The following is a 51,385-nucleotide window of genomic DNA, read 5'->3' as shown; positions in this document are numbered from 1 at the left end:
ACGCAGAGCGTGGGAACGATCTTTATCTCCACATCTGCCCCACCCTGATCGTTCCCACGCTCCGCGTGGTAACGCCTACCGGGACGCTCCGCGTTCCAGCTTCACCATTATCGACAAGGTCAAGACCGCTATGACGCAGAGCGTCAGTGGCTGCATTCCCACGCAGAGCGTGGGAACGATCTTTATCTCCACATCTGCCCACCATGATCGTTCCCACGCTCCGCGTGGTAACGCCTCCAGGGACGCTCCGCGTTCCAGCCTCACCATTATCGACAAGGTCAAGACCGCTATGACGCGGAGCGTCAGTGGCTGCATTCCCACGCAGAGCGTGGGAACGATCTTTATCTCCACATCTGCCCACCATGATCGTTCCCACGCTCCGCGTGGTAACGCCTCCAGGGACGCTCCGCGTTCCAGCCTCACCATTATCGACAAGGTCAAGACCGCTATGACGCGGAGCGTCAGTGGCTGCATTCCCACGCAGAGCGTGGGAACGATCTTTATCTCCACATCTGCCCACCATGATCGTTCCCACGCTCCGCGTGGTAATGCATCTCGGGACGCTCCGCGTTCCATCTCCGTCGCACCGCAAGATTCAAGGAAGAATCCCATGGGCCGCAGCCGCTATACGATTACCGAAGCCGACAAACCGCATTTCCTGACCTGCACCGTGATGGAGTGGTTGCCGCTGTTCATCCGCCCGTACATCGTTGAGCACCTGCTCAACTGCTGGCGATATCAACAGGCTCATCATGACCTGAAGCTATACGGCTACGTGATTTTGGAAAACCACCTGCACTTCGTCGCCCAAGCACCCGATCTGAGCAAATGCCTCAGCCAGTTCAAGTCCTTCACCGCGCGACAAATCATCAATGACTTGCAAACAAAAGGCGCCGACAAAGCCTTGCAGCGCCTGCGCTTCAGCAAACGCGCGCATAAGCAGGACCGGGTGTATCAACTGTGGCAAGAAGGCACGCACGCGGAAATGGTCTACAGCGAATCGGTGATGCGCCAGAAACTTGAATACATCCACAACAACCCGGTGAAACGCGGATATGTGGATTTACCGGAGCATTGGCGTTATTCGAGTGCCAGGGACTACGCGGGAACTGAGGGACTGATCGAGGTTCAGCGCTGGTATTGAAAGGGGACGCGGAGCGTCCCGGGCGGCATTCCCACGCGGAGCGTGGGAACGATCATAAAAGCCTCAGAACTCAATCCGCACATCCCCCTTCGGCACGCTGCAGCACGACAGGATAAATCCTTCCGCCTCGTCATCCTCGGTAATCCCGCCGTTGTGCTCCATCTCCACTTCGCCGCCCAGTTTCATCACCTTGCATGTCCCGCAAATGCCCATGCCGCAGGCTTTCGGGATCATCAGACCGAGCTTGGCGGCGGCTGCGTGGACGGTTTCGCCCGGGCCGACGCGAATGCTTTTGCCGGAGGCGGTGAATTCGACCTGATGCAGATCCGCGGCGTCGATTTCCGGTGCATCGGCGGCTTGTTCGGCCTGTTCCACCGCGTCGGCGCGGGCCTCGGGTGGCGTGGCGCCGAAGGATTCTTCGTGATAGCGCGACATGTCGTAGCCGGCCGCTTCCAGCAGGCGTTTGACCGCGGTCATGTACGGCGTCGGGCCGCAGCAGAACACTTCGCGCTCGAGGAAATCCGGGACCATCAGTTCGAGCATCTTGTGATTCAGATAACCGCGATAACCGGCCCATGGCTCACCGAGGCCGTGTTTTTCGCAGATCAGGTGCAGGCTGAAGTTGTCGATCCGCGACGCCATGTGCTCAAGCTCGCGGTGGTAAATGATGTCTTTCGGCGAGCGCGCGCTGTGCACGAACGTCATGTCGACGTTGGCGTTGGTGTCGTAGAACCAGCGCGCCATCGACATGCACGGCGTGATGCCGACGCCGCCGCTCAAATACAGAACCTTCGGGCTCGGGAAGTCGATCGCGTTGAACAGCCCGACCGGGCCGTGCACCGCCAGCTCCTGACCTTCATGCAAAGTGTCGTGCAACCAGTTCGAGACCTTGCCGCCCGGCACGCGTTTGATCGTCACCGAAAAGCTGTACGGCACCGACGGCGAGCTGGAAATCGTGTACGAGCGCATGATCGGCTGGCCTTCGATTTCCAGCTCCAGGGTGACGAACTGCCCCGGCTTGAAGAAGAACAGGATCGGCTGGTCGGCCATAAAGCAGAAGGTGCGCACATCCCAGGTTTCCTGGATGACTTTGACGCAACGGACAATGTGTCGGCCATTGGCCCAGGTCTGGGTGGTGACCGGATTCAGGAAGCTGTTGGACATGCTGTTCTCCACGGCCGACTGTCGGCCTCTTGTCGGCGATTCTGCGTATAGCGCAGACCGTGCGTTTACCTATCCGCGACATTGACATACTTATCGCGACCAGCCCTTGAACACCGGGGCTTGCGCGTCGGGAACAGATTGCGCCATGTCGCGCATGGATAAGGTTCTCCCCAGCGCCGGCCCCACACTCGCCCCAACACAAGACGACTTCTTTACACCTTGCGTAGCAACCGTTTTGCAGCACACCTGATCAGCCACTTTCGCCGGCCACGCAGAGGGCCATGAGGATTACATCGATGGACGTCACCGCAAAAATCAGCCTGGGCGATCCGCTGGAACCCGCACGCAAGGCCACCGCACAAATGCTCCAGGAGCGCGAGCGCACTTTTTCCCTGCCACAGCCGTTCTACAGCGACGAGCGCCTGTTCGATATCGATATGCAGGAGATCTTCCAGAAGGAATGGTTGATCGCCGGCATGACCTGCGAGATCCCGGCCAAGGGCAACTACCTGACCCTGCAGGTCGGCAAGAACCCGATCATCGTCATTCGCGGCGCCGAGGGCGTGGTGCACGCGTTCCACAACGTCTGCCGCCACCGTGGCTCGCGCCTGTGCACCAGTGAAAAAGGCAAGGTCGCCAAACTGGTCTGCCATTACCACCAGTGGACCTACGAACTGGACGGGCGCCTGCTGTTCGCCGGCACCGAGATGGGCGCCGACTTCGACATGAATCAGTACGGCCTGAAACCGGTGAACGTGAAAACCGCTGGCGGCTACATTTTCATCAGCCTGGCGGAGAATCCGCCGGCCATCGATGACTTCCTGTCGACGCTTAACCATTACATGGAACCGTACGACATGGAGAACACCAAGGTGGCGATCACCACCACCTTGATGGAAAAGGCCAACTGGAAACTGGTGCTGGAAAACAACCGCGAGTGCTACCACTGCAACGCGTCGCACCCGGAACTGTTGAAAACCCTGCTGGAATGGGACGACGTCACCGACCCGCGCGCCGATCAGGCATTCAAGGATCACGTCGCCGCTTCCGCCGCTGCCTGGGAAGCGGAAAAGATCCCTTACGCTCACGCCAGTTTCGGCTTGCGCAACCGCATCGTGCGCATGCCGCTGCTCAAGGGCACCGTGTCGATGACCCTCGACGGCAAACAGGGCTGCGCGAAACTGATGGGCCGCATCAAGAACCCGGACCTGGGCTCAATGCGCATCCTGCACCTGCCGCACTCGTGGAACCACTGCATGGGTGATCACATCATCGTCTTCACCGTGTGGCCGATCAGCGCTCAGGAAACCATGGTCACCACCAAGTGGCTGGTGCACAAGGATGCGGTGGAAGGTGTCGATTACGACGTCGAGCGCATGCGCCAGGTGTGGGACGCGACCAACGATCAGGACCGCCGTCTGGCTGAGGAAAACCAGCGCGGGATCAACTCCACCGCTTACCAGCCGGGGCCTTACTCCAAAACCTATGAATTCGGCGTGGTCAACTTCGTCGATTGGTACAGCGAGCGGATGTTGAACAACCTCGGGGCAGAGCCTGCGCCTTACCTCAAAGGCGTACCGGTCCAGGGCTGATCAAGAACAAAAGATCGCAGCCTGCGGCAGCTCCTACAGGTGGAATGCATTCCCCTGTGGGAGCGAGCCTGCTCGCGAAGGCGTCCTGACCTACATCACAAGTCTCATTGATCAATTTCCGATCAACCACCCCCGACCCCAGACCCACCAAGCCCTCCAGCCTTCCGCAAACAAGTTATCCACACACCCGCCCACAGCAAATGGGGGTAACTGTGGATGAGTCAAAAAATATCTTGCTGATTTGCAAAGAAAAACCGTGACTTATTCTGAATCACAGTTTCTGAAAACGATCGATCGTTTTTTGATCAACGCCATGCAGACCACGGTTTCAAAGGCCTCCAGCGGGTAGCGAACACGTTATCCACAGAAGCGCCAACAGAGATCGGGGACAACTTTCACTCTTCTGTGGAAAACACCTATGACTGGGGAAAACCCGTTCGCCTTAACAGCTCTCGGCGCCCGGGGATCACATTTGATCAATAATTGATCAAGCCAATGGAAGCCACGGTCCATATGGCCTACAGCTGATAGCGAACATCTTATCCACAGAAGCGCCAACAGAGATTGGGGGCAACTTGTCGATTTATACCGAAGGAAAAGCCCGAGAAATCCGTGAGTTACGCTGATCGTTTTTTGATCTTATGGCTGGAAGGCTTGAATGGCGTGGGGTGCGCGGAAGGGCGAACACGTTATCCACAGATTCGCCAACAGGGAATGTGGGTAAGCCGCTTCCCCTCACCCCAACCCTCTCCCAGAGGGAGAGGGGGCCGACCGCGTCGACTAGTGAGGTTACATCGACCTGAAACATTGTATTGATCTCAGGCTTGGCCAGACCAAGGCCACCGCCATGTCGCAGGTCGGTGTACTTGGCCAATTCGCCGCGGTAGGTCCCCTCTCCCTCTGGGAGAGGGCTAGGGTGAGGGGCTTTTCAGCGGACAACGCCTTCTTCAATCAGCAACTTCAGAATCGCTTCAGCCCCAGCCTGCGCGGTAACGCCTTTGAGCACCTGCCCCCCGCCACCACTGGCCTTGGCCGTCGCGGCCTTCATCCGGTCGGCGCCGCTCTTGGCCTTGATCACCTTCAAGCGCTTGGGCCGTGGTTTGGCCGGCTGCAGCGTGGCGACGGCCAACAATTGGTCCTCCACCACTTCAACGTCGTCGGCGGCCAATTCGCCCCGTCGTGCCGGGCCATACGCGCTCTGCCGAGGCTTCGGCGCGGCGTTATCCACAGTGGCCAGAAACGGCAGTTTGACCTTCAAGCGGCGTCGCTGGCCGCGCGGCAACGCTTGCAGGACCAGCGCTGAACCATCATTGATCGATTCGACCTGCGCCAGGCCCACCACCAGCGGCCAGCCCAGACCTTCGGCCAGCAGGAACGGCAACATCCCCGAACCCTCACCGGTTTCCGCCTGACTGCCGGTCAGCACCACCTGCGCCCCGGCATCGCGCAGGTACGCGGTCAGCGCCGGCAAGGCGTCGGCGCCAGCGGGTTGTTCCAGCACATGCAGCTGTTCCAGGCCCATGCCTAGATAGGCACGCAGGGCCGGTTCGGCGACATCACCGGCGTGCAGCACTTGCAGGTTATCCCCAGCCAGTTGCAGGCCCAGTTCCACCGCGCGCGCATCCTGATCGGCGCGCCGTGGCCGACCTGAGGTCGGGTGAGCGCCGATTGAGACCAGACTGATAACGTTCGTGTTCATAGGGTTTCCTTAAGCCGCATCGCGCTTGGCTTCGTTGCGGTAAGCCGCGACCGCTTCGATCAACGCTTGCAGAATCTCTGCGCTTTCGCCGATCACCGAAAGGTCGGCACGCTTGATCATGTCGCAACCCGGATCGAGGTTGATCGCCACCACCTTGTCGCAAGCGCCAATGCCTTGCAGGTGCTGGATCGCGCCAGAGATACCCACAGCGACATAGACCCGCGCGGTGACCCAGGTGCCGGACGCGCCAACCTGGCGATCCCGCGCCATGAAGCCGTCGTCCACTGCAACCCGCGAAGCGCCTTCGGTGGCGCCGAGGGCTGCTGCCGTTTCGTGAAACAACTGCCAGTCCTTGACGCCGTTGCCGCCGGAGAAGATGAACTCGGCTTCGGCCATCGGGATAGCTGCTGGATCCACCGCCACGGCACCAAGATCTTCGATTCGCGACAAGCTGCGCGCGACGCTTGTGGATAACTCTACTGGCAACGCTTCGTGACGGGTTTCGCTGACCGGCTCTGCGCATTCGGCAGCGGCGAGAATCAACCGCGCCACTGGACGCGCCAGGTCTTGCAATCCGGCCCCGGCGCGGCCGATGCACTCCTGATCCTTGACCTGCCAGACCCGCGTGGCCGGGCGCTCGCCCAAGGCTGCAGCAAAGCGCCGGCCGAGTTCGCCGCCACCGCTGCGGCTGTCCGGCAGCAACCAGTGACGCGGGTTGAATTGGTTATCCACAGCGCGCAAACCCTGCACCCGCTGCTCCGGTGCATAACCGCTGAACTCCTCGCCTTCCAGCACCAGCAAGCGATCAACGCCCGCGGTTTCGAAAGCGCTTTCCTTGTGCTCGCCGAACACCACGGCGAGCACTGCACCATCGCTGCCGGCCAGTTGGTGAGCGAGGCCGAGCAGATCGCGGTCGTGGCTGCTCAGGCGACCGCCGACCATATCCGGCACCACGCTGATGTAGAACGCCGGGGCCGGTACCTGATGCAGGGGCAACTGCACTTCAACAGCAGCCGAGCGTTTGACCGCCCCACCCTGCTGCGCGCCGCTGCGGTCAATGCGTTTGATGCCGTTGGGGCCGATAAAACCCATGCCGTGCAGATTCTTGCGGATGACGCCATTGGGCCCCATCCAGCTGTGTTGCGCCGGTTGCATCGCCGCGTGCAGCGGGTGCAAACGGTTACGGGCAATCCATTCGGCGCGCGGGTCGCGGCGGATAATGTCGCTCATCAGTGCACCTCCGCAGGTTCACGTTTGGCCGGCGTGGCAGGCTTGCTTGGCGCGGCGTCCTCAAGCAACGCGTCGGCGACCAGTTCGGCGATGTCCTTGATCAGCGGACGCGGTTCGACCACGCCTTCGAGCATCGCCGTGCACTGTGGACAACCCACCGCCACCAGTTCGGCGCCGGTTTCGCGGATGTCTTCCATGCGCATGTCGGGGATGCGCTGCTTGCCCGGAATGTCAGTGATCGGCGCGCCGCCACCACCGCCGCAGCAGCGCGAGCGGAAGCCAGAACGCTGCATCTCTTTGATTTCGATGCCGAGGGCTCGCAGCACTTCGCGCGGCGCTTCGTACTCGCCGTTGTAGCGGCCCAGGTAGCACGGATCGTGATAAGTCACGCTGTTGCCTTTGTGCTGACCGAGGTTGAGCGCGCCGGCCTGAATGATCTCGGCCATGTAGGTGCTGTGGTGCTGCACCAGGTAGTTGCCATCGAAGGCGCCGTACTCGTTTTTCAGCACATGGAAACTGTGCGGATCGCAGGTGACGATGCGGTTGAAGCTGTATTTGCCCAACGTCTGGATGTTGCGCTTGGCCAGCAACTGGAACGTCGCTTCGTCGCCGAGACGGCGGGCCACATCGCCGCTGTCGCGTTCCTCAAGACCGAGCACGGCGAAGTCGATGTTTGCCGCTTTCAGCACTTTGACGAACGCGCGCAGGGTGCGCTGGTTGCGCATGTCGAAGGCGCCGTCGCCGACCCAGAACAGCACGTCGGTGGATTTCTTCTCACTGAGCAGATTGAGGTTCAGATCCGCCGCCCAGTTCATCCGCCCGCCCGGGGCGAAACCGCCAGGGTTGTCGGTTGCAATAAGGTTCTCGAGAACTTCGGCACCCTTGTTCGGCGTCGCGCCTTTTTCCAGGGTCAGATGCCGGCGCATGTCGACGATCGCATCGACGTGCTCAATCATCATCGGGCACTCCTCGACGCAGGCACGGCAGGTGGTGCACGACCACAGGGTTTCTGCGTCGACCAGACCGTTGACGATCGGTTGGTGCGGATTGCCGCCATGCTCGCCGATCGGTTTGCCTGGATACGGGCTGCCGGCGAACTTCGCGTCGGTGCCGCCAGCGAGGCCGACGACCATGTCCTGAATCAGTTTTTTCGGGTTCAGCGGCTGGCCGGCGGCGAAGGCCGGGCACGCTGCTTCGCACTTGCCGCACTGCACGCAGGCGTCGAAACCGAGCAACTGGTTCCAGGTGAAATCCTTGGGTTTTTCCACGCCCAGCGGCGCATCGGGATTGTTCAGGTCCAGCGGCTTCAAACCGGTCGAGCGCCCGCCGCCGAAACGTTCCGGGCGACGGTGCCAGGCCAGGTGCAGAGCACCGGCAAAGGCGTGTTTCATCGGCCCACCCCAGGTCATGCCGAAGAACAGTTCCGACACGCCCCACAGCACGCCAACACCGAGGATGGCGGCGAGCACCCAGCCGCCGAAGTTTTCCGGCAGGATCCCGGCGACCGGAAGGGTCACCAGGAAAAACGACGCCGAGAACGCCAGCAGGCTTTTCGGCAGGCGCATCCACGGGCCTTTCGACAGACGCGCAGGCGGATTGACCCGGCGCAGGTACATGAAGATCGCGCCGACAAACATCACCGCCGACATCAGCAGCAAGGCGTAGCCAAGGATGCGGTTATGCAGGCCGAAACCGTGCACCAGAATGGCCAGCACGATCGACGCCACCGCACCGCCCGCCGTGGCGACGTGGGTGTTGGCAATGTATTTGTCCCGCGCCACAACGTGGTGCAGGTCGACCATGTAGCGCTTGGGCATGGCCAGCAGACCGCCGAGCAGATCGACCTTCGCCGCCCGCCCCCGGCGCCACATGTTCATCCGCCGCAACGCGCCGAGGACCGCAAGGCCGATGGCGGCGAACAACAGGATTGGAAGAAGGGTGTTCAACATGGTGAAGCTCCCACCAGACAGCCTGGAGAAACACGGCGTTCGATGATCATTCCCACGCGGAGCGTGGGAACGATCAGTTAACGTGTCTTAGAAATCCTTGCAGAGTCGCAGGGCGTCATAGATCGCGGCGTGGGTATTACGCTGCGCCACGCAGTCGCCGATGCGGAACAGCAAGTAGCCGTCGCCCGCTTCGCTCAGCGAAGGTTGCGGCTGGATCGCGAACAGCGCTTCGACGTCGATCTGGCCCTTGTTGCGCGAGCCGTCCTTGAGGGCGTAGTAGATTTCCTCGTCCGGGCGTACGCCGTTTTCGACGACCACCTGATCGACCACCCGCTCCTCTTTCGCGCCGGTGTATTCGTTCTCCAGCACCGCGATCAGCTTGTCGCCTTCGCGGTAGACCTTCTCCAGCATCATGTCGCCGGTCATGATCACTTCTTTCGGGTACATGCTGCGGTAGTAGGTCGGGAACGACGTGCCGCCGATGGCCACGCCCGGTTTGATGTCGTCGGTGACGATCTCGACCTGGCTGCCCTTGTCGGCGAGGAAGTCGGCGACCGACATCCCGGTGAACTCGCAAATGGTGTCGTAGACCAGCACGTTCTTGCCCGGCGCAACTTTGCCGTCGAGCACGTCCCAGCTGCTGACCACCAGCCCTTCGGCCGCGCCCCAGTGCTCGTTCTGCTCAAGGTACGGATGACCGCCGACCGCCAGTACCACCACATCCGGACGCAGGTCCATGATGGTGTCGGCATCCGCCGCCGTGCCCAGGCGCAGATCGACTTTCAGCCGCGCCAGTTCCAGCTGGAACCAGCGGGTGATGCCGGCGATCTGGTCACGCTGCGGTGCTTTCGATGCGGTGGTGATCTGCCCGCCGATGAAGTCTTTTTTCTCGAACAGCGTGACGTCGTGGCCACGCTCGGCAGCCACGCGTGCGGCTTCCATCCCGGCCGGGCCGGCACCGACGATCACCACCTTGCGTTTCGGCCCGGTGGATTTCTCGATGATGTGCGGCACGCCCATGTATTCACGGGAGGTCGCGGCGTTCTGGATGCACAGCACGTCCAGGCCCTGATACTGACGGTCGATGCAATAGTTGGCGCCGACGCACTGCTTGATCTGGTCAATCTGGCCCATCTTGATCTTGGCGATCAGGTGCGGGTCGGCGATGTGCGCGCGGGTCATGCCGACCATGTCGACGTAACCGCCCTCAAGAATGCGCGTGGCCTGGTTCGGGTCCTTGATGTTCTGCGCGTGCAACACCGGCACCTTGACCACTTCCTTGATCCCAGCAGCCAGGTGCAGGAACGGCTCCGGTGGATAACTCATGTTCGGAATAACGTTGGCCAGGGTGTTGTGGGTATCGCAACCCGAGCCGACCACGCCGATGAAATCGAGCATGCCGGTGTCGTCGTAATACTTGGCGATCTGCTTCATGTCCTCGTGGGACAAGCCGTCCGGGTGGAACTCGTCACCGCACAGACGCATGCCCACGCAGAAGTCGTCACCGACCTCGGCGCGCACGGCTTTCAAGACTTCCAGGCCGAACTTCATCCGCCCTTCGAAGGTGCCACCCCATTCATCGGTACGCTTGTTGACGCGCGGGCTCCAGAACTGGTCGATCATGTGCTGGTGCACGGCCGACAGTTCGACGCCATCGAGGCCACCAGCCTTGGCCCGGCGCGCAGCCTGGGCGTAGTTGCCGATCACTCGCCAGATCTCTTCCGGCTCGATGGTTTTGCAAGTGGCGCGGTGCACCGGTTCACGGATGCCCGACGGCGACATCAAGGTCGGCCAGTTGAAACCGTCCCAGCGCGAGCGACGACCCATGTGGGTAATCTGGATCATGATCTTGGCGCCATGCTTGTGCATGGCGTCGGCCAGATTCTGGAAGTGCGGAATGATCCGGTCGGTGGACAGATTGACCGAACTCCACCATTCCTGCGGGCTGTCGATCGCCACGACGGACGAACCGCCGCAGATGGCCAGGCCGATACCGCCCTTGGCTTTCTCTTCGTAGTATTTGACGTAGCGGTCGGTGGTCATGCCACCGTCAGTCGCGTAGACCTCGGCGTGCGCGGTGCTGAGCACGCGGTTGCGGATGGTCAGTTTGCCGATCTGGATCGGCTGGAACATTGCTTCGAAAGCCATGGCACGGTCCTCGGCTTACAACGGCTTGACGATGAACAAGCCGTCATCGTGGCCCTCTTCGGAGCCTCCGTAGACTTGTTCGGCGACAGTACGGATCTTGCTGCCACGGGCTTCGAGAATCTGGTCCATGGCGCCGGCGAACCAGCCGGTGAACATGTAATCGACCTTGCGCCCGACCTTGCCGTACACGTACACGAACGCCGAGTGCTCGAGCTTGACGCTGGCAGTGCCTTTGTCGAGGTCGATGTCCTGGATCTTGAACAGACCCCAGCCGCGCTGCGACAGGCGCTTCATGTAGTGTTCGAACACCGCGACGCCTTCCAGGCCGTGGCATTCGGCTTCCTTTTCACACCAGTGCCAGGCGGATTTGTAGCCGGCCTTGTAGAGGATCTCGGCATAGGCTTCAGCGCCGAGCACTTCCTCGATGCCCATGTGGTTGTTGACGAAAAAGTGACGCGGCACATACAGCATTGGCAGGGCGTCGGAGGTCCAGACACCGGTCTCGCTGTCGACTTCGATTGGCAATTGCGGGGCGATCTTGGCCATGGAAACTTAACTCCAGAAAATTTTGTGTGTTGCCCCCGACTCGGATGGCCGGGGGAAAGGATTCAGAAGTGCGGCGGCTTATTCGCCCCAGACATCTTTCAAGACGTTGACCCAGTTCTCGCCCATGATCTTGCGCACCACGCGCTCGGAATGGCCGCGCTTGAGCAGGGTTTCGGTGAGGTTGGGGAATTCGCCGACGGTGCGGATGCCCAGCGGGTTGATGATCTTGCCGAAGCTGGTCAGGCGGCGGGCGTAACCCTTGTCGTGGGTCAGGTATTCGAAGAAGTCCTGGCCGTGACCCTGAGTGAAATCGGTGCCGATACCGATGGCGTCTTCGCCGACGATGTTCATGGTGTATTCGATGGCTTCGGCGTAATCGTCGATGGTCGAATCGATGCCCTTGGCGAGGAACGGCGCGAACATGGTCACGCCGACGAAACCGCCGTGGTCGGCAATGAACTTCAGCTCTGCATCGGATTTGTTGCGCGGGTGCTCTTTGAGACCCGACGGCAGGCAGTGCGAATAGCAGACCGGTTTTTTCGATTCGAGAATGACTTCTTCGGAGGTCTTGGAACCGACGTGGGACAGGTCGCACATGACGCCAACACGGTTCATTTCAGCGACGATCTCGCGACCGAAACCCGAGAGGCCGCCGTCACGTTCGTAGCAACCGGTGCCGACCAGATTCTGGGTGTTGTAGCACATCTGCACGATACCGACGCCGAGCTGCTTGAACACCTCGACATAACCGATCTGGTCTTCGAAAGCGTGGGCATTCTGGAAGCCGAAGAGGATGCCGGTCTTGCCTTGTTCCTTGGCGCGACGGATGTCGGCGGTGGTGCGCACAGGCATCACCAGGTCGCTGTTTTCGCGGATCAGTTTCTGGCTGGCAGCAATGTTGTTCACGGTCGCCTGAAAGCCTTCCCACACCGACACAGTGCAGTTGGCCGCCGTCAGACCGCCCTTGCGCATGTCTTCGAACAGCTCGCGGTTCCATTTGGCAATGATCAGACCGTCGATAACGATGCTGTCGGCGTGTAGTTCGGCTGGGCTCATCAGGCGTCCCCTTATTGGCAATTCATGCGCCGAATCGTCTGCCGGCGCTTTGGGGCCAGCATATGCCTCGGTGCCGGGGCGACCGGGTGCAAAAACGACAGGGGAATTGCCGAAAGCGTCAATCCGCGACAAAGGGTCGTCGGCCGCCCTCCTCGGCTGGCTGTTCAAGCCCGCGCGCTTGCGCCAGAATCTGCCGCAGCCTGCACCTACCAACGGATTAGAGCGACCCCAATGAAATCGATCTTCCTCGCCTTGGCACTGATTGCGACCGGCGCCCACGCCGCCGAAGAATCCGAGAACAACCCGTGCGACGCGGTGGAAAACGACATCCAGACCCTGGAATGCTCCGCCTACAGCCGCAGCACCGCCGAAGACCTGCTCAAGGACAACTACGCCAGCCTCAACGAACGCATGCAGGCCGCCTACGGCAAGAACCCGACGCAACTGGCCGACATCACCGCCAAACTGAAAACCGCCCAGCAGCAGTGGTTGAAGACGCGGGATGCGGATTGCGCGGTGGAAGCGTTCCCGGCAACGGCGGGGAGCAAGGCGTTCACCATTGCGCAGAATGATTGTGTCGCGCGGATGAGTGATGAACGGTCGGAGTTTTTGGAGTCGATCGGGCAGGAGTGATAGAAGGTCTGGACCGCTGTTGCGGCTTCATCGGCGTAACTTCGTCCTCAACCACCATATTGCGATCGAGCCGACAGGCTGTGCCTTGATGGCCAGTAGCGACGCACACGCGCAACATGCCGACACGCCTTGTTTATTGGTCACTGGAAAAATATAAGCAAAGATTCGCCAATCTTATAAAAGACTTATATTCTTCTATGAACAGCATCCACTGGACTCGCAAAGCTGTTAAGCAGCTTTTGAAATTGCATTCCGTGCACCAAGGGAAGGTTCGCGACGCCGTCACGGCGCTTGCCGACATGCCCGATGTTGGCAACGTAAAAGCATTGGTTGGTCATGACTACGCTTACCGACTGCGTGTCGGCAATTATCGAGTCATGTTCGACTGGGATGGCGCAATCAAAGTGGTCAGTATTCAAGAGGTCAAAAAACGTGATGAACGCACCTACTGACGTTCAAATCATCAATGACGCCGAGGGTAATCCTGCATTCGTGGTTATCCCCTACGCTCAATATGTCGCACAGAAAATACAGCCCGATCTGATTCCCCATGAGGTGGTAAGTCGAATCGTTGATGGCGCAACACCGATCCGCGCCTGGCGCGAATATCTCAACCTGACTCAGGAAGAAGTGGCCAAGCGCATGGGCATCTCGCAACCGGCGTTTGCCCAGCAGGAAACAGTCGCCAAACCCCGCAAGGCCACCCGCGAGAAAATCGCCGCCGCGTTCGGCATCACAGCCAGTCAGCTTGAGCTGTAGGCTGCCCTCTTTATTCAAAGGAATTCCCATGAACATCTGCGGCATTGAAATCAAAGGCAGCGAAGCGATCATCGCCGTGGCGGCGCTCGACGGTTCGACGTTGAGCCACGTCCCTCTCGCCACAAAAAAGATTGCTCTGGATGACGATGACGAGGCGGCGAACGTGCGGCGGTTCGCGGCGCAGGTGGCGTCGTTTGTGCGGGAGAATTCGGTGGACCGGATCGCGATCAAGAAGCGTAGCAAAAAGGGCGAGTTTGCCGGTGGGCCGACGACGTTCAAGATCGAGGGCGTGTTTCAGTTGCTGGATGGTTGTGAGGTGACGCTGCTGTCGCCGCAGACGATCAATGCCCAGGCCAAGAAGCACAACTTTGAACTGCCGGGGACGTTGAACAAATATCAGCATGAGGCTTACAAGGCGGCGTGTTCGGCGTTGGTGAAGAAATAGCCCTCTCTCAGACGCCGAAAATTAATGTGGGAGCGAGCCTGCTCGCGAATGCAATGTGTCAGGCAACATCAGTGTTGGATGACAGACCGCTTTCGCGAGCAGGCTCGCTCCCACATTGCTTTCATGCAAGCCCATTCACGCCTGTGCGGTACGCCGGTCTTCGCGGGGGCAGCGGGCGAAACGCGCGCGGTAACTGCGGGTGAAATACGACGGTGATTCAAACCCGCAGGCAATGCTGACTTCGAGCACGCTCATGTCGGTCTGGCGCAACAGTTGCCGGGCCTTTTCCAGCCTCAACCGCAGATAGAAGTTGCTCGGCGTATCGTTCAGATGCAGCCGGAACAAACGCTCCAGTTGCCGCCGGGTCACCTTGATCGACTCGGCCAGTTGCAACGTGGTCAGCGGCGGTTCGCTGTGCTGTTCCATTTCGCCGATCACCTGCACCAGTTTCTTGTTGTTGATCCCGTAACGCGTGGCGACTTCCATGCGCTGGTGATCCTTGCGCGGGCGTATGCGCCCGAGCACAAACTGCTCGCTGACCTGAATCGCCAGTTGCGGGCCGTGGGCCTGGGCGATCAGGTCGAGCATCAGATCAATCGAGGCCGTACCTCCCGCCGAGGTGATCCGCCGGCGGTCGATCTCAAACAGTTCTTGGGTGACGCTGAGCTGTGGATAAGACTCCTTGAACGCATCGATCGCCTCCCAGTGCAGGGTCAGGCGATGGCCATCGAGCAGGCCCGCTTCGGCGAGGACGAAGCTGCCGGTGTCGATGGCGCCGAGGGTTACGCCGTCCTTGTCCAGCCTGCGCAGCCAGTGCTCCAGCGTCGGCGTGATGAACTTCAGCGGTTCGAAGCCGGCCACCACCAGCAAGGTCGCGCCTTTCTTCAGCGGCTCCAGCGCCGCATCGGCGTTGACCGACATGCCGTTGCTCGCCAATACCGCGCCGCCATCGGCGCTGAGCACATGCCAGCGGTACAACTCGCCGCGAAAGCGGTTGGCCACGCGCAACGGTTCGATCGCGGAAATAAAGCCGATGGCGGAGAACCCCGGCATCAGCAAAAAGTAGAAATCCTGGGACATGGGCGCACTCGGTTGGCGGGTCGCGTGCCTCGTTGATACGCCGATTATCGGCGGCGTTCAAGCGTGCAGGTCGCTACAGTGCAAATGCCAGTCGCCGCAGTGCGCTTTCACGGGTGCATAGCTGCGTAACTTGGCCTCACCGGCGCGCAGATGCCGGAAACCACAATAATCGAACTGCCGAGGAACCCGACATGAAACGACTGATCAGCAGCTGCGTTCTTGCACTCAGCGGTACCGCTTTCTTCAGCACCGGCGTGATGGCGGCCGAACCGGCCTCCTGCAAGAACGTACGCATGGGCGTGGTCAACTGGACTGACGTGATCGCCACCAGTGCCATGACCCAGGTCCTGCTCGACGGCCTCGGCTACAGCACCAAACAGACCAGCGCCTCGCAGCAAATCATCTTCGCCGGGATCCGCGATCAGCGCCTGGACCTGTTCCTCGGCTACTGGAACCCGCTGATGACCCAGACCATCACGCCATTCGTCGAGGCCAATCAGGTGAAAGTGCTCGAAGCACCGAGCCTGAAAGACGCCCGCGCCACCCTCGCCGTGCCGACCTATCTGGCTGACAAGGGCCTGAAAACCTTCGCTGACATCGCCAAATTCGAGAAGGAATTGGGCGGCAAGATCTACGGCATCGAGCCAGGCTCGGGCGCCAACACGCAGATCAAAGCGATGATCGCCAAGAACCAGTTTGGTCTGGGCAAATTCCAGCTCGTCGAATCGAGCGAGGCCGGCATGCTCGCCGCCGTTGACCGCGCCGTACGGCGCAAGGAAGCCGTGGTGTTCTTCGGCTGGGCGCCGCACCCGATGAACGTCAACATTCAGATGACCTACCTGACCGGCAGCGAAGACGCCCTCGGCCCGAACGAAGGCATGGCCACGGTGTGGACGGTCACCGCGCCGAAATACGCCGAGCAATGCCCGAACATCGGCCGCCTGCTGGCCAATCTGACTTTCACCGCCGAATCCGAGAGCCGGATGATGCAGCCGTTGCTCGATCACAAGGACGCCTTCGAGTCGGCGAAGCAGTGGCTCAAGGATCACCCCGAAGACAAACAGCGCTGGCTTGAAGGTGTGACGACTTTCGATGGCAAACCGGCTGCTGAAAACCTCCAGCTGACCAGCAAATAACCCTTTATTGAACCTCCCTCTCCCAGATGGGAGAGGCCACTGAAACACGCTTCGCAGCCCCGCCACGGGCTGCGGACAGACCCATCACGCCTGAAGGAAACGCATCATGAACCACGACGTCATCATCACCTGCGCACTCACCGGTGCTGGCGACACGACCGCCAAAAGTCCACACGTGCCGGTCACCCCGAAACAGATTGCCGCTGCCGCGGTGGAAGCGGCCAAGGCCGGCGCCACCGTCGTGCACTGCCATGTGCGCGACCCGCAGACCGGCAAGTTCAGCCGTGACGTGGCGCTGTACCGCGAAGTGATGGAGCGCATCCGCGAGGCGGACGTCGACATCATCGTCAACCTCACCGCCGGGATGGGCGGCGACCTGGAAATCGGCCCTGGCGAGAAGCCGATGGAGTTCGGCCCGAACACCGATCTGGTCGGTCCGCTGACCCGTCTCGCCCACGTTGAAGAACTGCTGCCGGAAATCTGCACCCTCGATTGCGGCACGCTGAACTTCGGCGACGGCGACACCATTTACGTCTCTACCCCGGCGCAACTGCGCGCCGGCGCCAAGCGCATCACCGAGCTGGGCGTGAAGGCCGAACTGGAGATTTTCGACACCGGGCATCTGTGGTTCGCCAAGCAGATGATCAAGGAAGGCTTGCTCGACAACCCGTTGTTCCAGCTGTGTCTGGGCATCCCGTGGGGCGCGCCGGCCGACACCACCACGATGAAAGCCATGGTCGACAACCTGCCCGCCGACGCGGTGTGGGCCGGCTTCGGCATCGGCCGCATGCAGATGCCGATGGCGGCGCAAGCGGTGCTGCTGGGCGGCAACGTGCGGGTCGGGCTGGAGGACAACCTGTGGCTGGACAAAGGCGTGCTGGCGACCAATGGCCAATTGGTCGAACGCGCCACGGAAATCCTCAGCCGCCTCGGTGCTCGCGTGCTTACGCCGGCCGAAGGTCGCAAAAAGATGGGCCTGACCCAGCGCGGCTGAACCTCACCCTTTCTCCCTGTGAACATAAATTTTGTGGTGAGGGGATTTATCCCCGATGGGTGGCGAAGCCGCCCCAAAACCTGACAACCCGGGGCATCAGATAGACCGAGAGCACAGGTTTTACGACTGCTTCGCAGCCGATCGGGGATAAATCCCCTCGCCACGAGAACAGAGTTTCCACAGGGATCACCGAACTCTCTCAGGAAATCACCATGCGCTTTATCACCGAAATCAAAACCTTCGCCGCTCTCGGCAGCGGTGTCATCGGCAGTGGCTGGGTCGCCCGCGCCCTCGCCCACGGACTTGATGTAGTGGCCTGGGACCCGGCGCCCGGCGCCGAAGCGGCATTGCGTCAACGCGTGGCCAATGCCTGGGGCGCGCTGGAGAAGAACGGCCTGGCGCCCGGCGCTTCGCAGGACCGTCTGCGTTTTGTCGCAACCATCGAGGAATGTGTGCGTGACGCCGATTTCATCCAGGAAAGCGCCCCGGAGCGGCTGGAACTGAAACTCGATCTGCACAGCAAGATCAGCGCCGCCGCCAAGCCCGATGCGCTGATCGGCTCCAGCACTTCAGGCCTTTTGCCAAGCGAGTTCTATGAGAGTTCGATGCACCCTGAACGCTGCGTGGTCGGGCATCCGTTCAACCCGGTTTATCTGTTGCCGCTGGTCGAAGTCGTCGGCGGCAAGAATACCGCGCCAGAGGCGGTGCAAGCGGCGATGCAAGTCTACGAATCCCTCGGCATGCGCCCGTTGCATGTGCGCAAGGAAGTGCCGGGATTCATCGCCGATCGCCTGCTCGAAGCGCTGTGGCGTGAGGCGTTGCACCTGGTCAATGACGGTGTGGCGACGACCGGCGAGATCGACGATGCGATTCGCTTTGGCGCCGGTCTGCGCTGGTCGTTCATGGGCACTTTCCTGACTTACACCCTGGCCGGCGGCGATGCCGGCATGCGCCACTTCATGTCGCAATTCGGCCCGGCGTTGCAGTTGCCGTGGACGTATCTGCCGGCACCGGAGCTGACAGACAAGCTGATTGATGATGTGGTCGATGGCACCACCGATCAGCTCGGTCGGCACAGCATTTCCGCGCTGGAGCGCTATCGTGATGATTGTTTGCTGGCGGTGCTTGAAGCGGTGAAGACCACCAAAGAGAAGCACGGGATGAGTTTCAGCGAGTAATCCGCCACCTGATCGTTCCCACGCTCTGCGTGGGAATGCAGCCCGGGAACGCTCCGCGTCCCAGAAGCGTGACGCACAGCGTCACAAGAGGCGTTACCACGCAGAGCGTGGGAACGATCGCCGCCAGGAGAAACCATGCCCCACCTCACCACCTACCAAACCACCATCATCCCCGACTGGGTCGACTACAACGGCCACCTGCGCGACGCCTTTTACTTGCTGATCTTCAGCTACGCCACCGATGCGCTGATGGACTGCCTCGGCATGGACAGCAGCAACCGCGAGGCCAGCGGCCACTCGCTGTTCACCCTTGAGCTGCACCTCAATTATCTGCACGAAGTGAAGCTCGACACCGAGGTCGAAGTGCGCACGCAAATCATCGGCCACGACAGCAAGCGCCTGCACCTCTACCACAGCCTGCACAAAATCGGCGATGAGCAAGCGCTGGCCGGCAACGAACAGATGCTTTTGCACGTCGACCTCGCCGGCCCGCGCTCGGCGCCGTTCAGCCCTGATACGTTGCATCGGTTGCAAGCCATCGTCGCCGATCAGACCGACCTGCCCGCTCCCGCTTACATCGGCCGCGTGATCGCGTTGCCACCCGCTCGGTAAATTCCCCACTGCCAAGGAGCCGCCATGAACACCGCCGTCGCTGTTGCCGATTTTCGTACTTATCCGTTGATCAGCGCGCTCGGTGGCGTGCAGGGTCTGGCGGATCGCGTTGTCATCGAATGGGCTGACGGACGTGTCAGCCCGTTTCACCACGTATGGCTGCGCGACAATTGCCCGTGTGATCAATGTGTCTACAGCGTCACTCGCGAGCAGGTTTTCGAGAGCGTCGATGCCGCCGAGGATTTGCAACCGCTGGCCACGCGCATCGACAGCGATGGTTGCCTGCGCATCGACTGGCAGGACGGTCACCTGAGCCGCTTCTACCCGGGTTGGTTGCGCGCACATGCCTATGACGATGAATCCCGCGCCGAACGCCTGGCCGGCAAACCGCAGCCCCATTTGTGGCACAGCGATCTGCAGTTGCCGGTGTTCGACTACATCGCGCTGATGAACGACAACGCCGCGCTGCTGCAATGGTTGCTCGCCGTGCGCGACATCGGCCTGACCCAAGTGCGCGGCGTGCCCACCGAGCCGGGCTCGCTGAAGCTCATCGCGCAACGGATTTCCTTCATCCGCGAAAGCAATTTCGGCGTGCTGTTCAATGTGCACTCCAAAGCCGACGCCGACAGCAACGCCTACACCGCCTTCAACCTGCCATTGCACACGGATTTGCCGACACGAGAGCTGCAACCGGGGCTGCAATTTCTGCATTGCCTGGTGAATGATGCCGAGGGTGGCGAGAGCATTTTCGTCGATGGTTTTGCGATCGCCGACGCCTTGCGTCAGGAGGAGCCGCAGCTGTTTGAGGCCCTGTGCGAAATCCCTGTGGAATTTCGCAACAAGGACCGGCACAGCGACTATCGCTGCCTGGCGCCGATCATCGCTGTGGATGCGCTGGGCCGGGTGGCGGAGATTCGCATGGCCAACTTTCTGCGCGGGGCGTTCGATACGTCGGTGGCGCAGATGCCGCTGCTGTATCGCGCCTATCGGCGCTTTATTGCGATGACCCGCGAGCCGCGATTCCGGCTGATGCAGCGGCTCAAGCCGGGCGAGTTGTGGTGCTTTGACAACCGCCGCACGCTGCATGCGCGCAATGCCTTTGATCCAGCGACCGGGGCGCGGCATTTTCAGGGCTGCTATGTCGACCGGGATGAGTTGTTGTCGCGGATTCTGGTGTTGCAACGTTGAACCGCGTCATCGTTCTTCGCGAGCAGGCTCGCTCCCACATTGGAATGCATTTCAACTGTGGGAGCGAGCTTGCTCGCGAAAGCGTCAGTCCAAACAACGCGCTACTAACTGAATCACAGGCAAAAAAAACTCCGATCAAGCCGTGACAGGATCGGAGCTGAGGAGGGTACTGTTGAGGAGCTGCCAGGCGAGGGTGACCAAACCTTCGTGAAGCGAGCTGGGGCCAGTGTGCCTAGTCGCCCATCCAGTCGGTTAGCCGAAAACGACCTGTTCATAGTCGTCCCGGCCACCGCGACAAAACGCCCTTGCCGCGTCCGGTCGGGGCCACCAGAATCGAGCCAAGACCTCCGTTGCCACAGAAGGATTTGCGTAATGATGTACGCCGATTTGATTGACCAGGAAGATCTGTTGGGCCAGCTCAAGGCCTTGGGTATTCAGGTGCCGAGCGGTACCACCGCCGAGCAGGCCTGCGAGTGCGCGGTGCGTGGCCTGGACAATGTTCGCGCATTCGAACTGCGCAAGATGGTCAAGGACATGTACACCAGCGGCGCCAGCATTCAGCCGGCGGTGCGCCAGGCGATCGACAAGCAATTGTTGCCGGCCCTTTCGGATTACCAGCAGTCACACAGCGCCTGAGAAACCCCTTCGCGAGCAGGCTCGCTCCCACCTGATCGTTCCCACGCTCTGCGTGGGAACGATCAGACTTGGTCTACAGCCTTACACTGGCAAACGTCGACTCATTGCGCGCCTGACTCAGCGCCGACATCGGCCCCGACAGCGGCGACATCACGATGGCCTGCGGCAGCGGCAACATCGCCACTTGCTGGGTGGTGTTGGAGCCGACGCGCTCGTCACGCGGTGGGATGCCGAAGTACTCGCGATAGCACTTGGAGAAGTGCGGCGTGGAGACGAAACCACACACCGACGCCACTTCGATGATCGACATCGGCGTCTGCTTGAGCAGTTGCCGGGCGCGGATCAGGCGCAGCTTCAGGTAATAGCGTGACGGCGAGCAGTGCAGGTATTTCTGGAACAACCGCTCTAGCTGTCGACGCGACACCGCGACATACACCGCCAGTTCATCCAGATCGATCGGCTCTTCCAGATTGGCTTCCATCAGCGCGACGATTTCCTGCAACTTCGGCTGGTTGGTGCCGAGCATGTGCTTGAGCGGCACACGTTGGTGATCCTGTTCGTTGCGGATGCGCTCGTAGACGAACATTTCCGAGATCGCTGCCGACAGTTCACGACCGTGATCACGACTGATCAGGTGCAGCATCATGTCCAGCGGCGCGGTGCCGCCGGAACTGGTAAAGCGGTTACGGTCGAGGGTGAACAGTCGTGTGCTCATGGCCACGCGCGGGAAAGCTTCCTGCATCGCCGCCAGACATTCCCAGTGCACGCTGCAATCGAAGCCGTCGAGCAGACCGGCGCAGGCCAGCGCCCAACTGCCGGTGCACACCGCGCCCAGGCGCTTGGACTGGCGCGCCTGGCTTTGCAGCCACGAGACGTGTTCACGGGTTACGGTGCGTTGAATGCCGATGCCGCCGCAGACAATCACCGTGTCCAGGGGCGGGGCTTTGTGCATGGAGGCGTCGGGAGTGATCTGCAAACCGTCACTGGCCCAGACCTGGCCGCCATCGACGGTGAGGGTGCTCCAGCGATACAGCTCGCGACCGGACAACTGATTGGCCATGCGCAGCGGCTCAACGGCGGACGCCAGGGAAATCAGCGTGAAATTGTCCAGCAGCAGAAAGCCGATGGATTGAGGCGCACGGTTCTGGGGTTGGGCCCCGGAGTTGAACGACGTCATCGCGATATCTCCTCACACAAAGCGGGTGGCGGCCTCAGGCGGAGGCTCTTGTTATTGCCCGCGTCTCACAGAGAAAGCAGGCTTTGTTATGACAGAGCAATTGCCGTGCCTGAAATTGGACGGCCATTCAATAACTCCTGAAAACGACCTCGCGACGCGTCTATACGAGACCTCGGAACACGCCATTTCGAAGTGCCATCAGATGCCGCGAGAGCCCTTCCGCGCAGCCCGTGAGCAGATCGGTAGCACTTGTGGGAACTGGCCTGCAGAGGATTTGCACAGAGTGTCACCGCAAGCACGGGCGACGGACGGTCAGGTAACGACTGATGAGTCACGACTGACAATGACGCTTGTCTGATTGCGACGCGCCAAAAGGTGGCGTGGCTGGATCGGGGTGTTCTTTTGTTGAGCAGTTTTGACTGGTCTGGCACTCCACTCTGCCAGATCAACCTGTGGCGAGGGGATTTATCCCCTATCGGCTGCGCAGCAGTCGTAAATCCATTCACCAAAGTGTGTCAGGCAAAACTCGATTGCAGGATTTGGGACTGCTTCGCAGCCCAGCGGGGATAAATCCCCTCGCCACGGGTTCACGGTCAGCACTCAACCGCACTGACCGCCAAGCCACCGCGCGAAGTTTCTTTATATTTGTCATGCATATCGGCACCGGTATCGCGCATGGTGCGGATCACCCGGTCCAGCGAGATAAAGTGCTGCCCGTCGCCGCGCAGGGCCATTTGCGCCGCGTTGATGGCTTTCACGGCGGCGATTGCATTGCGCTCGATACACGGCACCTGCACCAGACCACCGACCGGGTCGCAGGTCAGACCAAGGTTGTGTTCCAGGCCGATTTCCGCCGCATTGCACAATTGCTCGGGCGTGGCGCCGAGAATCTCCGCCAGCCCCGCCGCTGCCATGGCGCAGGCCGAACCGACCTCGCCCTGACAACCGACCTCGGCCCCAGAGATCGAAGCGTTCTTCTTGCACAGAATGCCGACCGCCGCCGCGCCGAGGAAATAGTCGACGACGTTGGCGTCGGTGACCGCTTCGCTGAACTTCATGAAGTAGTGCAGCACCGCCGGGATGATCCCCGCCGCGCCGTTGGTCGGTGCAGTGACCATACGCCCGCCAGCGGCATTCTCTTCATTGACGGCCAGGGCGAACAGGTTGACCCACTCCATCGCGCTCAGGGTCGAGCCGATGACGTTCGGTTTGTTCAGCTCTTGCAGGCTGCGATGCAACTTCGCCGCACGTCGGCGAACGTTCAAGCCGCCGGGCAGAATGCCTTCATGCTTGAGGCCCTGCTCGACGCAATCCTGCATCGCCCGCCACAGTTTCATCAGCCCGGCACGGATCTCTTCTTCGCTGCGCCAGACCTTTTCGTTGGCCATCATCAGTTCGGCAACGCGCAGGTTGTGCGTTTTGCACAACTCCAGCAGCTCGACCGCACTGGAGAAGTCGTAGGGCAATTCGGTGCGATCCAGATCGACCACACCACTGGACGCTTGCGCCTCATCAACGACGAAGCCGCCGCCGACCGAATAGTAGGTGTCACGGTGCAGCTCAGCGAACTCGCCTTCGGCCACCAGGGTCATGGCGTTGGGATGGAATGGCAGGTTTTCATCGATCAGGCGCATGTCCCGCGCCCACACAAACGGCACCGACAGGCGACCATCCAATAACAACGTATGGGTTTCGCGCAGCGCCTGAATGCGCGGGCCGATCTGCGCCGGGTCGATTGCGTCCGGCCACTCGCCCATCAGGCCCATGATCACTGCGTTGTCGCTGCCGTGACCGATGCCGGTGGCGGAAAGCGATCCGAACAACTGCACCTCGATGCGCCGCACCTGTTCCAGCTGGTGCTTGCCGCGCAGCGACTCGACGAACAGTGCGGCGGCGCGCATCGGCCCGACGGTGTGGGAACTGGAAGGGCCGATGCCGATTTTGAACAGGTCGAAAACGCTGATAGCCATTGCTGCGAAGCTCCTGAGAATACCGGTCCGGGCGGCAAAAGCGCCCGCTGGCGGAGCTGCTACGCTCAAGCTGCGATCCGCCGAATGCCGGCATCATCGGGCTTTTGTCGGCGCGCTCGGCGTCTGACACCGACGCAGTCATGTCCAGCAGCGTCGTTACGTTTTCGCCCCGCAAATACGCCGTTTTTATGCAGTCGAGCAGGTCATCGGGGGCGGAAAAAAGCTGTAAGCGACGTCACCGACACTGGAAGCGACCATCCCTGTACTGGATACGACCCTCCCTGTAGGCGTCAGATTTTCACTGGTACATGATCGGGATGACTCGATTGCAAGGCGCTGCGGTAGAGCTGTCTCAAAAACGCCACCAACCGCAACCCATAAGTGCGGTGGTCCACAGTCGGAACACTGCCAAAAAAAACACCAAGGAGTCCATCCATGAAAGGTTCCCCGTCGTTGTTGTTGGCCGCCCTGCTGAGTCTGCCGTTACTGGCGCAAGCCGCAGAACCGGCACAGTGCAGCCTCGTTAACTTCTCCGATGTCGGCTGGACCGACATCACCGCAACCACCGCCACCACTTCCGTTGTTCTCAACGCCCTCGGCTACAAGACCAAGACCACCATGATCTCCGTGCCCGTGACCTACAAGTCGCTGGCCGACGGCAAGAACATGGACGTGTTTCTCGGTAACTGGATGCCGACCATGGAGAACGACATCAAGCCGTATCGCGATGCCGGCACCGTCGACACCGTGCGCACCAACCTCAAGGGTGCCAAATACACCCTCGCCGTGCCGCAAGCCCTGTACGACAAAGGCCTGCATGACTTCGCCGACATTGCCAAATTCAAGAAAGAGCTCGACGGCAAGATCTACGGCATCGAGCCGGGCAACGACGGCAACCGGCTGATCCAGAGCATGATCGACAAGGATGCCTTCGGCCTGAAAACCGCTGGCTTCAAGATCGTCGAATCTTCCGAGGCCGGCATGCTCTCGCAAGTCGACCGGGCGCAGAAGCGCGACACCGCCGTGGTCTTCCTCGGCTGGGCACCGCACCCGATGAACAAGCGCTTCAAGATTCAATACCTGACCGGCGGCGACGACTTCTTCGGCCCCGATTTCGGCGCAGCCACCGTGGCGACCAACACCCGCAAGGGTTACGCCGAAGAATGCAGCAATGTCGGTCAGCTGTTGAAAAACCTGGAGTTCACCGTCGACATGGAAAGTGAACTGATGGGCAACATCCTCGACGACAAAATGAAGCCTGACGCGGCCGCCAAGGCCTGGCTGAAAAAGAATCCACAGGTGCTCGATACCTGGCTCGCTGGCGTGACCACCATTGACGGTAAACCAGGCCTGGAGGCCGTGAAAGCCAAGCTCGCGCCTTGATTTGAAAGGCACCGCTTATGCCGGGCAGGCGTGCCTGCCCGGGCTGTTAATTTCCTTGCATGCGGACGTTCACTACCATGCTGATTGATCAGAAAATACCTTTAGGCCAGTACATCGCGGGCTTCGTCGAATGGTTGACGCAACACGGCGCCAACACCTTCGACGCAATCGCCGTGACACTGGAAACGATGATCCACGGCGTGACGTTTGCGCTGACCTGGTTCAACCCGTTGGTGCTGATTGGCCTGATTGCCATCATTGCCCATCTGATTCAACGCAAGTGGGGCCTGACCGCGTTCGTGGTCGCCTCGTTCCTGCTGATCCTCAACCTGGGTTACTGGCAGGAAACCATGGAAACCCTCGCCCAGGTGCTGTTCGCCACCCTGGTCTGCGTGTTGATCGGCGTGCCGCTGGGCATCGTCGCCGCGCACAAACCGATGTTCTACACCATGATGCGGCCGGTGCTCGATCTGATGCAGACCGTGCCGACCTTCGTTTACCTCATTCCTACCCTGACCCTCTTCGGGCTGGGTGTGGTACCGGGCCTGATCTCCACGGTGGTGTTCGCCATCGCGGCGCCGATCCGCCTGACCTACCTGGGCATCCGTGATGTCCCGCAAGAACTGATGGACGCCGGCAAGGCCTTCGGCTGCTCGCGTCGCCAATTGCTCTCAAGGATCGAACTGCCGCACGCCATGCCGAGCATCGCGGCCGGCATCACCCAGTGCATCATGCTGTCGCTGTCGATGGTGGTGATCGCGGCACTGGTCGGCGCCGACGGACTCGGCAAACCGGTGGTCAACGCACTGAACACTGCTGATATTGCGCTGGGCTTCGAAGCAGGCCTGGCAATCGTACTGCTGGCGATCATGCTCGACCGTATCTGCAAACAACCCGACGCCAAAGTAGGGGGTGACGCATGAGCATAATTCGCTTCGAAGACGTTGACGTAATCTTCTCCAAAGACCCGCGCGAGGCACTCAAGCTGCTCGATCAGGGCATGACCCGCAACGAGATCCTGAAGAAGACCGGTCAGATCGTCGGCGTGGAAAAAGCCACGCTGGACATCAACAAAGGCGAGATCTGCGTGCTGATGGGCCTCTCCGGCTCGGGCAAATCGAGCCTGCTGCGCTGCATCAACGGCCTCAACACGGTGAGCCGCGGCAAGCTGTTCGTCGAGCATGAAAACCGTCAGATCGACATCGCGTCCTGCACGCCCGCCGAGCTGAAGATGATGCGCACCAAGCGTATTGCGATGGTGTTCCAGAAGTTTGCCCTGATGCCCTGGCTGACAGTGCGCGAGAACATCAGTTTCGGTCTGGAAATGCAGGGTCGACCGGAGAAGGAACGCAAGAAATTGGTCGATGAGAAACTCGAACTGGTCGGTCTGACCCAGTGGCGCAACAAAAAGCCGGACGAACTCTCCGGCGGCATGCAGCAACGCGTCGGCCTCGCCCGCGCGCTGGCGATGGACGCCGACATTCTGCTGATGGACGAACCGTTCTCGGCCCTCGACCCGCTGATCCGCCAGGGTCTGCAGGATGAACTGCTGGAGCTGCAACGCAAGCTGAGCAAGACCATCGTTTTTGTCAGCCACGACCTTGATGAAGCCCTCAAACTCGGCAGCCGCATCGCGATCATGAAGGACGGCCGGATCATCCAGTACAGCGTGCCGGAAGAAATCGTCCTCAACCCGGCGGACGACTATGTGCGCACCTTCGTCGCCCACACCAATCCGCTCAACGTGCTCTGCGGCCGCAGCCTGATGCGCACGCTGGACAAGTGCAAACGCATCAACGGCTCGGTGTGCCTGGATCCTGGCGGCGACTCGTGGCTGGACCTGGCCGAAGGCAACACCATCAAAGGCGCGCGGCAGAACGGCTCGGTGCTGAATCTGCAGAACTGGGCACCGGGGCAAGCAGTGGAAGGCCTGGAGCGCAAGCCAACGCTGGTGGACTCGAACATCGGCATGCGTGATGCGCTGCAGATCCGTTATCAGACCGGCAACAAGCTGGTGCTGCACGATAACAATCATGTGGTGGGGATTCTCGGCGACAGCGAGTTGTATCACGCGTTGTTGGGCAAGAATCTGGGGTAACCCCCGCAGACACAAAAACGCCGCGAGATTATCGCGGCGTGATCGTTCCCACGCTCCGCGTGGGAATGCAGCCCGGGACGCTCCGCGTCCCACAACAGCGGACGCAGAGCGTCCATTGATGCATTCCCACGCGGAGCGTGGGAATGATCATGCAAAAGGGGCTCAATCGAGCCCCTTTTGTTTTAGCTGTTTAGCTATACACCCGGCCTAGAAGCTGCCGATGGCTTTCAAACTGATCCAGCACATCCCGCGTAATCTGCTCCGGCGTAAAGCCCATCAAGTCGTAATCCTGGCTGCCATTGTGCAGATACACCTCAGCACGGTAATAACGCTGACGCGCTTCATCTGATTGCGCCGATTCGGTCGGGGTCGCCAGATAACCATCCAGGCTCACTTCGTAAACGAAAGGGTTGCCCTCTTCCATCTCGACCCGCACGCCCATGCAACGCTTGGCCTTGCCCAGCAGCGTCTGCACTTCAATGCCCTGATTGCGCAATTGCGCCGCTGCATCTTCCAGTGCCGGAGTGACGTGTTTGTCCATGAAGCGCTGCACCACCGATTGGCTCGGCTGCAGATCCAGTTGCGTCAGGCGCTCGCTGAAACCTCGGCGTCCGCGCTCGGCCAGTTGCGCTTGCTCCTGTTCGATCTGCACGTCCTGACGCATCGCCTTGTGCAGGCCGAACATGAAGCAGATCAGCACCACCGAGAACGGCAGGCCGGCCAGCACGACCATGGTCTGCATGGCTTCGAAGTTGCCGGCGAACAGCAGGCCAATGGTCACCAGGGTGATCACCACCGACCAGAAGATCCGCAGCCAGTGCGGCGCGTCTTCATCGACGTTGCCGCCCTTGCAGGAAAGATTCGCCATCATCACCGCGCCGGAGTCGGCCGGGGTCAGGAACAGCACGAAGCCGACAAAGATCGACACCCCGATGACGACTTTCGACGCCGGATAATGCTCAAGCAACTGATAGATCGCCATCGACGGCTGTTCCAGCGCCGTCTTGCCCAGCTCCACCGCGCCCTGATTCATCACCAGATCCAGCGCCGAGTTGCCGAAGATCGACAGCCACGCCAAGGTGAAGCCCAGCGGAATCAGCAGCACGCCAGCAACCAGTTCACGCACGCTGCGGCCACGGGAAATTCGTGCGATGAACATGCCCACGAATGGCGCCCAGGAAATCCACCAGGCCCAGTAGAACAGGGTCCACAGACCCAGCCAGCGGTCGGACTTGGCGCTGTCGCCTTCATAGACGTACAGGTCGAAGGTCTTCAGCACCACGCCGTTGAGGTAGTCACCGATGTTCTGCACGAAGCCGTTGAGCAGGTGCAGGGTCGGGCCGAACAGCAGGACGAAAATCAGCAGGCCGCTGAACAGCACGATGTTCAGGTTGGACAGACGACGGATGCCGTTTTCCACACCCGACACGGCAGCGATGGTCGCTACTGTGCTCATGACGATGATGACGATCAGCAGGTTGGTATTGCTGTGCTCCATGCCGAACAGGTTTTCCAGCCCGGACGACACTTGCAGCGAGCCAATCCCCAGGTTGGTCACCAGACCCAGCAGGGTCACGAACATGCCGAAGCCGTCCACTGCGTGACCGGCCGCGCCTTTGACCCAACGCTCGCCGACCAGCGGATACAGCGCCGAACGCAGCGCCAGTGGCTGGTTATGCCGATAGGCGAAATACGCCACGGCCAGACCGACCAACGCGTAGATCGCCCAGCCGTGCAGGCCCCAGTGCAGGAAGGTCAGTTGCACTGCCTGACGCGCGGCCAGATTGCTGGCCGAGGTGCCTTCCGGCGGATTGAAGTAGTGATCCAGCGGCTCGGACGCGCCGAAGTACAACAGCGAAATGCCGATGCCCGACGAGAACAGCATCCCCGCCCAGGCGCCGTAGCTGAAATCCGGGGTGTCGTCCTTGCTGCCCAGTTTGAGTTTGCCGTACGAGGAAAACGCCAGGCCGACCACGAACACCAGGTAGGCGGCGATCACCACCATGTAGTACCAGCCGAAGCTGCGCGACAACCAGGCCTGAGCCATGCCCAACATTCTGCCGGCCTCTTGCGGGGCGATGATCAGAATGGCGGTCAACAACAGAATCAGCGCGGTCGAGGTGTAGAACACCCAACCGTTGACCGTCACCTTCTCGGGCGGGGTCTTTATTAGCGAGGCAGAACTCATGGCACAAATGCTCCAGGCAGTGCGAGAGAAGAACACAAGGCATCACGGAACCCGACCAATCGGTTAGTTGGCAGCCGACCGGCGGGTGATATAAAGACACTCCGAAAAAAGCCCGAACCTGCCGAAATGGCGTTGCGTATTCGCTTTCGTGGCCAGAGGCGACGGACGTTCATCCGAAACCTGGCCCCGAGCGTCTTGCCCTTTCAACACGTCCATCGAATCGCGAACCGCGCCATGCCCCGCGCAGGTTTCGAGCCGTTTCAGGTGTCGGTTTTTATCGTCATTACGCGTAGGAATTTTCTGTAGGCAGCGACGAATTGTCGCAGATCTTATTCTTTGTTGATTGAACGTTCAATCAAAACAAAATAGACTGGCCCTCAATCCGATCGGCGTCATTCGCCCCTCGGAAGGCCTAAGGAGATGTGCAAGATGCCCAAGGTCGGTATGCAACCCATCCGCCGCCAACAACTGATCGAAGCCACTTTGCAAGCGGTCGATCAGGTCGGAATGGGGGACGCCAGCATTGCGCTGATCGCCCGTTTGGCCGGTGTCTCGAATGGCATCATCAGTCACTACTTTCAGGACAAGAACGGCCTGATCGCCGCCACGATGCGGTACCTGATGACCGCCCTCAGCGAGAGCGTCACCGCGCGCCGTCAGGCGCTGGCAGATGACAGCCCACGGGCGCATCTGCAGGTGATCATCGAAGGCAACTTCGACGCCAGCCAGGTCAATGGCCCGGCAATGAAAACCTGGCTGGCCTTCTGGGCCACCAGCATGCACCAGCCGTCTTTGCACAGGTTGCAGCGGATCAACGATCACCGTCTGTATTCCAACCTGTGCTGCCAGTTCCGCCGTGTGTTGCCGCTCGAAGATGCGCGCAATGCCGCCCGAGGCCTGGCAGCTTTGATCGACGGTTTGTGGTTGCGCGGCGCGCTGTCGGGAGACGCTTTCGACACCGCTCAGGCGCAACAGATCGCTTACGAATACATGGATTTCCAATTGGCCAAGAAGGTGAGCTAGAGCACACAGAAAATGCTCGGCCCCTGAACGCCACCGCAGCGTCATCGCGGTGGTCAACGCCAACCACCAATGCACTTGCGAGGACACTATGGCCCGTTTCGAACTGCAAAAACTCTACATCGATGGCGCGTACACCGACGCCGGCAGCGACGCCACCTTCGAAGCCATCAACCCGGCGAACGGTGAAGTCCTCGCACTGGTGCAACGTGCGACCAAAGACGACGTCGAGCGCGCCGTGGTCAGCGCCGAAAAGGGCCAGAAAATCTGGGCCGCGATGACCGCCATGGAGCGTTCGCGCATCCTGCGTCGCGCCGTCGACATCCTGCGCGAGCGCAACGATGAGCTGGCCGCGCTGGAAACCCTGGACACCGGCAAATCCTTCTCCGAAACCAAGTACGTCGACATCGTCACCGGCGCTGACGTGCTGGAATACTACGCAGGCCTGGTGCCCGCCATCGAAGGCGAGCAGATCCCGCTGCGTGACACCTCGTTCGTTTACACCCGTCGCGAACCGCTGGGCGTAGTCGCCGGTATCGGCGCGTGGAACTACCCGATCCAGATCGCCCTGTGGAAATCCGCTCCAGCCCTGGCGGCCGGTAACGCGATGATCTTCAAGCCAAGCGAAGTCACCTCGCTGACCACCCTGAAACTGGCCGAGATCTACACCGAAGCCGGCGTGCCGAACGGTGTGTTCAACGTCCTGACCGGTAGCGGCCGCGAAGTCGGCACCTGGCTGACCGAGCACCCGCGCATCGAGAAAATCTCCTTCACTGGCGGCACCGACACCGGCAAGAAAGTCATGGCCAGCGCTTCGGCTTCGTCGCTCAAAGACGTGACCATGGAACTGGGCGGCAAGTCGCCGCTGATCATCTGCGACGACGCCGATCTGGATCGCGCCGCCGACACGGCGATGATGGCCAACTTCTACAGCTCCGGTCAGGTCTGCACCAACGGCACTCGCGTGTTCGTACCGGCGCACCTGAAAGCCGCTTTTGAAGCCAAGATCGTTGAGCGCGTTGCCCGCATCCGCGTTGGCAACCCGGAAGACGAAAACACCAACTTCGGCCCGCTGGTCAGCTTCCCGCACATGGAAAGCGTGTTGGCTTACATCGCCAAGGGTAAAGAAGAAGGCGCACGCGTGCTGTGCGGCGGCGGTCGACTGACGGACGGCGAATTCGCTAAAGGTGCGTTCGTGGCGCCAACCGTGTTCACCGACTGCACCGACGACATGACCATCGTCCGCGAAGAGATCTTCGGCCCGGTGATGGCGATCCTTTCCTACGAAACCGAAGAAGAAGTGATCCGCCGCGCCAACGACACCGACTTCGGCCTGGCCGCCGGTATCGTTACCAAGGACCTGAACCGCGCCCACCGCGTGATTCATCAACTGGAAGCCGGTATCTGCTGGATCAACGCCTGGGGCGAGTCCGACGCAAAAATGCCGGTCGGCGGCTACAAGCAGTCGGGTGTTGGCCGTGAGAACGGGATCAGCTCGCTGAACAACTTCACCCGCATCAAATCGGTACAGGTCGAGCTGGGCGATTACGTCTCGGTGTTCTGATCTGACTCAGAGTCCGGGTGGGGCCATTGTGGCGAGGGGATTCATCCCCGTCGCGCTGCGAAGCGGCCCCCCTCCAGACACTGCAATTCTCCAGACAGAACCAGTCGCCGACTCTGCGACTGCTGCGCAGCCGAACGGGGATAAATCCCCTCGCCACAGGTGCGCGGTCACAGTTGACCTGACCAACTTCAAAGAGGGTGCATTCAATGTCCCAAGAATTCGATTACATCATCATCGGTGCCGGCTCGGCCGGTAACACTCTGGCGACCCGTCTGACTGAAGACGAAGGCGTCACCGTTCTGCTGCTCGAAGCCGGGGGGCCGGACTACCGCCTCGACTTCCGCACGCAAATGCCCGCCGCGCTGGCCTTCCCGCTGCAGGGGCGTCGCTACAACTGGGCCTACGAAACCGATCCAGAGCCACACATGGACGGTCGCCGGATGGAATGCGGTCGCGGCAAGGGCCTTGGCGGCTCTTCGCTGATCAACGGCATGTGCTACATCCGTGGCAACGCCATGGACTACGACGGCTGGGCGAAACTGCCGGGCCTGGAAGACTGGTCGTACCTCGATTGCCTGCCGTATTTCCGCAAAGCCGAAACCCGCGACATCGGCCCGAACGACTACCACGGTGGCGACGGTCCGGTCAGCGTGACCACGCCGAAGGCCGGCAACAACCCGCTGTTCCACGCCATGGTCGAAGCCGGCGTGCAGGCCGGTTACCCGCGCACCGAAGACTTGAACGGCTACCAGCAGGAAGGCTTCGGCCCGATGGACCGCACCGTGACGCCGAACGGCCGCCGTGCTTCCACCGCCCGTGGCTACCTCGACATCGCCAAGAAGCGTTCGACCCTGACCATCGTCACCCACGCCCTGACCGACAAGATTCTTTTCGAAGGCAAGCGCGCGGTCGGCGTTCGTTACCTGATCGGCGACGCTGAAGAACGTGTTGAAGCCAAGGCGCGCAAGGAAGTTCTGCTGTGCTCCGGCGCCATCGCTTCGCCGCAGATTCTGCAGCGCTCCGGTGTCGGCCCGGCGAAACTGCTGGAAAGCCTCGACATCCCGGTGGTCCACGATCTGCCGGGCGTCGGTGAAAACCTGCAGGATCACCTTGAGCTGTACCTGCAATACGCCTGCACCCAACCGGTTTCGCTGTACCCGTCGCTGCTCTGGTACAACCAGCCGGCGATCGGTGCCGAGTGGCTGTTCAACGGCACCGGCATCGGCGCCAGCAACCAGTTCGAGGCCGGCGGTTTCATTCGTTCGCGTCCGGAATTCGAATGGCCGAACATCCAGTACCACTTCCTGCCGGTGGCGATTAACTACAACGGCAGCAACGGTGTGAAAGAGCACGGTTTCCAGGCGCACATGGGTTCCATGCGTTCGCCGAGCCGTGGTCGCATCCAGGTCAAATCCAAGGACCCGCGCCAGCACCCGAGCATCCTCTTCAACTACATGGCCACCGAGCAGGACTGGCAGGAATTTCGCGACGGCATCCGCCTGACCCGCGAGATCATGCAGCAGCCGGCCCTCGACGCCTTCCGTGGCCGCGAAATCAGCCCGGGCATCGACGTGCAAACCGATGAGCAGCTCGACAAGTTCATCCGCGAGCACGCCGAAACCGCGTTCCACCCGTCCTGCTCGTGCAAGATGGGCACCGACGAAATGGCCGTGGTCGATGGCGAAGGTCGTGTGCACGGCATGCAGAGCCTGCGCGTGGTCGATGCCTCGATCATGCCGATCATCACCACCGGCAACCTCAACGCGCCGACGATCATGATGGCCGAGAAAATCGCCGACAAGATCCGTGGCCGCAAGCCGCTGCCGCGCAGCAACGCTGCTTATTACGTCGCGAACGGCGCGCCGGTCAAAGGCAAGCCGATGCGGGATATCACCCCGGTTACGCAGTAAGTCGTAATACCTCCCCTGATCGTTCCCACGCTCTGCGTGGGAACGATCTGCTGTCGGGCACAGTAAATCCTCCTACACCCCCTCTTCACTTGATCCTACCCCCACGCAGGCCTACTCTAGACCTCGCGCAACCGTTTCACCCCTCCCCGCTGTCGCCATGCCGCTACTCCATTACAAGGAGGTTCCCGAATGTTCGATTTCCACCCCCAGCTCAAGCAGCGCTTTGCTGCCTTGCGCACGGGCGCTGAATTTTTTTCCCTGCGGTATGTGCGCGAGTCCGGGCAGTTTCTGTCGGTGCGCAAGAACGTCGCCGAACCGCCGAGCCTGAGCCGCGATGAAGGGGCGATGCTCACCGTGCGCGTGAATGGCGTCGAAGCCTACGCGGCGACCAATGACCTCTCGCAACAAGGCCTGCAAGCCGCCCTCGATCGCGCCGAGCAACAGGCCCGCCGGCTCAAGCCGCACGCCTTGCTCGATCTGCGCGAGCAGCCGCTTTCCAGCGATCGCGCTGATTATTTTTCACCCAATCTCGAACAGCCCTTCCCATCCCTGAGCGAATGCTTCGATCTGCTCGGTGCGGAGTCCGCCTCGGTGCCCAAGGATGAGCGCCTGGTCAATTGGCAGGTAAGCATCGGCATCACCCATGTCGAGCAGATCTACCTGAGCAGCGCCGGCGCCGAATTGCGCCAGGCCCAGCGCTTCGTTTATCCGAGCCTCGACGTCACCGCCTACGACGGCAACGACAGCCAGACCCGCAGCCTCGGCCGCGAGAACTTCGGCCAGCAGGGTGGCGCCGATGTCATCAGCCGTTGCGGCCTGGTCGGTGCAGGTCCGCAAGTCGCCGACCAGGCCCTGCAACTGCTGCTCGCGCCGAACACCCCGCAAGGCCCGCGCGACCTGCTGCTGATGCCTGATCAGATGATGCTGCAGATTCATGAATCCATCGGTCACCCGCTGGAGCTCGACCGCATCCTCGGCGATGAGCGCAATTACGCCGGCACCAGTTTCGTCAAGACCAGCGATTTCGGCAGCCTGCAATACGGCTCCAACCTGCTCAACGTAACCTTCGACCCGGGCATCCCGGAAGAACTCGCCAGCTACGGCCATGACGACGACGGCACTGCGGCGAGCAAACAATTCCTGATCCGCGACGGCCTGTTGCTGCGCCCATTGGGTGGGGCACTGTCGCAGTATCGTGCCGGCCTCGAAGGCGTTGCCAACAGCCGCGCCTGCGGCTGGAACCGGCCACCGATCGACCGCATGGCCAACCTCAACATCGAGCCGGGCGATCAGACGCTGGAGCAGATGATCGGTGGTATCGAGCACGGCATCCTGATGAGCACCAATCGCTCGTGGTCGATCGACGATGCGCGCAACAAATTCCAGTTCGGCTGCGAATGGGGCCAGTTGATCGAGCATGGTGAACTTAAAGGCGTGGTGAAAAATCCCAACTACCGGGCCATTTCCGCGCACTTCTGGAAGAGCCTGCGCGCCGTCGGCGATGCCAACACCGTCAAGGTGCTGGGCACGCCGAACTGCGGCAAGGGCGAACCGAACCAGGTGATTCGCGTCGGCCACGCTTCGCCGGCCTGCGTATTCAGCAACATTGATGTGTTTGGGGGAGACGCCTGATGAGCATTTCGAAGCGTCAGTCCGACGCCTTCAAGGTCATGGTCAACTGGCTGCACGACAGCGTGCGCGAGCCGGAACAGTTCACGCTCAGTTACGCCGCCGAAGCCTCGGCGTTCGTGCGCTTCAATCACGCCAAGGTGCGCCAGGCCGGGCAAGTACAGCAGGCCAACGTCGGCCTGAAACTGATCGACGACGGTCGCCACGCCGACCTGCAGATCACCTTGTCCGGGGATCAGGAAGCCGATCTGCAACGGCTCGCCGAGGGCCTGCAACAACTGCGCGAAACCCTGCCGCTGCTGCCGCAGGATCCGTACCTGCTGCTCAATCACAACAGCTGGCAGAGCACGCACGTACAAGCGCATCCGCTGCCGGACACCGAAGATGTCGTCGGGCAAATCTGCGCCGCCGCTGAAGGTCTGGATCTGGTCGGCTTCTATGCTGCCGGCCCGATCAGCCGCGGTTTCGCCAGCTCCGCCGGCGCGTTCGGCTGGCATGAAGCCAACAGTTTCAACTTCGACTTCAGCCTGTTCCATGAAAACGGCGAAGCGGTAAAGGCCAGCTACGCCGGGCATGACTGGAGCGACGAGGGCTTCGCCCGGCGTTTCGCCCAGGCACGCGAACAGCTTGAGTTTCTCGGCCGACCGTTACGCACCCTGGCACCGGGGCAGTACCGCGCCTATCTGGCACCGGCGGCACTGGAAGAAATCATGGGCATGCTCAGTTGGGGCGGGTTCTCGGCGCAATCGATCGCCAGCAAGAGCAGTCCGTTGCAGAAACTCTACGTCGGCGATCAGGCGTTCAGTCCGCTGGTGTCGCTGGATGAGAAAGTCAGCGAATCCCTGAGCCCGGCGTTTTCTGCCGAGGGATATCCGCGCAGCGATCTGCGTCTGATCATCGAAGGCCGGGCCGGTGATCAACTGGTCGGCTCGCGCAGCGCCGCCGAATATGGTCTGGCGGCGAACGGTGCGGGCGGCGGCGAAATGCCCAGTGCCTTGAACATGGCCGCCGGTGATCTGTCGCAGCAAGAGATCCTCAAGCAGTTGGGCACCGGGCTGTACATCAGCAACCTGTGGTACCTGAACTACTCGGATCAACCAGCGGCGCGCATGACCGGCATGACCCGTTTCGCGACCTTCTGGGTCGAGAACGGCGAAATCCAGGCGCCGGTCAGCACCATGCGTTTCGACGACAGCGCCTACAACCTGCTCGGCTCGCAGTTGGAAGCGTTGACTACCGAGCGTGAATTGCTGCTGTCGGCGAGTACCTACAGCCAGCGCAATACCTCGTCATCGCTGTTGCCGGGGGCGCTGGTCAGCCGGTTGACCCTAACGCTGTAAAACAAAGCTCCCCGGCACACGGGGGATCAACTGTTGGAATAGAAACTGTGGCGAGGGGATTTATCCCCGATGGACTGCGCAGCAGTCCCGCTTTTTTGGGGCCGCTGCGCGATCCAGCGGGGATAAATCCCCTCGCCACAGGGTTTCATGTTTGAACAAAAATCTGGATTAACCACCCACACGAGGTTCCATGCCCAGCCGCCCGCCTCTCGACGCCATCACCGCCCGCTGGTTGCCGTGGGTCGTCGCCATTGCGTTCTTCATGCAGTCCCTCGACGGGACCATCCTCAATACCGCGCTGCCGGCCATGGCCAGCGATCTGGCCGAAGACCCGTTGCGCATGCAGGGTGTGATCATCGCCTACATGCTCACCGTGGCCCTGCTGATCCCGGCCTCCGGCTGGATCGCCGACCGCTTCGGCACCAAGAAAATCTTCTTCGGCGCGATTCTGCTGTTCAGTTTCGGCTCGCTGCTCTGCGCCTTGTCCAGCAGCCTGAGCATGCTTATCGGTGCGCGGGTAATTCAGGGCCTCGGCGGTGCGCTGATGTTGCCGGTCGGGCGACTGGTGGTGCTGCGCGCCTACCCGCGCTCGGAACTGGTGCGGATCATGGGTTTCATCACCATTCCCGGCCTGCTCGGCCCGCTGATCGGCCCGACCATGGGCGGCTGGATGGTGGAATACGTGACGTGGCACTGGATCTTCCTGATCAATCTGCCGGTCGGGGTGATCGGCTGTTATGCGGTGTGGAAGTTCATTCCCGACCTGCGCGGCACGGAGCGCACGCGCTTCGATAGCCTCGGTTTTCTGCTGTTCGGCGCAGCGATGATCCTCATCACCATTGCCATGGAAGGCCTTGGCGAACTGCACCTGCCGCACTTGCGGGTAATGTTGCTGCTGTTCGCCGGCATGGCCTGTCTGGCGGCGTACTGGCTGCGCGCCGGGCACATCGAAAACCCGTTGTTCGCGCCGTCATTGTTCAAGACCCGCACGTTCGCCGTCGGCATTCTCGGTAACCTGTTCGCGCGACTGGGCAGCGGTGCTCTGCCATTTCTGGTGCCACTGCTGCTGCAAGTCGCGTTGGGCTATTCGCCGTCGCAAGCCGGGATGAGCATGTTGCCGCTGGCCGCTGCGGCGATGGTCGCCAAGTGGGTCGCGCGGCCGCTGATCGAACGCCTCGGCTATCGCATCGTCCTCACCGGCAACACCCTGGCGCTGGGGATCATGCTGGCGAGCATGGGGCTGGTCAGCGAACAGACGCCGTACTGGCTGCTGCTGTGCCTGCTAGCCGTGCTGGGTGCGATCAACTCGCTGCAATTCACCGCGATGAATACGGTGACGCTGATCGACCTCGACGATGCCAGCGCCAGCAGCGGCAACAGTCTGCTGTCGGTGGTCGCGCAGTTGTCGCTGAGCCTCGGCGTGGCTTGCGCCGGCGCGCTGCTCGGCGGCTTCACTGCGAAGGTCGGCAACGATGGCGTGGAAACCGTGCTCGGCGCGTTCCAGCTGACCTTCGTCACGGTCGGCGTGATGGCGATGCTGGCGGCGACGATTTTCTCGCAGCTGTCCAAGGAAGACGGGCGCCGGGCGAAACGGCCACAGGAGCACATCGAACACTGATTGTGCTGGAGGACATCTGTGGCTGCTGAAGGACTTCCGTGGCGAGGGGATTTATCCCCGCTGGGTTGCGCAGCAGTCCCAAAAAGGTTGGATGCGGTCAGCCGGATGAATCGAGGTGGCAGGTATTGGGGGTGCTGCGCACCCCATCGGGGATAAATCCCCTCGCCACAGATAAATCCCCTCGCCACAGGTAATCCCTGCCTCGGGTTCAATCGCTGTTCGTCCAGAACTGTCGAGGAAACCGGCACGGGGCTGCTACACTGCGCGACATTTTGTTTTGCAGGCCAGTCCCGTGACCACCATCGCCACCGCTTTTAATACTCTGCCGCTGTCCGCCGCCATGCTGGCTAACCTCGAATCACTCGGTTATGCCCAGATGACGCCGATCCAGGCGCAGAGCTTGCCGGTGATCCTCAAGGGGATGGACCTGATCGCCCAGGCCAAGACCGGCAGCGGCAAGACCGCCGCGTTCGGCATCGGCCTGCTCAACCCGATCAACCCGCGCTACTTCGGGTGCCAGGCGCTGGTTATCTGCCCGACCCGCGAGCTGGCCGACCAGGTGGCCAAGGAAGTCCGTCGTCTGGCCCGCGCCGAAGACAACATCAAGGTCCTGACCCTGTGCGGTGGCGTATCGTTCGGTCCGCAGATCGCTTCGCTGGAACACGGCGCACACATTATCGTCGGCACCCCGGGGCGCATTCAGCAGCACTTGCGCAAGGGTTCGCTGGTGCTGGATGGCCTGAACACGCTGATCCTCGACGAAGCCGACCGCATGCTCGACATGGGTTTCTACGACGCGATCGAAGACATCATCATCAAGACCCCGGAGCGTCGCCAGACTCTGCTGTTCTCCGCGACCTACCCGGTGGGCATCAAGCAACTGGCCTCGAAATTCATGCGCGATCCGCAGACCGTCAAGGCTGAAGCCTTCCACGACGACACGCAGATCGAGCAGCGCTTCTACGAGATTTCCCCGGAAGAGCGCATGAGCGCGGTGACCAAAGTCCTGCACCACTTCCGTCCGGCGTCCTGCGTGGCGTTCTGCTTCACCAAGCAGCAGGTTCAGGAAACCGTCGATCACCTGACCGCCAAAGGTATTTCCGCCGTTGGCCTGCACGGCGATCTGGAACAGCGTGATCGTGATCAGGTACTGGCGATGTTCGCCAACCGCAGCACCTCGGTGCTGGTTGCCACCGACGTCGCCGCCCGTGGTCTGGACATCGATGCGCTGGACATGGTGATCAACGTCGAGCTGGCGCGCGATTCGGAAATCCACATCCACCGCGTCGGCCGTACCGGTCGCGCGGGCGAGAAAGGCATCGCCATCAGCCTGGTCGCGCCGTCCGAAGCTCATCGTGCGCAAGCCATCGAACAACTGCAGAAAGCGCCGCTGAACTGGGATCAGATCGACAACCTCAAGTCCCAGGGCCTGGCGCCGCTGCAACCGCCGATGACCACTCTGTGCATCGGCGCTGGCCGCAAAGACAAAGTGCGCCCGGGCGACATTCTTGGCGCACTGACCGGCGAAGCGGGCATTCCCGGCGCGCAGGTCGGCAAGATTGCGATCTTCGATTTCCAGGCCTACGTCGCTGTCGAGCGCACCGTGGCCATGCAGGCCTTGCAGCGCCTGAACGACGGCAAGATCAAGGGCCGCTCGTTGCGCGTACGTATTCTCTGACCTGATCATTCCCACGCTCTGCGTGGGAATGCATCCCGTGACGCTCCGCGTCACATAACAACGGACGCAGAGCGTCCATGGCGGCATTCCCACGCAGAGCGTGGGAACGATCATTGTGTGAGGACACCGTTTTGCGCTCTACCGAAGTCGTGATCATTGGCGCTGGCGCGGCCGGCTTGATGTGTGCCCTGACCGCCGCCGGGCGCGGGCGTCAGGTGTTGCTGCTCGACCACGCGAACAAGGCCGGCAAGAAAATCCTCATGTCCGGCGGTGGCCGCTGCAATTTCACCAACATGTACACCGAACCGAGTAATTTCCTTTCGCAGAACCCGCATTTCTGCAAGTCGGCGCTTGCGCGTTACACCCAGTGGGATTTCATCGGTCTGGTCGGCAAGCACGGCGTGCCGTACCACGAGAAGAAACTCGGCCAGTTGTTCTGCGATAACAAATCCAGCGACATCCTCGGCATGCTCCTTGATGAATGCGATCAGGCCGGCGTCGAGCTGCACCTGGACACCTCGATCCAAGCCATCGAGAAGGTCGACAGCGGCTACCTGCTCGACACCACCCTCGGTCAGGTCCAGTGCCAATCGCTGGTGATCGCCACCGGCGGGCTATCGATTCCGACCCTGGGCGCCACCGGTTTCGGTTATCAAGTCGCCAAACAGTTCGGCCATGAACTGCTGCCGACCCGCGCCGGGCTGGTGCCGTTCACCATTACCGACCAGCTCAAGGAACTCTGCACCGAATTGTCCGGCACCTCGGTGGATTGTCTGGTCAGCTGCAATGATCAGAGCTTTCGCGAGAACATCCTCTTCACTCACCGTGGCCTCAGTGGCCCGGCGATCCTGCAGATTTCCTCGTTCTGGGAGTCTGGCGATACGGTAGAGATCAACCTGCTGCCGGATCACGACGCGGCGAGCTGGCTGCAAGAGCAAGTCGCCGAGCGTCCGAACAGCGAGCTGAAGACTTTGCTTGGCGAGATCTTCACCAAGAAGATGGCCAATCTGCTGGCGGACAACTGGTTTGTCTCCAAACCGATGAAGCAGTACACCCACGCTGAACTGGCGGAGATTGCCGAGAAGCTCGGCAGCTGGAAGGTTGTGCCGGCGGGAACTGAAGGCTATCGCACGGCTGAGGTGACTCTGGGTGGCGTCGACACTCGCGAGGTGTCGTCCAAGACCATGGAATCGCTGAAAAGCCCGGGCCTGTACTTCATTGGTGAAGTGCTCGACGTCACCGGGCACTTGGGCGGCTTCAATTTCCAGTGGGCCTGGGCCTCGGGCTACGCTGCTGCGCAGTACGCTTAACTCAAGGCTAAATACAAAACCCTGTGGGAGCGAGCTTGCTCGCGAAAGCGGTCTTTCAGTCAACATTGTGGTGACTGACACATCGCATTCGCGAGCAAGCTCGCTCCCACAGTGGTTTGTGGTGTAGTAAAAGGAACACTTTTTGCTGTCAGATGTGCTCGACGCCATTGCGTCGGCGTCATTACTGGCTCAATTTAGCGGCATCGCCTCGGAAGGCCTTCGCACTTCATGTCCTCGACCTCGTTTCGTCAGTCTTTGCGGCGCCTGTGGGCGCTGGATAAATTCAGCTACAGCGTGCGGGTATTCATCGCCCTGACCGGCAGCATGGCGCTGTGCTGGTATCAGGATGAAATGGGCCTGCTGATCCCGTTGTTTCTCGGCATCATCGCCAGCGCCCTGGCCGAAACCGACGACAGTTGGCAGGGTCGTCTCAACGCTCTGGCGGTGACGCTGGTGTGTTTCAGCATCGCCGCGCTGTCGGTGGAATTGCTCTTCCCCTACCCGATCATTTTCGCCGTGGCCCTGGCGCTGGCCAGTTTCGGCCTGACCATGCTCGGCGCACTGGGCGAGCGTTACGGTGCGATCGCCTCGGCGACGCTGATTCTCTCGGTGTACACGATGATCGGCGTCGATCAGCGCGGCGGCGCGGTTACCGATTTCTGGCATGAACCGATGCTGCTGGTCGCCGGCGCGGCGTGGTATGGCCTGCTCTCGGTGCTGTGGCAGGCGCTGTTTTCCAACCAACCGGTGCAGCAAAGTCTGGCGCGGCTGTTCCGCGAACTGGGCCTGTATCTGAAACTGAAATCCTCGCTGTTCGAGCCGATCCGGCAGATGGACGTCGAAGCCCGCCGCCTCGAACTGGCGCAGCAGAATGGCCGGGTGGTCGCCGCCTTGAACACGGCCAAGGAAATCATCCTGCACCGGGTCGGCAACGGTCGACCCGGCTCGAAAGTCAGCCGTTATCTGAAGCTGTACTTCCTCGCCCAAGACATTCACGAACGCGCCAGCTCTTCGCACTATCCTTACAACGCACTGGCCGAGGCGTTCTTCCACAGCGACGTGCTGTTCCGCTGCCAGCGCCTGCTGCGCCAGCAAGGCAAGGCCTGCCGGGCCTTGGCCGAATCCATCCAGATGCGCCAGCCATTCATCTACGACGCCAGTTTCGCCGAAGCCCTGAACGACCTGCATGCCTCCCTCGAACACTTGCGCATCCAGAGCAACCCGGCATGGCGCGGCCTGCTGCGCTCGCTGCGCGCACTGGCGGCCAACCTCGGCACCCTCGACCGCCTGCTCAGCGATGCCAGCAACCCCGATGCCCTGGCGGATGCCACCGACAGCAGCCTGCTCGACCGCTCACCGCGCAATCTCAAGGACGTGTGGATTCGCCTGCGCACGCAACTGACGCCGACCTCGCTGCTGTTCCGCCATGCCCTGCGCCTGCCGCTGGCACTGAGCATCGGCTACGGCATGGTGCACCTGATTCACCCGTCCCAAGGCTACTGGATCATTCTCACCACGCTGTTCGTCTGCCAGCCGAACTACGGCGCCACCCGGCGCAAGCTCGGCCAGCGGATCATCGGCACGGCCATTGGCCTGACGGTGGCCTGGGCGCTGTTCGATCTGTTCCCCAACCCGGTAGTGCAATCGTGCTTCGCCATCGCTGCCGGCGTGGTGTTCTTCACCAATCGCACCACCCGCTACACCCTGGCGACGGCGGCGATCACCATCATGGTGCTGTTCTGCTTCAATCAGGTCGGCGATGGCTACGGACTGTTCCTGCCACGGCTGTTCGACACCCTGCTGGGCAGCCTGATCGCGGGTCTGGCGGTGTTCCTGTTCCTGCCGGACTGGCAGGGTCGGCGCCTGAACAAAGTGCTGGCCAACACCCTGACCTGCAACAGCATCTACCTACGCCAGATCATGCAGCAATACGCCGCCGGCAAGAGCGACGACCTCGCCTATCGCCTGGCCCGCCGCAACGCCCATAACGCTGACGCGGCGCTGTCGACGACACTGGCGAACATGCTCATGGAACCGGGGCATTTCCGTAAGGAGGCGGATGTCGGTTTCCGTTTCCTGGTGCTGTCGCACACCCTGCTCAGCTATTTGTCAGGGCTCGGCGCGCACCGCGAAACACAGTTGCCTGCGGAGGTACGTGAGCATCTGATCGAAGGCGCCGGGGTGAAACTGGCGACCAGCATCGACGAAATCGCTCAAGGCCTGGCGAGCAAGCAGCCGATTGCAATTCAGAGTGATGAAGAAGAAGCGCTGGCCAATGAGCTGGAACAGATGCCGGATGAAATCGATGAAGGGCAGCGGTTGGTGCAGACGCAGCTGGCGCTGATTTGCCGGCAGTTAGGGCCGCTTCGGACATTGGCGGCGCATTTGATCAAAGAAGTCTAGCTGCAAGCTACAAGCTACAAGCCGAACGCAACCCGGCTTCTAACTTGAAGCTTGCAGCTTGAAACTTGTAGCTCCCCCACTACATTCCATGCCGCCGCAATAACTTCTCATAAGTCCCGTCAGCCTTCATCGCTGCAATCGCCCGGTCAAACCCGGCGACGATCTGCTCATGCTGCGGATTCTTCAGGCTGACCAGAATATGCAGGCTGTTCTCACTCAACGGCTTGGATAGGAACTCCACCGAATTGCGCACCTTGGCCGATTCCCGCGCCAGGTAATACTTCGCTACGTACTCATCCTCAAGCGTCAGCTTGACCCGATCCGCCGCGAGCATGCGCACGCCCATGGCGAAGTTGTGCACGGGCACTTTTTGCATCGCCGTGTCGGCATCGAACGGTGCGGAATAGGCATAGCCACGCACCACCGCAATCGGATAGGTGTGCAGTTGCTCGAGGCGGTTGTATTCAATAGGTGCGTCTTTGCGCTTGAGGAAGCGGATGCGGTTGATCAGGTACTCACCGGAAAACTGGCCGATCTGCGTGCGCTCGTCGTTGTACCAGGCATTGACCAGCACGTCGTAACGCCCCTCGCCAATCCCCAGCAATGCTCGCGCCCACGGCACTTGTTCGTAACCGCTGGCATAACCGGCGCGAGCCAGTGCGGTGCTGACAATGTCGGTGGCCAGGCCACCGTTGACCAGTGCATCGTCGGTAAACGGCGGCCAATTATCGAACGCCAGCCGCAGCTTCTGCGCCGCAGCATCCTGGCCGAGCACCAGCAGTCCGATCAAAGCAACGGCTTGAAGCAATCGCAGCATGCTTGAACATCCTCAGCGGGCAACCGCCCGACGTGTTTTCACGTCAAAACCCAAGGCCCCTTACCGGCAAAACCCAAGCATTGAACATTAGCTCATGGGAGCCAGTGGACAGTGCTCTTGAGCAGATTACACAAAGTCGCAGGCAGCGTGAGAAAGGAATAGTGGCATTTTGACCTTTATCACAGACTGTTGCGCCATACAGACATACGGCGCTGCTGCGCTTAGTATCGGGCGACATGGTCAAGGAATCGAAAAATGACAATCGAGTGGATCTGCAAACATCATCGTGATCTGGGCAAAGAGCAGTTGTACGCCTTGTTGAAGCTTCGCTCTGATGTATTCGTGGTCGAACAGAAATGTGCTTATCCGGACCTCGACGGCCAGGATCTGGAGGGCGATACCCATCACCTGATGGGTTGGGAGGATGATCAGCTGATGGCTTATCTGCGCCTGCTGGACCCGGAATCCCAAGGCGGCGACGTGGTGATTGGCCGCGTGGTGACCGCGCCCGCCGGCCGTGGCAAAGGGTTGGGCCACGCGATGATGGAACAGGCGCTGAAGCAGGCCGAAAAGCACTGGCCGCAGGTACCGATCTATCTGTCGGCGCAGGCACACTTGCAGGGGTATTACGGCAAATACGGGTTCGAAGTGGCGGGCGACGAATATCTCGAGGATGGGATTCCCCACATAGGCATGCGTCGTTCTTGAGGGCCTCATCGCTGGCAAGCCAGCTCCCACAGGTTCATCGCTCGTTCACGAAAACCGTGTTCGCTGGAGATCCCTGTGGGAGCTGGCTTGCCAGCGATTGTGTCAGTTCAGGCGGCGCTGGATTCAGGGGTATTCCAGCACCGCTTTTATCTGCCGCAAATTGCGCTCGATCCACCCCCGATCAATCGCTCCCCATTCACGAATCCGATAGCGCCCGGCATGATTGCGTGCGCCCTCTTCCTGTTCGAACTCACAGATGATGTCCAGATCGGCCAGCGCGGCAATCGTGTCCTGCGCCGTGCGTCGCGGCATGCCGGTGACTTCGGTCAGCGTCGGCACACTCGGCGCCAGGCCGCTATCGATCAGATAAGCTACGTACAAACGGCGATAGAAACTGCTTTTGGTCTTGCTGACGTCCATCCACACCTTCCTGATTGGTCAAGCCTGCATATCCCGCCACGTCAGGTACACACGCAGATCGAACTCGATCTGGTGATACCCCGGCAGCATGTGCTCGCACAGTTTATAGAACGCCTTGTTGTGATCCGATTCCTTGAAGTGCGCCAGCTCGTGCACCACGATCATCTTCAGAAAATCCGGCGCGGCGTCCTTGAACAGCGCGGCGATGCGGATTTCCTTGTTGGCCTTGAGCTTGCCGCCCTGCACTCGTGACACCGTGCTGTGCAGACCGAGCGCGCGGTGGGTCAGGTCGAGGCGGTTGTCGAACAGCACTTTGTCGATGGCCGGCGCATTGCGCATGTACTGCTGTTTGAGATCCAGCGCGTAGCTGTACAAGGCCTTGTCGCTCTGCACGTCGTGTCGCCCTGAATAGCGCTGATTCAGGTATTCACCCAGGCGCCCTTCGGCTATCAGTTGGCGCACCTGATCCTGCAATTGTGCGGGGTAGGCCTGGAGGTACTTCAACACAGTCATGGACGAGCGACGCGGTTCGAAAAAGGTCCGCCAGTGTAGCGAATTCAACCGGGCAACGCGCTCCAGTCAAACGGTTCGACGAAGCTGACCGCGTCTTCGGCGATCAACGGCCGCGCGACGAGGAAGCCCTGCACGTATTCGCAGCCATGGGCTTGCAGCCACTGATATTGCTCGAGGGTTTCCACCCCTTCGGCAATCACCAGCAGGCCGTATTGCTTGCACAGATCGATGACCATGCGCACCAGCGCCGCATCACGTGGCGAGTCCGGCAGGCGCGCGATCAAGTGGCGGTCGAGTTTCAGCGTATCCAGTTCGAGATCGCGCAGATGCGCCAGCGAGCACGGCCCCGAACCAAAATCATCCAGCGCCACGCGCACCCCGAGATGACGCAGCAGCCGCAGTTGCTTGCGGGTTTCGTCCGGGTTTTGCATCAACGCTTCTTCGGTGACTTCAACTTCCAGTTGCTGAGGTTGCAGCGCATGGCGCTCCATGACCTGACGCAGCTCGGTGGCCAGATTCGGCAGGCCGAACTGGGTGTTGCTCAGGCTCACGCCGAGCACCAGATCGTCGGCGAACAAGGTTTCCCAGGCTTTGCGCTGGCCGGCGCCACGGTGATAGATCCAGCTGCCGAGGCGACTGATCAGGCGCGCCTCTTCCAGCAACGGCAGAAACAACCCCGGCGGCACATCGCCGACGCTCGGGTGCTGCCAGCGCAGCAACGCTTCGAACCCACGGATCTGTCCGCTGCCGATCGCCACTTGCGGCTGATAGACCAGATTGAAATCACGATTCTCGATGGCCTCGCGCACGCTGTCTTCAAGCATCAGACGCGAACGTGCGCGGCCGTTCATTTCATGATCGTAGAAGCGATATTGCTGACGCCCGGCACGCTTGGCCTCGTACATAGCGATGTCCGAGGCGCGCAGCAAGCCGTCGAGATTGCGCCCGCAGTCAGGATAGGTGGCGATGCCGATACTGGCGCCAAGGACTATATCCAGACCTTCGATCTGCTGACACACCGATACCCGTTCGATGAGTTTTTCGGCAATCTTCGCCGCTTGCTCGGGGAATTCCAGATCCAGCAGCGCGGTGAATTCATCGCCGCCCATGCGCGCGAGAATATCGAACGGCCGCAGGCACGCCTTCAGTTGCTCGGAAACCCAGCGCAACACACGGTCGCCGGCGTCATGGCCGAGGGAATCATTGACCCGTTTGAAGCCATCGAGATCGAGGTAGAGCAATACCCAACTGCTGTCGCTGCGTTCCCCGCGCAACAGCAGGTTTTCCACGGTCTGGTAGAACCCGCGCCGGTTGAGCAGCCCGGTCAGCGGATCGGTCACCGCCTGGAACTCCAGTTGCTGGTGCAAGTGACGCACCACCGACATGTCCAGCACCGTCACCACCATCGCGTGCTGCTCCGAGGGCAGCGGCGCGCAAGACAACGCCACCGGCACTTGCTGCCCGGGCGCAGTACGCAACAACGCATCATGCAGGCGCAGGGTTTCGCCACGTTGGTAGCCGGCGTAGAACTCGGAATCGGCCCACAACGGAATGTGGGGCTTCTGCAGGAAATCGAGAAACTCCTTGCCTTCCAGATCCTTCACCGGCGCATTGAGCAGTCGCGAAATCGCCGGGTTGGCAAAGCGGATCACGCCGTCCTCGCTCAACACCAGAATGCCTTCGGCGGCGTTGTCCAGCACCGAGGCATTGAAGGCGCGCGCCACTTCCAGGTCATGACTGAGGCGTTGCAAGGCACGGCGATTGCGCTGGTGCTCGAGCAACGCCTGGACCTTGGGCTTGAGAATTTGCGGATCGAACGGCTTGAACAGGTAATCCACCGCGCCGCTGGCATAGCCCTTGATCACCGCATCCTGGGATTGCTCGTTGGCGGTGAGGAAAATGATCGGCGTCAGCCGCGTGCGCTGGCTGCCGCGCATCAGCCGCGCGACCTCGAAACCGTCCATGCCGGGCATCTGCACATCGAGCAGAACCAGGTCGATGTCGTGTTCGAGCAAAAGGTTCAGCGCCTCGAAACCCGAGGCGGCGGTCATCACTTGCCAATCCTGACGCTGCAGCAACGCGCGCATGCTGATCAGATTTTCGGGGTAATCATCGACGATCAAAAGGACCGAGCTGCCTTCACCTGGCTGGGGTTGCGCGCATTCCATGCTGCTTCTCTTATCGGGACCGGTTGCCGGCAAAACCATAGACGTACTGAGCCTTCACTCTAGACGCGGATCAGTGAAAGCAGAAGCTGTCATCCCGCCATCATTTAAACAATGCTCAACCCAGCCGACTAACGGTCACCGCTACAGCCCCCGAAAACCGGGCGGGATGGCATTTCGACAGGACTTTGACGTCAAGTAATCGCCAGGCGGGCATTAACAAAAATTGCCGCTACGCTTATAAAGACGCCCGAAAACGCGCGGGCTAGAGCTTCTGGCACCGGCGTTCCGGATGAATTGATTGGAAGAACCGTCATGATCGACCTCGCAACCTGGAACCTCAGCGTTCCTGTTGGCAGCCCGCCGTACACCGTTGAAACCTCGAAACTGGTGGATGGCTTCAAGGATCAGTACTTCCATTCCGACACCGGCACCCTGTTCTTCTGGTCCCCGGTGACTGGCTCGAAAACCGAAAACGCCATCTACCCGCGTACCGAACTGCGCGAAACCTACAGCAACGGCACCCTGCGCAACTGGTACTACCCGGACGCCGACAACCTGCTGCGCGCCACCCTCGCGGTGAACAAGGTGCCGAGCTCGGGCAAGATCGTCATCGGCCAGATCCACGCGTACGAAAGCCAGCGGCCGATGGTCAAGCTCGAATATCAGTACAAGGAAAAAACCCAGACCGGCAATCTGGTGATCAAAGTGCGCATGCGCCCGGACGACGCCGAAAGCCGCGTCATCACCCTAGCCACCGGCGTCAAGCTTGATCGCGAATTCAACTACCTCATCCACTTGAGCCCCGGCGGTGCGCTGGGCGTGAGTGCGGCGGGCTATCAGTGGGACTCCCAGATCAGCGCGACCTGGCGCGACAAGCCGCTGTACTTCAAGGCCGGCGTGTATGTGCAGGACAACACCGGCTATACCAGTGAGGGTGGGCAGGTGACGTTTACCAAACTGGATATTGATCACGACAAGTAGCTTACGTCCTCCTGTAAGAGCCACTGCGGGCTACGATCTTTTGATTGTTTTGGATGCTGAAAAGACAAATCGAAAGATCGCACCTCAGCGAGATCGGATTGATCTTCAAAATCCTTTCCGCATCACCGGACGTTCAATAACCGGATCTACAGCTCGGCGGTCACAAAAAACAATACAGCGGAAGCCGTGATTACCGTTCTACCATCTAAGGACCAAGTCAAGAACTGCTCCTTTTTTTCTTGTAGTCAGACAATGCTCGACCATCGTCGAGCTGTTTGCCAGCAAAAATCAGGCGTTGCTGATCGGGTGAAATACCCTCTTTATCTTGAATTTTTGCTTTTACGTTTTCTATGGTGTCCAACGGCTCAGCATGCACCAGACCTATTGAATAATGTTAAATAGCATCTATGACCTTCATCGACAAAGGGACCGATAAAGGGGACACGCCGATACATCGAACTCCTCCAGTAACCCCGCAGACTATTTCACTGGCTCATCCCACAGATCAAAAAATTAAGTTCGCACGCATCATCCATAGCTAAATATTATAAATAACTGTCATTTATATCAGGTTACCTGCAAGCCTTTCTTGCCTAATCTCATGAACGCAACAGGAGACATCCTATTTGACTTTAATACTCGAATGCAGAAGGTGAACATCATGAAAACTTACAATGGCTTCGTATTCAACGCTAGTGAGCAACATGCCGCCACACTTAAATTTGACGATCTAGGCCAGCAAAACGGCAATATAAGCAAAGGCTACATGGACTATTGCGGACTAGATTTCATCGTCACTGGCACCTATACAAAACCCACCAGGTCTTTTAATCTTCAAGCGAAATCAGATGCCACGAAAAGAGATGAGCTTAACCATGGCCCAAGCTCTCTCTCGATCAAGATGAAATCGTCTGACGGGACCGACAGCTACTTGGAAGGTACAGTTAAAGTTGAATCAGGTGGGCCGAATGTCGGCCAGACATACGGAATCAAATTCACAAGAAGCTGACTTTTTTATTACCGATAAAACTGGATAAATCAGTTAACCTCAACGTTTATCTCATCCTTCCGATGACGCGGATAGATCGCCTCCAGCGAGATCTGCTGAATCTTCGAAGCATTATAAATTGCTCTTACTTTAAATCACTTCGTCAGGCGTAATAGTTGCCCACAAAAAACCCGCCTCTCCAGACTGTGTGAAAACGCACTGACGGCGGTTCCAGCAAACGCCCCGACTTGTTCGGGGCGTTTGCTTTTGTGCTCACAGCAGACGAAAAAAGGCGTTTCAGCCCATCAGCGCC

43 protein-coding genes are annotated in these 51,385 nt (G+C 60.5%); 27 read left to right on the top strand and 16 right to left on the bottom strand.

From position 1 onward, the window contains the following. Positions 1 to 610 precede the first annotated feature (610 nt). On the top strand, positions 611 to 1,144 hold the full coding sequence (locus AAEZ10_RS25710) for an REP-associated tyrosine transposase (protein ID WP_350571530.1): 534 nt from the start codon (positions 611 to 613) through the stop codon (positions 1,142 to 1,144). A 63-nt stretch (positions 1,145 to 1,207) separates the two neighbouring features. Here the strand turns inward: AAEZ10_RS25710 and gbcB are convergent, their stop codons facing one another. Then, positions 1,208 to 2,308 carry a glycine betaine monooxygenase reductase subunit gene (gbcB, locus tag AAEZ10_RS25705; protein WP_016772824.1) on the bottom strand — a complete coding sequence of 367 codons (1,101 nt, stop codon included), beginning with the start codon at positions 2,306 to 2,308 and terminating at the stop codon, positions 1,208 to 1,210. 296 nt (positions 2,309 to 2,604) lie between these two features. Here gbcB and gbca point away from each other — a divergent pair, with 296 nt between their 5' ends. Further along, positions 2,605 to 3,900: a glycine betaine monooxygenase oxygenase subunit gene (gbca, locus tag AAEZ10_RS25700; RefSeq protein WP_197891314.1), complete on the top strand. Its 1,296-nt coding sequence runs from the start codon at positions 2,605 to 2,607 to the stop codon at positions 3,898 to 3,900. A 928-nt stretch (positions 3,901 to 4,828) separates the two neighbouring features. Here the strand turns inward: gbca and etfB are convergent. The 6 genes from etfB to AAEZ10_RS25670 form a co-directional block, all read right to left on the bottom strand. Continuing rightward, positions 4,829 to 5,599, bottom strand: coding sequence for an electron transfer flavoprotein subunit beta (etfB, locus tag AAEZ10_RS25695; protein WP_024014592.1), 771 nt, complete (start codon positions 5,597 to 5,599; stop codon positions 4,829 to 4,831). A 9-nt stretch (positions 5,600 to 5,608) separates the two neighbouring features. Next, the gene (etfA, locus tag AAEZ10_RS25690) at positions 5,609 to 6,829 is read right to left on the bottom strand and encodes an electron transfer flavoprotein subunit alpha (protein WP_071173853.1); all 1,221 of its coding nucleotides are present in this window, start codon (positions 6,827 to 6,829) and stop codon (positions 5,609 to 5,611) included. Beyond that, positions 6,829 to 8,778 carry a dimethylglycine demethylation protein DgcB gene (gene dgcB / locus AAEZ10_RS25685; protein WP_350571526.1) on the bottom strand — a complete coding sequence of 650 codons (1,950 nt, stop codon included), beginning with the start codon at positions 8,776 to 8,778 and terminating at the stop codon, positions 6,829 to 6,831. Before dgcB ends, etfA begins: the two co-directional genes overlap by 1 nt. A gap of 87 nt (positions 8,779 to 8,865) precedes the next feature. Then, positions 8,866 to 10,926 (bottom strand): dimethylglycine demethylation protein DgcA, encoded by a 2,061-nt coding sequence (dgcA, locus tag AAEZ10_RS25680; RefSeq protein ID WP_024014595.1) that lies wholly within the window; start codon positions 10,924 to 10,926, stop codon positions 8,866 to 8,868. Positions 10,927 to 10,941: 15 nt separating this feature from the next. After that, positions 10,942 to 11,472, bottom strand: coding sequence for a 4-vinyl reductase (locus tag AAEZ10_RS25675; RefSeq protein WP_039757633.1), 531 nt, complete (start codon positions 11,470 to 11,472; stop codon positions 10,942 to 10,944). A gap of 78 nt (positions 11,473 to 11,550) precedes the next feature. Beyond that, entirely contained in the window at positions 11,551 to 12,528 is a 978-nt protein-coding gene (locus AAEZ10_RS25670; protein WP_007962626.1) for a dipeptidase, read from the bottom strand. 231 nt (positions 12,529 to 12,759) lie between these two features. On the opposite strand from AAEZ10_RS25670, the gene AAEZ10_RS25665 reads away from it, so the two are divergent. From AAEZ10_RS25665 to AAEZ10_RS25650, 4 genes are all read left to right on the top strand, one after another. Continuing rightward, the gene (locus AAEZ10_RS25665) at positions 12,760 to 13,161 is read left to right on the top strand and encodes a lysozyme inhibitor LprI family protein (RefSeq protein WP_024014598.1); all 402 of its coding nucleotides are present in this window, start codon (positions 12,760 to 12,762) and stop codon (positions 13,159 to 13,161) included. Between the two features lie 197 nt (positions 13,162 to 13,358). Beyond that, the gene (locus AAEZ10_RS25660; RefSeq protein WP_122699694.1) at positions 13,359 to 13,613 is read left to right on the top strand and encodes a type II toxin-antitoxin system RelE family toxin; all 255 of its coding nucleotides are present in this window, start codon (positions 13,359 to 13,361) and stop codon (positions 13,611 to 13,613) included. Further along, a complete protein-coding gene (locus AAEZ10_RS25655) occupies positions 13,597 to 13,920 on the top strand; it encodes a helix-turn-helix domain-containing protein (RefSeq protein ID WP_350571523.1) in 324 nt (107 codons plus the stop codon). Before AAEZ10_RS25660 ends, AAEZ10_RS25655 begins: the two co-directional genes overlap by 17 nt. 28 nt (positions 13,921 to 13,948) lie before the next feature. Beyond that, positions 13,949 to 14,365, top strand: a complete 417-nt coding sequence (locus AAEZ10_RS25650) for a DUF3010 family protein (protein WP_016772815.1) — start codon at positions 13,949 to 13,951, stop codon at positions 14,363 to 14,365. Positions 14,366 to 14,500: 135 nt separating this feature from the next. Here the strand turns inward: AAEZ10_RS25650 and AAEZ10_RS25645 are convergent, their stop codons facing one another. Continuing rightward, positions 14,501 to 15,445 (bottom strand): GlxA family transcriptional regulator, encoded by a 945-nt coding sequence (locus tag AAEZ10_RS25645; RefSeq protein ID WP_122748164.1) that lies wholly within the window; start codon positions 15,443 to 15,445, stop codon positions 14,501 to 14,503. 191 nt (positions 15,446 to 15,636) lie between these two features. Between AAEZ10_RS25645 and AAEZ10_RS25640 the strand changes: the two genes are divergently transcribed. The 6 genes from AAEZ10_RS25640 to AAEZ10_RS25615 all read left to right on the top strand — a co-directional run bounded on the left by AAEZ10_RS25640 (position 15,637) and on the right by AAEZ10_RS25615 (position 21,189). Beyond that, positions 15,637 to 16,581, top strand: coding sequence for a choline ABC transporter substrate-binding protein (locus tag AAEZ10_RS25640; protein WP_071173857.1), 945 nt, complete (start codon positions 15,637 to 15,639; stop codon positions 16,579 to 16,581). 106 nt (positions 16,582 to 16,687) lie between these two features. Next, positions 16,688 to 17,575 (top strand): 3-dehydrocarnitine:acetyl-CoA trimethylamine transferase CdhC, encoded by an 888-nt coding sequence (cdhC, locus tag AAEZ10_RS25635; protein WP_024014602.1) that lies wholly within the window; start codon positions 16,688 to 16,690, stop codon positions 17,573 to 17,575. A 212-nt stretch (positions 17,576 to 17,787) separates the two neighbouring features. Continuing rightward, positions 17,788 to 18,753 carry an L-carnitine dehydrogenase gene (locus AAEZ10_RS25630; protein ID WP_071173858.1) on the top strand — a complete coding sequence of 322 codons (966 nt, stop codon included), beginning with the start codon at positions 17,788 to 17,790 and terminating at the stop codon, positions 18,751 to 18,753. 135 nt (positions 18,754 to 18,888) lie between these two features. Continuing rightward, entirely contained in the window at positions 18,889 to 19,365 is a 477-nt protein-coding gene (locus tag AAEZ10_RS25625) for a thioesterase family protein (RefSeq protein WP_273528848.1), read from the top strand. Between the two features lie 24 nt (positions 19,366 to 19,389). Then, on the top strand, positions 19,390 to 20,553 hold the full coding sequence (locus AAEZ10_RS25620) for a gamma-butyrobetaine dioxygenase (protein ID WP_350571519.1): 1,164 nt from the start codon (positions 19,390 to 19,392) through the stop codon (positions 20,551 to 20,553). A 372-nt stretch (positions 20,554 to 20,925) separates the two neighbouring features. Further along, positions 20,926 to 21,189 (top strand): hypothetical protein, encoded by a 264-nt coding sequence (locus AAEZ10_RS25615; RefSeq protein WP_016772808.1) that lies wholly within the window; start codon positions 20,926 to 20,928, stop codon positions 21,187 to 21,189. A gap of 73 nt (positions 21,190 to 21,262) precedes the next feature. On the opposite strand, the gene gbdR is transcribed toward AAEZ10_RS25615, so the two are convergent. Together gbdR and AAEZ10_RS25605 are read right to left on the bottom strand one after the other, a co-directional pair. After that, the gene (gene gbdR, locus AAEZ10_RS25610; RefSeq protein WP_007949927.1) at positions 21,263 to 22,366 is read right to left on the bottom strand and encodes a choline metabolism transcriptional regulator GbdR; all 1,104 of its coding nucleotides are present in this window, start codon (positions 22,364 to 22,366) and stop codon (positions 21,263 to 21,265) included. 593 nt (positions 22,367 to 22,959) lie between these two features. Beyond that, a complete protein-coding gene (locus AAEZ10_RS25605; protein ID WP_130911672.1) occupies positions 22,960 to 24,336 on the bottom strand; it encodes an L-serine ammonia-lyase in 1,377 nt (458 codons plus the stop codon). Positions 24,337 to 24,771: 435 nt separating this feature from the next. Here AAEZ10_RS25605 and AAEZ10_RS25600 point away from each other — a divergent pair, with 435 nt between their 5' ends. From AAEZ10_RS25600 to choV, 3 genes are all read left to right on the top strand, one after another. Further along, positions 24,772 to 25,719, top strand: coding sequence for a choline ABC transporter substrate-binding protein (locus AAEZ10_RS25600; RefSeq protein WP_016772806.1), 948 nt, complete (start codon positions 24,772 to 24,774; stop codon positions 25,717 to 25,719). A gap of 77 nt (positions 25,720 to 25,796) precedes the next feature. After that, positions 25,797 to 26,642, top strand: coding sequence for a choline ABC transporter permease subunit (choW, locus tag AAEZ10_RS25595; protein ID WP_016772805.1), 846 nt, complete (start codon positions 25,797 to 25,799; stop codon positions 26,640 to 26,642). Beyond that, complete coding sequence (choV, locus tag AAEZ10_RS25590; RefSeq protein WP_016772804.1) at positions 26,639 to 27,817, top strand: choline ABC transporter ATP-binding protein; 1,179 nt, start codon at positions 26,639 to 26,641, stop codon at positions 27,815 to 27,817. Before choW ends, choV begins: the two co-directional genes overlap by 4 nt. A gap of 190 nt (positions 27,818 to 28,007) precedes the next feature. On the opposite strand, the gene AAEZ10_RS25585 is transcribed toward choV, so the two are convergent. Continuing rightward, positions 28,008 to 29,948, bottom strand: coding sequence for a BCCT family transporter (locus AAEZ10_RS25585; RefSeq protein WP_223259140.1), 1,941 nt, complete (start codon positions 29,946 to 29,948; stop codon positions 28,008 to 28,010). A gap of 486 nt (positions 29,949 to 30,434) precedes the next feature. On the opposite strand from AAEZ10_RS25585, the gene betI reads away from it, so the two are divergent. From betI to yccS, 9 genes are all read left to right on the top strand, one after another. Continuing rightward, on the top strand, positions 30,435 to 31,028 hold the full coding sequence (gene betI, locus AAEZ10_RS25580; protein WP_024014607.1) for a transcriptional regulator BetI: 594 nt from the start codon (positions 30,435 to 30,437) through the stop codon (positions 31,026 to 31,028). 88 nt (positions 31,029 to 31,116) lie between these two features. Then, positions 31,117 to 32,589 carry a betaine-aldehyde dehydrogenase gene (gene betB, locus AAEZ10_RS25575; RefSeq protein WP_024014608.1) on the top strand — a complete coding sequence of 491 codons (1,473 nt, stop codon included), beginning with the start codon at positions 31,117 to 31,119 and terminating at the stop codon, positions 32,587 to 32,589. A gap of 206 nt (positions 32,590 to 32,795) precedes the next feature. Further along, positions 32,796 to 34,499 carry a choline dehydrogenase gene (betA, locus tag AAEZ10_RS25570; protein ID WP_016772801.1) on the top strand — a complete coding sequence of 568 codons (1,704 nt, stop codon included), beginning with the start codon at positions 32,796 to 32,798 and terminating at the stop codon, positions 34,497 to 34,499. Between the two features lie 189 nt (positions 34,500 to 34,688). Continuing rightward, complete coding sequence (locus AAEZ10_RS25565; protein ID WP_350571514.1) at positions 34,689 to 36,131, top strand: TldD/PmbA family protein; 1,443 nt, start codon at positions 34,689 to 34,691, stop codon at positions 36,129 to 36,131. After that, positions 36,131 to 37,468: a TldD/PmbA family protein gene (locus AAEZ10_RS25560; protein ID WP_122506103.1), complete on the top strand. Its 1,338-nt coding sequence runs from the start codon at positions 36,131 to 36,133 to the stop codon at positions 37,466 to 37,468. Before AAEZ10_RS25565 ends, AAEZ10_RS25560 begins: the two co-directional genes overlap by 1 nt. A gap of 190 nt (positions 37,469 to 37,658) precedes the next feature. Continuing rightward, a complete protein-coding gene (gene mdtD / locus AAEZ10_RS25555) occupies positions 37,659 to 39,086 on the top strand; it encodes a multidrug transporter subunit MdtD (RefSeq protein WP_350571512.1) in 1,428 nt (475 codons plus the stop codon). Between the two features lie 292 nt (positions 39,087 to 39,378). Beyond that, positions 39,379 to 40,764, top strand: coding sequence for an ATP-dependent RNA helicase DbpA (gene dbpA / locus AAEZ10_RS25550; protein ID WP_024014613.1), 1,386 nt, complete (start codon positions 39,379 to 39,381; stop codon positions 40,762 to 40,764). Positions 40,765 to 40,895: 131 nt separating this feature from the next. Next, positions 40,896 to 42,074, top strand: a complete 1,179-nt coding sequence (locus AAEZ10_RS25545; RefSeq protein WP_073476434.1) for a BaiN/RdsA family NAD(P)/FAD-dependent oxidoreductase — start codon at positions 40,896 to 40,898, stop codon at positions 42,072 to 42,074. A 228-nt stretch (positions 42,075 to 42,302) separates the two neighbouring features. After that, entirely contained in the window at positions 42,303 to 44,477 is a 2,175-nt protein-coding gene (yccS, locus tag AAEZ10_RS25540; protein WP_073476432.1) for a YccS family putative transporter, read from the top strand. Between the two features lie 79 nt (positions 44,478 to 44,556). Here the strand turns inward: yccS and AAEZ10_RS25535 are convergent, their stop codons facing one another. Beyond that, positions 44,557 to 45,294: a substrate-binding periplasmic protein gene (locus AAEZ10_RS25535; RefSeq protein ID WP_350571509.1), complete on the bottom strand. Its 738-nt coding sequence runs from the start codon at positions 45,292 to 45,294 to the stop codon at positions 44,557 to 44,559. A gap of 255 nt (positions 45,295 to 45,549) precedes the next feature. Here AAEZ10_RS25535 and AAEZ10_RS25530 point away from each other — a divergent pair, with 255 nt between their 5' ends. Continuing rightward, positions 45,550 to 46,002: a GNAT family N-acetyltransferase gene (locus AAEZ10_RS25530; protein ID WP_122692394.1), complete on the top strand. Its 453-nt coding sequence runs from the start codon at positions 45,550 to 45,552 to the stop codon at positions 46,000 to 46,002. A gap of 123 nt (positions 46,003 to 46,125) precedes the next feature. On the opposite strand, the gene AAEZ10_RS25525 is transcribed toward AAEZ10_RS25530, so the two are convergent. Genes AAEZ10_RS25525 through AAEZ10_RS25515 form a run of 3 tightly spaced genes read right to left on the bottom strand, consistent with a single transcriptional unit; the run spans position 46,126 to position 49,103 of the window. Then, a complete protein-coding gene (locus AAEZ10_RS25525) occupies positions 46,126 to 46,422 on the bottom strand; it encodes a winged helix-turn-helix domain-containing protein (protein ID WP_016772794.1) in 297 nt (98 codons plus the stop codon). Positions 46,423 to 46,440: 18 nt separating this feature from the next. Then, positions 46,441 to 46,935: a YgjP-like metallopeptidase domain-containing protein gene (locus tag AAEZ10_RS25520; RefSeq protein WP_073476602.1), complete on the bottom strand. Its 495-nt coding sequence runs from the start codon at positions 46,933 to 46,935 to the stop codon at positions 46,441 to 46,443. A gap of 44 nt (positions 46,936 to 46,979) precedes the next feature. After that, positions 46,980 to 49,103 (bottom strand): putative bifunctional diguanylate cyclase/phosphodiesterase, encoded by a 2,124-nt coding sequence (locus AAEZ10_RS25515; protein ID WP_350571506.1) that lies wholly within the window; start codon positions 49,101 to 49,103, stop codon positions 46,980 to 46,982. 312 nt (positions 49,104 to 49,415) lie between these two features. Here AAEZ10_RS25515 and AAEZ10_RS25510 point away from each other — a divergent pair, with 312 nt between their 5' ends. Continuing rightward, positions 49,416 to 50,084 carry a polysaccharide lyase family 7 protein gene (locus tag AAEZ10_RS25510; RefSeq protein ID WP_016772792.1) on the top strand — a complete coding sequence of 223 codons (669 nt, stop codon included), beginning with the start codon at positions 49,416 to 49,418 and terminating at the stop codon, positions 50,082 to 50,084. Positions 50,085 to 50,301: 217 nt separating this feature from the next. On the opposite strand, the gene AAEZ10_RS25505 is transcribed toward AAEZ10_RS25510, so the two are convergent. Beyond that, positions 50,302 to 50,460: a ubiquitin-like protein gene (locus tag AAEZ10_RS25505; RefSeq protein ID WP_350571504.1), complete on the bottom strand. Its 159-nt coding sequence runs from the start codon at positions 50,458 to 50,460 to the stop codon at positions 50,302 to 50,304. Between the two features lie 285 nt (positions 50,461 to 50,745). Here AAEZ10_RS25505 and AAEZ10_RS25500 point away from each other — a divergent pair, with 285 nt between their 5' ends. After that, positions 50,746 to 51,093, top strand: coding sequence for a hypothetical protein (locus AAEZ10_RS25500; RefSeq protein ID WP_137214280.1), 348 nt, complete (start codon positions 50,746 to 50,748; stop codon positions 51,091 to 51,093). Positions 51,094 to 51,385 lie beyond the last annotated feature (292 nt).

Origin of the sequence: Pseudomonas sp. H26/SER47-MNA-CIBAN-0231 (assembly GCF_040310465.1) — a bacterium.
GTDB lineage: Bacteria > Pseudomonadota > Gammaproteobacteria > Pseudomonadales > Pseudomonadaceae > Aquipseudomonas > Aquipseudomonas atacamensis.
This window is presented reverse-complemented; position numbering and strand designations above follow the sequence as displayed.

Bases quoted from the DNA above. Each gene is read 5' to 3' on its own strand.
- gbdR (WP_007949927.1), bottom strand. From the start codon at position 22,366: ATGACGTCGTTCAACTCCGGGGCCCAACCCCAGAACCGTGCGCCTCAA.
- AAEZ10_RS25615 (WP_016772808.1), top strand. From the start codon at position 20,926: ATGATGTACGCCGATTTGATTGACCAGGAAGATCTGTTGGGCCAGCTC.
- betA (WP_016772801.1), top strand. From the start codon at position 32,796: ATGTCCCAAGAATTCGATTACATCATCATCGGTGCCGGCTCGGCCGGT.
- mdtD (WP_350571512.1), top strand. From the start codon at position 37,659: ATGCCCAGCCGCCCGCCTCTCGACGCCATCACCGCCCGCTGGTTGCCG.
- gbcB (WP_016772824.1), bottom strand. From the start codon at position 2,308: ATGTCCAACAGCTTCCTGAATCCGGTCACCACCCAGACCTGGGCCAAT.
- AAEZ10_RS25600 (WP_016772806.1), top strand. From the start codon at position 24,772: ATGAAAGGTTCCCCGTCGTTGTTGTTGGCCGCCCTGCTGAGTCTGCCG.
- AAEZ10_RS25665 (WP_024014598.1), top strand. From the start codon at position 12,760: ATGAAATCGATCTTCCTCGCCTTGGCACTGATTGCGACCGGCGCCCAC.
- cdhC (WP_024014602.1), top strand. From the start codon at position 16,688: ATGAACCACGACGTCATCATCACCTGCGCACTCACCGGTGCTGGCGAC.
- AAEZ10_RS25525 (WP_016772794.1), bottom strand. From the start codon at position 46,422: ATGGACGTCAGCAAGACCAAAAGCAGTTTCTATCGCCGTTTGTACGTA.
- etfA (WP_071173853.1), bottom strand. From the start codon at position 6,829: ATGAGCGACATTATCCGCCGCGACCCGCGCGCCGAATGGATTGCCCGT.
- dgcB (WP_350571526.1), bottom strand. From the start codon at position 8,778: ATGTTGAACACCCTTCTTCCAATCCTGTTGTTCGCCGCCATCGGCCTT.
- AAEZ10_RS25510 (WP_016772792.1), top strand. From the start codon at position 49,416: ATGATCGACCTCGCAACCTGGAACCTCAGCGTTCCTGTTGGCAGCCCG.
- AAEZ10_RS25625 (WP_273528848.1), top strand. From the start codon at position 18,889: ATGCCCCACCTCACCACCTACCAAACCACCATCATCCCCGACTGGGTC.
- yccS (WP_073476432.1), top strand. From the start codon at position 42,303: ATGTCCTCGACCTCGTTTCGTCAGTCTTTGCGGCGCCTGTGGGCGCTG.
- AAEZ10_RS25640 (WP_071173857.1), top strand. From the start codon at position 15,637: ATGAAACGACTGATCAGCAGCTGCGTTCTTGCACTCAGCGGTACCGCT.
- AAEZ10_RS25515 (WP_350571506.1), bottom strand. From the start codon at position 49,103: ATGGAATGCGCGCAACCCCAGCCAGGTGAAGGCAGCTCGGTCCTTTTG.
- AAEZ10_RS25650 (WP_016772815.1), top strand. From the start codon at position 13,949: ATGAACATCTGCGGCATTGAAATCAAAGGCAGCGAAGCGATCATCGCC.
- AAEZ10_RS25535 (WP_350571509.1), bottom strand. From the start codon at position 45,294: ATGCTGCGATTGCTTCAAGCCGTTGCTTTGATCGGACTGCTGGTGCTC.
- gbca (WP_197891314.1), top strand. From the start codon at position 2,605: ATGGACGTCACCGCAAAAATCAGCCTGGGCGATCCGCTGGAACCCGCA.
- betI (WP_024014607.1), top strand. From the start codon at position 30,435: ATGCCCAAGGTCGGTATGCAACCCATCCGCCGCCAACAACTGATCGAA.
- AAEZ10_RS25520 (WP_073476602.1), bottom strand. From the start codon at position 46,935: ATGACTGTGTTGAAGTACCTCCAGGCCTACCCCGCACAATTGCAGGAT.
- betB (WP_024014608.1), top strand. From the start codon at position 31,117: ATGGCCCGTTTCGAACTGCAAAAACTCTACATCGATGGCGCGTACACC.
- AAEZ10_RS25670 (WP_007962626.1), bottom strand. From the start codon at position 12,528: ATGAGCCCAGCCGAACTACACGCCGACAGCATCGTTATCGACGGTCTG.
- choW (WP_016772805.1), top strand. From the start codon at position 25,797: ATGCTGATTGATCAGAAAATACCTTTAGGCCAGTACATCGCGGGCTTC.
- AAEZ10_RS25645 (WP_122748164.1), bottom strand. From the start codon at position 15,445: ATGTCCCAGGATTTCTACTTTTTGCTGATGCCGGGGTTCTCCGCCATC.
- AAEZ10_RS25710 (WP_350571530.1), top strand. From the start codon at position 611: ATGGGCCGCAGCCGCTATACGATTACCGAAGCCGACAAACCGCATTTC.
- AAEZ10_RS25660 (WP_122699694.1), top strand. From the start codon at position 13,359: ATGAACAGCATCCACTGGACTCGCAAAGCTGTTAAGCAGCTTTTGAAA.
- etfB (WP_024014592.1), bottom strand. From the start codon at position 5,599: ATGAACACGAACGTTATCAGTCTGGTCTCAATCGGCGCTCACCCGACC.
- AAEZ10_RS25500 (WP_137214280.1), top strand. From the start codon at position 50,746: ATGAAAACTTACAATGGCTTCGTATTCAACGCTAGTGAGCAACATGCC.
- dgcA (WP_024014595.1), bottom strand. From the start codon at position 10,926: ATGGCTTTCGAAGCAATGTTCCAGCCGATCCAGATCGGCAAACTGACC.
- AAEZ10_RS25560 (WP_122506103.1), top strand. From the start codon at position 36,131: ATGAGCATTTCGAAGCGTCAGTCCGACGCCTTCAAGGTCATGGTCAAC.
- AAEZ10_RS25605 (WP_130911672.1), bottom strand. From the start codon at position 24,336: ATGGCTATCAGCGTTTTCGACCTGTTCAAAATCGGCATCGGCCCTTCC.
- AAEZ10_RS25655 (WP_350571523.1), top strand. From the start codon at position 13,597: ATGAACGCACCTACTGACGTTCAAATCATCAATGACGCCGAGGGTAAT.
- choV (WP_016772804.1), top strand. From the start codon at position 26,639: ATGAGCATAATTCGCTTCGAAGACGTTGACGTAATCTTCTCCAAAGAC.
- AAEZ10_RS25630 (WP_071173858.1), top strand. From the start codon at position 17,788: ATGCGCTTTATCACCGAAATCAAAACCTTCGCCGCTCTCGGCAGCGGT.
- AAEZ10_RS25620 (WP_350571519.1), top strand. From the start codon at position 19,390: ATGAACACCGCCGTCGCTGTTGCCGATTTTCGTACTTATCCGTTGATC.
- AAEZ10_RS25675 (WP_039757633.1), bottom strand. From the start codon at position 11,472: ATGGCCAAGATCGCCCCGCAATTGCCAATCGAAGTCGACAGCGAGACC.
- AAEZ10_RS25565 (WP_350571514.1), top strand. From the start codon at position 34,689: ATGTTCGATTTCCACCCCCAGCTCAAGCAGCGCTTTGCTGCCTTGCGC.
- AAEZ10_RS25530 (WP_122692394.1), top strand. From the start codon at position 45,550: ATGACAATCGAGTGGATCTGCAAACATCATCGTGATCTGGGCAAAGAG.